Source organism: Novipirellula herctigrandis, from assembly GCA_007859835.1.
Lineage (GTDB): Bacteria > Planctomycetota > Planctomycetia > Pirellulales > Pirellulaceae > Novipirellula_A > Novipirellula_A herctigrandis.
The window spans coordinates 333169-390839 of record SJPJ01000001.1 but is presented as its reverse complement, the minus strand read 5'-3'; the positions used below and the strand labels follow the sequence as shown (position 1 = coordinate 390839).

Sequence of the window (57671 nt, the reverse complement as noted above, 5' to 3'; positions counted from 1 at the left end):
CTCGCTTGGTGTATTAGAAGGCGATCACAAGAGAAGACAAATCGCCGCAACTCACACTCATTATCATGTAATTAGGAATCGAAACCATGAAACGTTCATTCAAAAACATCGTCGTCGCTTTCGCTGCCGCAACATCCTTAGCTACCTCCGGTATTCCTTCGGCGCAAGCATGTGGCGGTGGCGGCGGTTTTCGCCGATCGGTCTCGCGTCCCTCCTATTCGCGGCCTTCCTACTCACAACCTGCTTACCATCAGCCAAGCTATTCGCAATCGGTATACTCACAACCTGCCTACCAGCAGCCGACTTACGCTCCCGCTACTTCACAAGTCAGTTACCAATCGCTTCCGATCCAAGCGGCCCCGATCCAAGCGGCCCCGATCCAAGCGGCCCCGGTACAAGCGGCCCCGGTACAATCTGCACCCACACAATCGGTCCCAAGACCCCGCGTTGTTTCGCAACCGACTCCAAAGACACAACGCAACTCTTCGCCGGGACGTTCGGTTGCCGCGGCACAGAAACCATCAGTAGTCGTTCAGCAAGCGACAACGTCAACGAACTCCGAATCGTCCGCGTTGCAGATGCTGGCGTCGTTGAACGCACCGGCAACGGAGAATGCAGCGACGACCGCGTCGCAAATTCCAGAGTTTACCGCTGCGGCTTCACCGACATCCACTTCACAGCCGGTCGCCAGCCATGTCGGCAGCTGGAAAGTTAGCTTGCCTGGAAACCAATCGGTAGATCTGAAATTGAACAACGATGGCAGCTTCGCTTGGACAGCGACAAAAGAGGGCAAGTCCAGCAGTTTCAGCGGCCAATTCCGACTCGAAAACGGTCAACTGACCTTGGTCCGGTCCAACGATTTGCAGCAAATGACGGGAACGTGGACAGGGAGCGAGAATAGCTTCACCTTCAAGCTCGATGGTGCAACCAACGGCGGCCTAAGCTTTTCCCGTAGCTGATTCGAGTAGCGGAGCCAAACATAACTCTCACAATGATCGAGATTGAATCAATGGCGAACGTTTCATTAAGAAACGCTCGCCATTTTTCGTTGCTCGGTCGTAGTTCCGCAGTGCCTTCAATCAAATCAAATTGATGGATCCATGGTTGCATGGCGGATCGCTTGGTTGGATACTATCAAGCTGCAATAAACAACGCACATGAGGCAACCATGCATCATACGAAGATTGGATTTCTTATCGTGACCTTGGTCGCCACTTCGGCCTTTGGTCAGCAGACACAAACAGAAACACCGCGACAACCGATAGCGGTACCACTGACTCAGCGACCTCGAATCACATTCGAAGAGATTCTGCGGCGTGAGGACGCAAACAAGGATGGCAAAGTGACCAAGGATGAATTCAAAGGCCCGCCCCGATTGTTTCAACGCTTTGATCTCGATCGCGACGATGTTCTCACCCAACTCGATTTTGCCGCATCGGTAAGACAATCACGGATGGGGCGGCAGCGAAATTTTGCCGCTGCCGGAGATGTTGCAATTGAACGAGATCTGGTTTTCGGCAAAGGGGGGCAACGCGATTTAACAATGCATCTCGTACTGCCTAAGAACCGCTCGGACGCGCCGGCACCGGTTTACGTATGGATTCATGGCGGGGGTTGGCAAGGCGGCACCAAAGACGGTGGCATTCGCCAAGTGACGCCACTAGTGAAAAACGGGTTTGTGGGGGCAACGATCGAATACCGATTGACCGGAGAGGCGTCATTCCCAGCGCAGATCCAAGACTGTAAATGCGCGATTCGTTTCCTTCGAGCGCACGCTTTGAAATACAACATTGACCCTGAGCGTATCGCCGTTGGTGGCAGTTCCGCGGGGGGACATCTTGCTGCGTTGGTAGGCACGTCTGGCGACGTCCCAGAGCTTGAGGGCAATGGCGGTTGGCCGGATCAATCGAGCCGCGTGCAAGCAGTCGTTGACCTTTATGGTCCCACCGATTTTAACAAATTCGTCGTTACAAACGGCTTCGAGAGTCATAACAAGGATGGTTCTCCGGAATCCAAACTTCTCGGCGGTGGGCGTGTGCTTGACAAGCCCGATGGAATCAAACGAGTCAACCCGATCACGTATGTTGACAAAGAGGATCCTCCGTTTCTGATCCTTCACGGGAAAAGCGATCGCACGGTGCCTCCGAATCAAAGTGAAGCGATGCACAAAGCTCTTCAGGCAGCGAACGTTCCAACCACGCTTCACATTATCGAAGGAGCGGGACACGGTGGCCCAGAATTTAGTAAACCCGACATTCGCAAGAAACAAACGAACTTCATTCTAAGTGTGCTCGGCGAAGAAGTCGCTGTTCCGAAATAGAGTCCAAGTGCTTTGCTAAGTTTTACATAGGCCGCGCTGAACCGTAGCGCCACGCTGTGCAGAAATCTAAACGGCGTACGGAGTGGCTCAATGAATTCTTGCGATGCACGAAACACAACTGCGATAAACGAGCTTCTGTTTTCAGCAACGTAATAGCAGTAGCTACCTTGATGGCCAATTCCAACCGTATTGGTCTAACGCGTTCGCATTCTGAATGATCGTTTCGCCCAACCGTTTCTCTAAACGAATGGGCACGCAAATTTCATCGGAGTGAAGTTCTTTTACAAGGGCGTTATTGTGGCTGACAACAATGATTTGGCTTTGCTCCGATGCCAATGTGATCAAACTCGCAAGTGATGGGATCAGATCCGGATGCAGGCTATTCTCGGGCTCGTTCAATACGAGTAGTTCAGGTGGCCGCGGCGTCAACAGTGCCGCGATGAGCAACAAATACCTCAATGTTCCATCGGACAATTCCGCTGCCGATAGCTCGCGTAACATACCTGGTTGCTGCAAACTCAACTGCATGCCAAATTCAGACGATCGAATGTGAATTTGCGACCCTGGGAACGCATCGTCAACCGCTCGGCATAAACTGCGTGCGTCTCCGATTTCGCGGATCGTCTGTAAAGCTGCCGCTAAATCACTGCCGTCACTCGACATAATCGGCGTGAATGTGCCAACCGATGCACGCCGTGCCGGTGCATCAGCGTCCGTACGAAACGTGTCATAGAACCGCCACGAGCGTAGGATCTCACGCATGACGATAAGCTCTGGCGCTGCGAACGGATCTGCATATTCCGACAACATGCTGTCATGCGTTCCAAGAGGCAATTCCACATCTCGCCATTTTCCTTTGGCAGAGCGGCACCGTAGGTTACCTTGCCGCCGGTCGGCACAGAGCGTCTTGGCTTCCATACTTATTCCACGCCACAGGCATTCTCGTTTTACCTCCGGATCACTATCGAACATCGACTGGGACGGTTGAGGCAACCCAAGTTCGAGACTGTAACTAAAGGGCTGTGATGTGAAGCCAAGTCGCAAGCTGACCGGCTTCTTACGAACGGTACCCTGGATCGGCACTTCGCCTCGAATCATCTCGTTTGTGATCAGTTCGGGACCAGCCCAGCGAACCGAGTCAAAACCACCCTCGCTCGCGAGTGAATGAACAAGTCTTCCATCCCCCGCGTCAGCCAGCAGACGCAATGCACGATACAAGTTCGATTTTCCCGAACCGTTCGCGCCCGTGACAACATTCAATGCGCCAAGACGCAAAATGATCGAGCGAAGAGATCGGTAGCCTGAAATCGAAATTCGATCAATCATGAGATGCTATCCGCGAGAAAGTTGCATATTATCGCCATCGAGGAACAACGCAGCGATAGACCAGCAACTTCCAAAATAGGGTTCATAGTTGGGATGTTCGACGCGCTAGAATTTGAACAACCGAACCGATCCCGGTATGGTACTTGCCTTCGACGACCTCGCGTTCCAACTCATAACCATGCAGAATGTCCAAACCATCAAGTTCCTGTTGCAGCATCGCTAACGACATCATCAAGTCCGGATTCGGCGGCCCGCCTGTTCCCCGTCCGCATTGCTCGGGCGTGTAAGCTTCCAAAGCAAACATCCCACCAGTGCGAAGTCCCGTCGCAACCTGTGAGTGCAACGAAACCCGCATTGAGGTTGGTAAGTGACAGAAAATCGAGTAGATCCCGGACCAGGAGTTCGGCTTGATCTCAAAATCACGAAGGTCAGCATGAATTGTTTTGATCGAAACATTCTGTTTGCGAGCTAACTCAACTGCCTTTGCCAAGCCGACTGCACTTTGATCTACCGCTGTCACATCGTATCCAAGTTTAGCAAGATAAACCGCGTTGCGTCCTTCGCCTTCGCCGAACGACAGAACCGGGCCACGCGGCATTTGATGGGCGACGGACACCAAAAATGAATTCGGCTCCAAGCCATATGCAAAACCGATTGCAGAATAGCGCTCGTTCCAAATGTGTTCCAATGGTCTGCTCTTTCCTCAGGACTGCAATGGTCATCGCTTGGCAAGATAAAAAACAACGATCATTTGACCACAGCTAGACTTGGATGTCAGTATGGATTGCCGAGTACGATGCCGGCCCAAGCGGAACGTCGTTTGCCCAAGCGGAAAGTATTGATGCCAGAACCGAGAAACCTACTCGCTAGGGATCATCCCGTAATGGCGACATCCTTCAACCACACCGCTCGTAGCAACGGCACTTGCAATATAGAGTCGATCTACCCACCCAGCCCGCTGATGAGCTTTGGATGCGTGCTCGATCACATGCTCACTCGCATTGCCAACCACAATCGATAGATAACCCGCGGTTAGTGCTGCCATGTCGTTCCCTGAGTCGCCCGCAAAAACCACTCGTGTTTCGTCATGCTGCTGAGATTGTGCCCACCATCTTAACGCAAACGCTTTCGAAGCATTCAGTGGTAGCAGATCAATCAGCCCGTCACCATTGAACGGATCGACACTGGAAACGATACTAAAAGGATGTTTGCCGACACAGGCCTTCACTCGGCTAGCCAAAACGTCGACATCGTGTCCTTCACAATAGAAGCTGAGTTTAAATTTTCCTTGTTTCTCAGCTTCCTGCAAACGAAGTTGGGGAATGGAAACTAGCTGAGCTCGAATTTCGTGGAACGAACTTGAACAGACGATCTTCGTCAAAACATCAGCATAGGCTTCAGAAGGCTCCCAACTGCCATCGGCCTTGGAACGACAAATTGTGGTACCGACATCGCAAATAATCCAATCGGGTCGCGGCAATTGGTGATCGCGTATGGCTTGATGAGCCGAATCAAAATGCCGGCCGGTGACGAACACAAGCGTGTCTTCACAGGATTGGAAATGCTCACTCAGCTGAACCAGATCGCGATGGTTTGATTGGTTGCCGCTAAGGGGAATCAGCGTTCCGTCGAGATCGGTTGCCAGGACACCAGGATTATTGTTCATGTCGTTTCGCGATCATGTTTTATGCTCGTTGCAGCCACATGATTTGATAAGGTTCAAGTTGTTTCGGTTCACTGGTCGCAACCGATTCGCCGGAAATTGCATCTTCAAAGAATCTTCCAAGTCCCGAAGTACGCAAAAGGTTGCCAGCGACTTTTTGCGGTGATTCGCTGAAATTGGCAAGCACAATCAAACGATGGGCCTCGTGCATGCGAACGAAGCATAGAACGTGCGGATTGCCAATGTCCACAATTTTCATTTGCTGACCCGATAGCGCGGGCAATGACTTTCGCAACGTAATCAGACTTTGGGAAGCGAGGAAGATCCGCGAACGAATCGAACCGGTTCCCGACGCGATGTGGTCGTCGAGTTCGGTCAAATACTGCCACTGCATTTTCGGTCGATGAATCCATCGCGTGTCACCGGCCTTGGCGGGATCTTTAACGAAATCGTAATCGTTCAGCATGCCCCATTCTTCACCAAGGTACAACAAAGGAATTCCACCGATGCTCATCGAGATGCCTTGCAACAAAAGAATTCGCCGAATCGCAAGCTCTTTTAGCTCTTCGGAGTCCTCCTCGACCGCTTGTTCAAGGCCTGCCAGTGAAGCCAGGGTCCCTGAAATTCGCATATCGCCGGTTTCGGCGTTTTCCTGGAAGGGAACGCCACGAGCAAAGGAATTTTCAAATTGTCCGGTGTAAAAACGATTCAAAAAATTTCGATGGTCATATCCATTAATTCCGACGGCTGCCGCATCCGCGTCATCAAACGTCCATCCGATGTCATCATGGCAGCGTAAATAATTGACCCACGCAGTATGGCCCGGCAATTTATGTCGGTGGCTTAACGAACGCGCTAGCAGTTTGACATTCCGTGTAGCCAATGATTCCCACAAGAGTGCCATCAACGTGGGGTTGTACGATAGTTGACATTCATGCTCGCCGATGTATTTCACAACATCGTCGGGGTGCACAATCGCCTCGGACTTAAACAATAACCCCGGAGTCGCGATCCGCGTCAAGCGATTAAATGCTTGGATCAGGGTGTGAGCTTCGGCAAGATTCTCACAACTGGTGCCCATCTCTTTCCAGATGAAGGCCACAGCGTCTAGCCGGAGCATATCGACACCGGTGTTTGCAATGAAAAACATCTCTTCGAGCATCGACCGAAAAACGGCGGGATTGCTGTAATTCAAATCCCATTGGAAACTGTTAAACGTTGTCCACACCCATTGCTGCATTCCATCGTGCCACGTGAAATTGCCCCGTCGCACCGTCGGAAATATCTCGCGCAACGTTCGCTCATATTGATCCGGCACATCACGATTCGGAAAAATGTAATAGAAGTCCTGATATTCCGGATCGCCTGCTTGTGCTTGTAACGCCCATTGATGATCCTCGGAAGTGTGATTGAAGACAAAATCGAGCACCAACACGATTCCAGCTTCGCGCATTTCATCGGCAAGGAGACGTAAATCATCGATCGTCCCCAAGCGAGGATCGATACTTCGGTAATTGCTGATCGCGTAACCGCCATCATTGTCCCCCGGTCGAACGGCGAATAACGGCATCAAGTGCAGATAGGTTAGCCCCAAGTCTTTGAAGTAACCAATGTACTCTCGCAACTTGCCTAGATTTTCGCTGAATAGATCCACATATAGTGCACCACCGACTACTTTCTGAGTCGCGAACCAATCGGGTTCGTTAATGCGATGATGATCCTGGGCTCGAAGTTCGGGTGATCGTGTCGCCCATGCTTCCGCCGTCGTGACCAGGATCCGTTCTAGATGATAAAAGAAGTCATAGCGCGTGCCGTACAACTCCATTAACAAGCCGAACAATGGATACCAGTGCTCGGCAAGGCGTCCCTCGAACTCTTGTGCGCGTTTCGAATCCAGGCCCAATTGTTGCCACGTGATATCCAAACGAGGGCGTAGACGCTTTAGCGAAAGATCAGCTTCGAATTGGTAGGGAACGTCGCCAGAACGGGATCCGCGCGATGGTGTTCCATTAGGATTCGATGCGATCATTCGGGATGACAATGTTATCCAGGAAGTTGTAGTATTGAATGCCTTCAAGTATTCCGCGGGCATGCGCAGCTTTTGCGAAATATATTCGAGGTCGGTTTCGCAAACGGTTCAATTCCGGCCCGTGATTGGCTACCACAACACCGAGCGTACGGCCCAATAACATTCCGGCATCGTTGCCCGAATCCCCTGCAACCAGCACATGTTCAGGAGAAAAACCCCATTTCCAAAGCAAATGTCGCATCGACAAGTCGCTGCCACCGCGTACTGGCAGAATGTCCAGATACATTTCCAAGGACAATATAACCTTAGCACGTAACCCCGCCGCGCGTAGAATTTTTTTTACGGCAGTCGGGGATGGCGATTTTTCGGGATCGATTTCGTAGCTGATCTTGTATTTTGATTGGTGATCATCCGGCTGGAGATAGAACCCAGGTAAGTTGTCCAAGACCTTGCGAATCTCCTCGGGCTGCCAAGCATCCGCAATCTGGTTTTGCCATGATCGGTCGGGGGTCAGTTTTTCGCCATAGTGCAACTGCGTTCCTGCGTCGGTATCGATTAAATCGGGGCGAGGCAACCCAAGGTCTTCAATCAAATTCATCGCTGAATCCAACGTTCGCCCGGTGGCAATACCGAACCCAATGTTCTCGTGTTCCCGAATCAATTCATTGAATTCACCGAGTGCCTCGTCATCTCCCGTGAGTGTGTTATCCAAATCGGTGATTATCAATCGATCAAATTCGGGTATCCGGCGAGCACGCGCACCATCTTGCAACACTGGCTTGGCCGAATGTTCCAAAATGTCATTCAAATCTCTCAAGTACCGACGCGCATGGTTATGCCAAGAGTAGTGCTTACGCGTTCCAACGATTCCTGCTTCGGACCATTCTTGCCACTGTTCCGGTTCCGTAAGGACTCGCAGCAGCGCCTTCTCGATTGCCTCGCCATCATGCGGGTCGATTAGCAAACCGTTGTTGCAATTCGCGACGATGTCTCGCGGGCCACCATCGTTGGTTGCGACGATCGGTAAGCCAGTCGCACCAGCTTCAAGCAATGTTAATCCAAAGGGCTCAGTCAACGCAGGATTAATAAAGACGCCTTTGCCAGCAGTTGCCAACCGGTAAAGCTCCGGAACATCAAACGTTGTATGGGATTTCGGATAAGCGACTTTGCCGTATAGATCGTAGTGATCAATCAGACGCATCACATTTTGAAGAACGGTGCGCTGTCCCTTGGGCAGGTCGGAGAGATCGTCGCGAGTTCCCATCAGCATCACCAAGTTGGCGACCTTTTGCAGTTCCTCGCTATTACCGTAAACTTCGACCAACTTTTCTAAGTTTTTACGTTCATCAGGGCGAGCCAAGGTTAAGATCATTGGCTTGTCGGGATGCTGCAAAAACCGAGCTAATTCATCGCCAATTTTCGGCGGCTCCCAGTCGTCGGTCGGCGGCGAAAACTGATCCAAGTCGACTCCCGGAGGAATCACTTCCATGCGGTCCGGTACATAGTGGTCGTACAACGAGTATTGTTGTTCGACTTCTTGGCTTGTGCTGGTAACGACCATCGCGGCCGTTTCGAGTGCGAACTCTTCCGCTTCGGTTCGCGGCCCAAATCGATAGCGACGTTCCAATAACTCACTACTTTTCTTTCCCGTCGAAAGTCGCTGGCGTTTGACGCGTCCAAGTGAATGGCCGGTAAATACATAGGGGATATGCAACAATCGAGCTAACTGAGCTCCGGCCATCCCGGCGTCGGCATAGTGCCCGTGAATGATGTCGGGTAATCCGTGCCGACGGAAATGGACGAGCGTTTGATCAACAAATAATTCGAGATGAGCCCACAAGGCTTCTTTCTTTAAGTATCGTTTGGGACCAAACGGAATTCGAATCAGCTTCGCATTCTCAGCAATCTGTTCTTCCAACTGCGCGTAACAAGGATCTACTTTGGAATCCAGTATCTGTCTTGTCAGCAACTCCACTTCGCGCACTTGCGGCTGAGCGGCTAGTTCCTTGGCAAGTTCTAAAACGTACTTGACTTGGCCTCCCGTATCAGCATCGCAACCCAATTCGGGATCATTCGCTCGAACCAGCCCATGCAGGCTGATAAGTGTAATTTTAAGATGATTCTCTTTGTCGAGAAGGCTCATGACGGGTTGTTGTCTCGTTGTGAGTAGATGTTCCCAGTCGGTTGCGTTTGTGGTCGACATAGGTCTCTCCCGCGATAATGAGGTCCGCTGCCAATCAATTCCAAGTTGGTTGCCCGGATGGGCATCTTCACCAACGATACCAGAATTCGACCGATACCAGAATTCGACCGATACCAGAATTCGACGCAAACTCAGTCCACAAGTGCGGCGATAATTGAACAGCAAACGAATAGATGTAGAACGAACGTCGCAACTGTCGGGAGTCTGTCGCAATCGGTATACATTGTACAGTAAATGGCTATCGGTTTCGAGGTGACTCGTTTGGTGTGTGGTTGAAACTCTGCGGTAGGCGTCGCAAAAGTTTCGCTAACGGTAAAAATTGAAAAAACTCGTTCCAACTGAATTCCTGCAGCAGACCGTTTTAGCCACCGCAACCCGCGGGCAAACGAAATCGCGTTGGCACGGCGTTTGGGGGCTAGGTTGCGCCTTGTAGGTCACCAAGGCAACTTTGGGCGAACATTGGGAATCAAGATTTCGGCCATTTGTGTTGACGTTCTTCACCTCGCTCGCTTGTTTAACGATGCCCGTGTTTATGATACGTCTCGGGGGTGTCCCCGCTGAGCGAACCAACCCAAGATCCATTTACCCGGCTTGATTCGTCAAAGTATCGCTGAAGCTCCCGATCGTCACACTTGATCGGCCAATGATTGGTATTCGTAGCAGTTAGCCAGGGTTTTCCATCGCATCTGCCATCGCAATTTGGTCTTTTTTTTGCTCAGTTGCGAACGGCTCGCCGTTTGCCTAAACTTGCCCGCATGCTGCCTACTGCGACACCACTGATACTCTTCACGGACCTAGATGGATGTCTGCTGAATAAGCACGATTACGACTGGACTCCGGCGTCGGAGACACTCGACGCGTTGCGACAATGCAAGATTCCTGTAGTGATGAATTCCAGCAAAACGGTGCTGGAAATGAAGCAGCTCGCCAATGAGCTAGGTCTCACAGGCAATCCGTTCATCTCCGAAAACGGGTCTGTCATTTACTGGGGCTCTGGCCTTCACTGTGGCAACGAAGAATCCAAACCCGCGAGCAAGAGCGAGGTAATCGGTGCATCACGTGACGTTATTCTTGATCTGCTCCATAGCCTGAAACCGCAGTTTCGGTTTCGTTCCTTTGCTGACCTGGGGCTGGCGGGCGTGATGAGCGAGACACAGTTATCGGAGGACAAAGCCCAGATGGCACTTGCGCGTCAGGGGACCGAACCTTTGTTGTGGGATGACAGCGAAGCGCATCGCTCTGAGTTTGAGCAAACCTTAAATAAACATCAACTGACATTAACCAAGGGCGGTCGCTTTTGGCATGTCGCGGGGCGAACTAGCAAGGGTAAAGCGATGCAGCAAGTCGCGAAACGTTTGTTGCACCCCGATGGAAATGCCGTGGTGGCGGCCATCGGTGATAGTCCGATTGACCAAAGCATGCTAGATCTAGCGGATGTGCCGATCGGTATCCCGACTCCTAACGGGCTTGGCGTTCGTGTAGATGCGGATCGCGGCATTGTTGCCACGGCACAAGGCGCAGCGGGATGGGCGGAGGCGGTTGCGAAATTGCTGTCCCAACTCAACGTGACTTCGTCCGAAAACTAATTACAACTCTTGTCTAGTCAAATGGATTCTTATGGCCGACTTTGCACAAAACGGTATTATTGGAACGCTGCATAATTTGCGGAATCGTTCGACAGAGGAACTCGAAGCGGAACTAGTACAGTTTTCGGATGAGACGCCCATGTCGTTGCTATTGCCGTGTCTGTATTCGGAACTGGAAGGCCCGGCAATGGGGCCGATTGTTGAAGAGCTTGCAAAGATCCCCTACTTGAGTGAAATCATCATCGGGTTGGATCGAGCCAATGAGCACCAATTCGAAGCTGCGAAAAAGTTCTTCGATAAACTTCCCCAGAACTACGTCGTGCTATGGAATGACGGGACTCGACTTCGGCATGTCGATGCAGCATTGCAAACCGAAGGGCTTGCTCCCACCCAACTAGGTAAAGGCCGCAACGTTTGGTATTGCCTGGGTTACTTCCTCGCATCGGGAAAATCTAAAGCCGTCGCACTGCACGATTGCGACATTCTGACGTACAACCGATCGATGCCCGCTCGACTCTTGTATCCGCTGGCTCACCCTTCGTTCCATTATCAGTTCTGTAAAGGCTATTACTATCGAGCTGCCAACGGAAAACTCAATGGCCGCGTCTTTCGGTTGCTTGTCATTCCGCTCATCCGAGCCCTGAAGACCATGCTAGGACGCGTCGAATATCTCGATTACATGGGCAGTTTTCGCTATGCGCTTTCTGGTGAATTTTCGATGAGATCCGAGGTCGTGACATCCCTCAGGTTTCCCAGTGATTGGGGTCTCGAGATTGGGACGCTATCGGAAATGTACCGCAACTGTAACCTGAATCGCATTTGCCAAGTAGACATTGCCGATGCCTACGATCACAAGCATCAGACGGTGTCCGAAGACGACTGTACTGGCGGATTGCATCGAATGGCCAACGACATCTGCAAGACGTTCATCCGCAAATTGGCTGTCGAAGGGATCGTGTTCACCAATAGCATGTTGCGAACCCTGAAAGCTTGCTACTACCGCACCGCATTAGACGTAGTGGATCATTACCACAACGACGCCGTGATGAGTGGTTTGAATCTGGACCGTCATCAGGAGGAAGCCACCGTTGAGCTGTTCAGTCGCATCATTCTGTCGGCAGGCGAGGAGTTTCTGCATCGTCGTGACGAAGCCCCGTTCATACACAATTGGTCCCGTGTGACCAGCGCTTTGCCTGACATTTATCAACAGATCCTGGGCGCGGTGGAGGCAGACAATGCCTGATGTCGATTCTGCTTCGGACAAGGATGACTTAGCCGTACGTTCTCAGTTGTGTCAGCACCTCGCTTTCTTGTATCCCGAAGCGAATGCGGAGTTACTTGCGGATGAAGTGATCTCGATCTTTGACGATCTAAAACAGCAACGTCCGCTTCCGCTGCATCAGCTGTGGTCCGAAAAGGATTGCATGCTGATCACTTATGGGGACTCGATCGTTGATGACAATTCCGTGCCGCTGGAAATACTTCAACAATTCCTGCATGGACATTTGAATGATTCCGTATCGGCCGTTCACGTGCTGCCGTTTTGTCCGTTCAGTTCGGACGATGGCTTTGCTGTGATCGACTACACCAAGGTCAACGCGAAGTTGGGTCAGTGGTCGCAGATATCCGAAATTTCGGACCAATACCGGTTAATGGCTGATATCGTCATTAACCATGTTTCTTCGAAGAGCCAGTGGTTTCGGAATTACTGTAAGGGAGTTGAACCTGGGGCGTCGTATTTCATCGAAGCCAAAGTCGGTGACGATCTATCGGCGGTCGTGCGTCCCCGAGCCACACCGCTACTGCGTCCTACTGAAACGGCAAACGGCATGAAACACGTTTGGTGCACGTTCAGCCACGACCAGATTGATCTGAATTTCCGCAATCCTAAGGTGTTGATGGAATTTCTGAGAATCATTCGAGTCTATTTGCAACGTGGCGTTAGCATTTTTCGACTCGACGCCGTCGGCTTTCTATGGAAGGAGCCCGGAACCAACTGCATGCACCTGCCTCAGACGCACGAAGTCGTAAAGCTGATCCGCACCGTTACGGATTCGTTTGCGCCAGGAACTTTGCTGATTACCGAAACCAACGTGCCGAACCACGAGAACTTGACCTATTTCGGCAACCGTAACGAAGCGCATGTGATCTATAATTTCAGCCTGGCGCCACTTTTGGTGCATGCGTTGCTAACTGGCAAAACGGAATATTTGAAACGTTGGATGATGAGCATGCCTCCCGCGCCGGTGGGTTGCACGTACTTGAACTTCACCGCCTCGCATGACGGAATTGGTATGCGGCCGGCCGAAGGGTTGTTGTCGGACGAAGAACAGTTCGAAATGGTCGAGACAGTGAGTCGTTTCGGCGGGAAAATTTCAACGCGTCGTACTGCGGATGGTGGCCAGCGTGTGTACGAATTGAATGTGGCTCTTTTTGACGCGCTTCGCGGCACCGTCGGCGGTGAAGACCAATGGCAAGTAGAGCGATTCCTGTGCTCTCAAACGGTCATGCTTGGACTCGAGGGGATACCCGCGTTTTACATTCACAGTCTTCTCGCCACCCCCAATGACCAGCAAGGTGTGGCAGCAACCGAGCACAACCGCAGCATCAATCGGCACAAGTGGAATTGGCCGGAACTGAAGGAGTTGCTCGGTGACGACCAATCGGTACATAGTCAGGTTTTCCACGAACTCACGCGGCGAATGCAACTACGACGCAGCCACGCACCTTTCCATCCCAATGCAACGCAGTTCACGCTGCAGCTTAGTGATGGCGTTTTCGCGTTTTGGCGTCAGAGCTCCGACCGCAGTCAAAGCATTTTTTGCGTTCACAACATGACCGACACCACACAGGAACTGCGGTTATCAGACCTAAACTTGATCGCTAACGATTCCTGGTACGATGCCATTTCGGAATGTCGCTTCGATGATCAGACGGCCGTCTTAGAAATGACCCCATATCAATCGTTGTGGATCACGAATCGTTGAGAATCGCATCCGGGCTTTCGCTAAGTCCGACGCGATCGGGCTTATGAAATGTTAGGCCCCTGTTCGTTGGGACTGGATACCATCAGAACGCAAATCGGACCCCCGTGTCACTGGGGGTGATGACAATCGCCGATTCTCCTCGCTTTTGCACAGATCCACAATCGCACTTCAAGCTGTAATCGAAACCGTTGTGTTGATACTTGATCGCCTGCGGCTCGACTTGCTTGACGGCCGTCTTTTGGCTTGAGGCCCAACTCAATTCAAGCGCCCAATCCTTCGGGGCACCAACCCCGGTAGCTTCGAAGGTCATCGAATTTGGCGTGCAGTCGATCGTCAATTCTCCACCGGCGGCAATTGGGACGTTGATCATCAGTGCGTCTTTCGCCGTTTCCTTCACCGTAGGCTCGCCCGTTGGAATGGTTTCAAAACCACCGTTCGGCTTCATGCGGACAAGTCGGATTCCTGCAAGTTCACCGTCACGCCCCGCTCCAATAGCCACCCCAAAGTGTGTAGCCATCGGTCCCGTTTTGGTCCTTGCAAATGCATGCAGCGGTGACGCCGTATTTGTCGGCGACATAGTTCAACGTTGGCGCATCGATAATCCAACAACCAACGGAAATCGGGCGCTTTTCGAACAAATGCTCGAATTTGCGCATGTATTCGTCCATAAGCAGCCGACGTTGCTGGGGTGTGTAGCCCACCGTAAAACCAACGTCCGTGTGCCAATCCCACGGGAACCGTCCATGCCATTGAAGGCCCGCTGCTTCTACCTGTGGCTGCACCACCTCAAGCCACGCACCAATTTCGTCATCGGGACCGAGTTCATTCTTTAACAGCGCTACAATCTCGGGAATGAGCATCGCGTCGTATTGCACAAGGAATGTGGACGGAAGCCCGCATTCCTTTCCCAGACGAATTTGTTCTCGCACCGATTCAACGAGGTCTCGCGGCTCACGCGGTTCGACACCACGAATGAAGTTGATGAGATTCACGATCCGCGGAGCGTGTGCCTGATTAGCAACCACCACCGTAGAGTGGAAGCAAAGTCCAACCCCAAAAACGATCAATGCAATGCGATTCATTTCGACGAAGTCCGTAATGTTTGTTCCATCATTGATGTGGCCATATTTGAATTTGCATCCAGAGAGATCTCTCCATGCCTAATTGGCCCAAAAGAGTATTTGGAAAATTCGAACGCGACGTGGCAGTCCATGACAGCGTGTGCCATGTTGGATGGCCGCAACATGGCCAACGCGACATGAATTGGTCGCGAACCAATGTTGCGGCAAGCGTACTGACCATACGCACAAATTCATTACTCTGTCATCGAAGACGCTCGCAGCAAAAGCCAATAACGAGTTCGACCGCGTATCTTGAACAGCTCGCATTTGGCGAACTGTAAAAGAAGCATCGGGCGACAATAGGCGACTGCGTTATTTCGCCTCTTCACCGAAAGGGCGGTCCGCAGGTGACGTGCCCCATGACTTGTTCGGCTGTTCGCTCATTTTGAACGATAGAGTGCTTCCGGCGGCAATTTCTTCGTGCTTGATCCACGAACGCGACAGCGATTGATCATCGATTCGCGCTTCTTCGATATGGATAGCTTTGTCCGAAACGCCTGACGCTTCGATAACAAAATCTCCACCACCTGGCAGATGAATCGTCGCCTTGGGAAACCGTGGGCTTCCAATCACGTAGCCCGCCTTACCAGGGCAAACCGGGTAAAATCCAAGCGTGCTGAAAAGGTACCACGCTGACATTTGACCGTTATCCTCGTCGCCGCAGTAGCCATCCGGCCCCGGTCCGTAAAGGGTGTCAACGACTTGCCGAACCGGCGCGGCCGTTTTCCATGGTTCACCCGCGAAGTTGTAAAGGTAAAGCACATGATGGACCGGTTGATTGCCATGAGCGTACTGACCCATCTTGCACGCGACCATCTCTGTCATTTCATGGATCACGCCGCCATAGTGACCGACGCCAAAAGTAGGTTCAGCCGCTAGCATGGCGTCCAGTTTGGCAACGAAAGCCTTGTCGCCGCCCATCAGTTCAATCAATCCTGGCATGTCATGCAAAACGCTCCAGCTATAGTGCCACGAGCAACCTTCGGTGAAGGGTCCACCCCACTCGTCGGCCTTGAAGTCGGGTCGCCACGAGCCGTCGGCTTGGCGACCACGCATCAGGCCGACCTTGGGATCAAATACGTTGCGGTAGTTCTGAGCACGCTCGAGCAATTGCGGGATCACATCGGTCCGCCCGGCATACTTGCATACCAAAGCGACGCACCAATCGTCATAAGCAAATTCCAACGTGCGTGCGGTCGCCTCGCCCGTTTCGTCACTCGCAACATAGCCACGCTCGAGATAACTCTTTAAACCCTTGCGACCATACGCGTTATTATCGCTCAACGCCGTGGCGTCCTTGATCGATGCCTCGGCAGCGGCTTCGAGGTCGAAGTCGTTGATCCCTTTACATAACGCGTCCGCAATGACACTTTCGACATGCGTACCGATCATACAGTCTCGATAGCCGGGGCTCGCCCATTTGGGAAACCAACCACCTTCTTTGTATGCGTTAATCCAACCGCGTACCATCGACGCATTGATTTCTGGATCGATGATGCTTAGCAACGGATAGACGGCCCGGAATGTGTCCCAAAATCCATTGTCGCCGTACATTTCGCCTGGCTCGACCTTGCCTGAATACGGGCTGTAGTGCACCAAGTCACCCGCCTCGTTTTCCTCATGCAGAATTCGCGGGAATAGCAACGCTCGGTAGAGATTGGAATAGAAGGTGATCCGTTGATCCTGGCTAGCTCCTTCGATGTCGATCACGTTCAAACGCTTGTTCCACACCGCCTTGCTAACGGCAACGACATCGTCAAATGATTTCTCACCAATTTCGCGGTTGAGGTTTACTGTTGCCTGTTCGTGGCTGATAAAGGACGTCCCAAACTTGACCTCCGCAGTGGAGGACGCAGGAAGTTCCAATTCAACCGCAACCCAATGTCCATCGGGCGAGCGGTAGATCGACCGAATCGGCACGCTGAAGTGAGCGACAAAACGACACCCGAAATCACCTTCAACGCCGCCTCGATTAAAGGGCCCCACGCCTTTGATAATCCCCGCTTCTTCGTCGGCTTCAAAACTTCCAGGCGCGTAGGTATCTAAGTGCACCCATGCTCGGGATTGATCGGGGTAGCGAAAACGCATTACCGAACATCGTGTCGTGGCCGTCATCTCAGCACGGATATCGCTGTCCTCAAGCGTGACACCATAGTAGTACGCCTTTGATTCCTCGGTATCATGCGAAAACGCCGATGAAGGCAGCTCCGGCGATGCGACGCCAGTGAATGGCATCACACCAAAATTGCCATAGTCGCCCATCCACGGGCTCGGTTGATGCGTTGCATGGAAACCGCGCATGCGGTCCGCCTTGTATTGATAGATCCAACCCGTCTCGTCGCCAGTCCGAGGCGTCCAGAACGTCATACCAAATGGCGTAGCCACAGCGGGATAGGTGTTGCCGTTCGAGAATGACACCTCCGAATCGGTCCCAATCAATGGTCGCACCAATTCAGCGTAATCGGTCTCCGCAGTCGCCGTTTCCGCTAAAAACAGGGGTAACAATAGAAGTGTCAAAACAAGCTTTTGTCGAATCATATATATCAACCTTGCAGCAGGGAGGAAGCGAATGGAAGGTGGACCATGCCAGGGAAGTCTGGCCACGAGCTGCAACGACAATCGTCGAAGCAAACCTTCGATTGGGTTGCACAGAATCCGGTTGCCGCACAGTCTATCTGGGCTCGTGATTGATGCTATGGGATGGCCCACAAATTACGGATGGTACATTAAACAGCGAACTCATCAGCTACCTATAAAACCAACGGCAAAGCATCTCAAAACTCGCAACACCGCACGCAGGCTGACTGTCCCCAAAGACCGGATCGCATTTGCTCGATGAGCGTAGTGATGGTACGTTAATTTTCTCCAGGGCAAGATCCGACACAGCACAAAGAACATCAATTGGCGTTTCGTTCGGTGCCCCCCGATAACAACCAATTGCTCCCCAACCCAGCCTCGATGGTACCTAGTGTCGCAGCGCCAACAGACGGACGTGACGGGCGGTTAACAATGATACATTTCGGCGATTCGCCGAAGGTTCGCAAAGAATGGTCTATCAAGAGCAAGAAAGAGGAGTCGGTGACGATGCATCAAATTCCCGTAACACGTGGTAGTTGTCTATTGTTTGCCGTGTTCGCTAGCGCGATTACATGGGATTGGAATACACCCGTTGACGGAGTCGGTTTGACCCAGCCGACTGCACAGTTGGTGCAACATCACGGAACCGCGCCGAGCCCGTTTGACTTAAGCCAGGCAAGCGTCCCCGAAAATGAAATTCGCTCTGGCGGGCCCGCGAAAGACGGAATCCCCGCATTATCAAATCCAAAATTTGTCGGCGCGACCGATGCCGACTTCATGGAAGACGACGATCGCGTGATCGGCTTGGTATCCAACAACGAAGCCCGTGCATACCCGTTGGCGATATTGAACTACCACGAAATCGTCAATGATCGAATCGGCGAGCTTCCCATCGCTGTAACGTACTGTCCATTGTGTGACTCGGCTGCCGTGTTTGATCGTCGCACACCGTTGGGCGAACGTGAATTTGGCGTTTCCGGTTTGCTCTACAACAGCAACGTGCTGATCTACGATCGTGAAGGCAAAACCCAAAGTCTATGGTCACAACTGAAAGCAGAAGGCATATCGGGACCAGCCGTCGGGCAAGCGTTGACCTCATTGCCGTTTGAATTAACGACATGGAAAAACTGGGTCACACGCTATCCAGATACGCAAGTTCTTGATGATGAAACAGGACATCCGCGAAATTATCGCCGAAATCCCTATAGCAACTATTTCAGTTCACCAAAATTAATGTTTCCGGTTGCGTTAAAAAGCGATGCAATGCCAATCAAGACGCCGGTTCTTGGCGTATGGACCGACCGCGCGGCGCGAGTCTACAAGACGGAGATGTTCAGCGCTGATCGACGCCGAATCAGTGACCAATTAGACGGCAAGAAGTTTACCATCGAGTACAACCCAAACAGCCGCAACTTGCGAGTCCTCGATCAGGACCCCGGTATTCGATGGATGTACTCGCTGTGGTTTGCCTGGTACGCCTTCCATCCCGATACCGAAGTATTTGGCGTGCCACAACCTTAGGACCATTGGGTGACTACCGGCGGTTGTCCTAACGTCTCCACGCTAGCCATTTGTTGAACGCTGTTTTCACCATCGGCGTTAATCGTGTGCGGCTGTATTGATCACCAAGTTTACGGATCGCTTCGGCTTGCGTGGGATAGGGATGAATCGTGTTGCCAATCTTTGACAAGCCAAGATGATGTGTCATTGCCAATGTGATTTCCGAAATCATGTCACCCGCATTCCGAGCAACAATGGTCGCTCCGACAATCTCGTCTGAGCCAATCTTGGTGTGCACTTTCACAAACCCGTCGTCGTCTCCCTCTAAGATCGCACGGTCCACGTCGCTGAAGTGCTGAATGTAGGTGTCAACTTCGACGCCCCTATCCTTCGCCTCATCTTCATACAATCCAACATGAGCGATTTCGGGCGATGTGTAAGTCGACCAAGGTATCGTCAGGACACTTAATTTCTTTCGGCCCATAAACAGCGAGTTTTGGATCACAATGCGAGCCATGAAGTCGGCTGCGTGAGTGAATTGATAACGTGAGCAAATATCACCGGCTGCGTAGATGCGAGAGTTAGTCGTTTGCATCTTGTCGTTAACTTTCACACCCTTGTTATCGTATTCGACATCAACCGCTTCAAGGTTCAAGCTTTCAACATTCGGTGCTCGCCCGACAGCAACAAGCAGTTGGTCGATCGGTTCGTCATAGTTCTTCCCGTGGGATTCCACGGTCAGTCGTATCCCCTGTTCGTTTTTGATTTTCAGCTTCTTTCCGCAACAACGCAAATGAACGCCATCATGCGAGATTGCCTTTTGAACGATTTCGGCAGCATCACGGTCTTCTCGCGGCAAAATGCCATGCTCGGATTCGACTAGCAGAACTTCACTTCCGAGTTGGGCGAACGATTGCGCCATTTCGCAACCAATCGGCCCCGCACCAATGATGCCCAAACGGCGCGGTAGCTCGGTCAATGAGAACACGGTCTCGTTGGTTAAGTAACCGACGCTATCCAAGCCAGGAATTCGCGGCGCAGCCGCACGAGCCCCCGTCGCAATAACGGCTCGTTTGAATTGAAGCTTGGTTCCCTCCACTTCGACCGACGTGGAGTCAACAAAACTCGCTTGGCCAAAGTAGACATCGATCCCAAGGTCACGAAACCGTTCGGCCGAGTCGTTGTAACTGATCTTCGCCCTCAGTTTTCGCATTCGTTCCATGACGGCTGCAAAATCGACATTCAAGCCCTCGTGGACGTCGATACCAAAATGTCGAGCGTGCTTGATGTTTGCCGCCACGCGAGCCGCACTGATAACCGCTTTGGATGGCACACAGCCAACATTCAGACAATCGCCGCCCATCAGATTGCGCTCGATCAAGGCAACCTTTGCACCAAGGCCGGCTGCGCCAGCCGCAGTTACCAAACCCGCAGTTCCCGCGCCGATCACAACCAGGTTGTAGCGTCCATCGGGTGTCGGGTTGATCCATTGACGCGGGTGAACGTTCGCTTCCAGCTTTTGGTTGTATTGGTCCTGCGGATACAGTTGGTTTGAGCGGGAAGTGGTCATCGACGTTTTGTCATTGGAGTCAAGGATGAAGCGGAAGCGATCAACGATTTGATTCATCGTTAACGGATACACTGGAAGTCGCCTTGGTCCGATGGATGAACTTCATCACGAACCGCACAATCAGTGGAAACAGACCTAGCAGTACAAAAGCAATGAGAATTTGACTTAGTTGATTCGGACTAAACACGGCGCCGATGCCCTTGTCCGCCAAAGTCTGCAAATCTGGGACACTTGACCCGGCATATACATAGACGGCGGTCCCCGCCAACATTCCTACTTGGCTGACCCACCAAAATGTAAAAGTCTTAATCGGGGTTAACCCCATGACTGCGTTAATGACAAAAAACGGTACTGCCGGAATGAGTCGCAAAGTGAACAGAAAGAACGGTCCTTCCCTTTCCAATGCCTCATTAAAGCTAACCAATCTTTCGCCGAATCGTTTCTGAATCGCTTCACGAAATAGAAATCGGCTCAGCAAGAATGCCATCGTCGCCCCGGCGGTCGATGCAAAACTGATGAGCGGAAAACCGCGTAGCATGCCAAAGTACCAACCGTAAACAAGCGTCAAGACGGCAGCACCGGGTAGCGATAGTCCGGTAACGACGACGTACACGGTAAACGCCGCTCCATAGACCAATACCGGATGGTTTGCTTGGAATGATCGCAGTTGTGACTCTTGTTTGGCAAGGCTCTCAAGGCTGAGCAAGTCACCGAATTGCGTATAGGCAATCAAGACAACCACCACGACAGTCAGAAACAGAGCGACTCTTTTGCCCTGTCCCGCCCATTTGGCATCCGATCGATGTTCGGGTTCGGTTGTCATGATCTCCATCCTACCGAATATGACCCATTGCGAGTTGGCTCCGCCACATAATGATGACTTCACCGCACGGTACCAAGGTCCAACCGTACCAAGACCACGTTGTCAAAGCGAACCTTTGACGAAAGACTGCCCGACAGCCGAGTTCCATGCGCGAAAGCATGTCTTCTCGCATCGCCATTTGTGGAATCAATCTTCACCGAAAACACGACCGGTTGAGTAACAATGGAAACCGCGAAAGCAACTCGGCATCGCCACCGAAGTTGCTAATTTCCATCGCCACCATTGCCTACTTTCTCAGCGAGACAATTTTCTCGATCACCTTGCGATTGGCGATAGGATCTTTTCCATTGCGGTTTCCTTCATAGACCAACCAATGATCGTACTTGGCCGCGTCAAGCGCCTCGGCAAGTTTCACAAGATCGATTTGACCTTCTCCGACCACGGAATGTCCGGACGCTTTGATGTGAATTTCGCAGAAGTGTTCTTTGCCGTACTTGCGAATCGTTTCGTATATGTCTTCCTTCTCGAAAAGATTCCCTACGTCATAATAGACCTTCATGTGCGTTGGAAACTCTAACAACTCCAACAATTCGAGCACGCGTACGGTTGTGACCGGCGCTTCAATACCGATGACAACATCTTTTGCTGTCGCATACGGCAGCAACTCTTTCATGAATTCCGCGACTCCGTTCAGTGCCTCATCGCTTTCTTGAAAATTGGAAGGTCCAAAGAAAGGGAAGAGCATCACCTTCACGTCTAGCGCGTGGCATGCATCAATGGTTTGTTTCGCGATCCGCATCGAGACTTCACGATCCCGGTCAAAGATCTGGCATCGGTTTAGACTTCCCGCACACAGCGATGTGATTTCGATACCGTGTTGCTCGGAAGCTTCCTTCCATGACTTTACGATCGAGGGATCTTCGCCAATCGGCAAGCCTGCTGCTGGGTCAATCGGCTTTTTCCTCATCGATTTTGGATTACCCGAGTGCATTTGGATCGCCGAATAGCCAGCGGTTTTTGCATCCAGAATACTGCTAACATCAGCACTCTTGCCGAGCGCCGTTTCCATAACGGCTATTCCCGAACGTGACTCCTTGCCTTCCGCGGTGCCGCTTGCCGTAAAGAAAACAGTGACAATAGCCCCTACGAAGATCATTAGTTTGTTCATATTTCCCGCCAGTAAACGAAATTCGGTTTGGTGATGCGATCATCATACCAGCAACCGAAACTGATCTGGTCAGCAGGAGAACCTCTAGCGGACAAATTGCTAAAACAAACAGTGCCTACGAGAATTACAAGAACCGAAACAAACCAATCTTGACCGGATTCTCAGAATTCAAATCGAGTCCCCTCGATTCCGCGAATCGGTAGCGGCACATAGAAACCGGACGGAGTAAACTGGTATACTCGTTAGTAGAGTAACCTCTACCTACCCCCCCCCCAGGCTTTCTGAATATCAAATTGCTTCGCAAATTGAGGAAGGTTCCCGCCATGATCCGTGCCCGAGTAAATAGCCGTCGAGTAAATAGCCGTCGAGAGTTTTTGGGAACCGCAGCAGCGTCGATCGCCACTGGATACGCAGCTACGCATTCCGCATATGCAAGCTCTAACGATACGATCAATATCGCCTTGATCGGCTGCGGGGCTCGAGGTGCAAATCAAGTGATGCCGAGTTTCCAGCGACTTCCGGGCGTACAAATCACCGCGGTTTGCGACGTGAACTCGGAGCATCTAAAGCGAGGACGTGAAAAGGCAGGTGGCAATAAGGTTAAAGCTTACAAAGACTTCCGCGAACTGCTTGAAGACAAGACCATTGATGCGGTGATTGTCGCGACGCAGGCGCATTGGCATGTGCCAATCGCCGTTGCCGCGTGCCAAGCCGGTAAGGACGTCTACGTTGAAAAACCGCTAGGAAACTCGATCGGCGAAGGACAATACCTGATCGAGGCGGCAAAGAAATACGGCCGAATCGTGCAGGTAGGTACACAGCAACACAGTATGGAGCACTACGGAAAAGCGGTCGACATCATTCAATCGGGACGTCTAGGCGAGATCAGTGAAGTAAAAGTATGGGATCACACTTATTGGGCCCCCGGACGTGGGACGCCTGCCGATTGCGACTCGCCACAGGAACTTGATTGGGATTTCTATGTCGGGCCAGCTCCCATGCAAAACTACAATCCCAATATTTATTACAACTACGGTTACGATTGGTTTCGACTCTCCGGCGGCGGGCATCAGGTTGCCTGGGGTGTACACCACTTTGACATCGTCAACTGGGCAATGGGAGTGAAGTATCCTAAGCAAGTCTCGGCCATGGGGGGGCACTTTGCTTACCAAGATAACTTTGAATATCCGAACACCTTCGATGCGATGATGGAATTTGGTCCTGGGCCGGTCGCCAAGAACGGATTCTTGCTTCAATACACCATGCGGATGGGGTCGCGACGTGTGCGACGCTCGCACGCAAAATGCTTTTACGGCACCGAGGCGACCATGGTACTTGATCGCAGTCGCATTTCGATTGCACCGGAGCCGAAGAAAAACATTTCGCAAAGTGACGCGAGTTATCTGCTCAGAAAAGAAGAGGAAATCGTGTCGTCAAAGGATGACTTCCATCACACCCAAATTTTTCTAGACAATCTCCGCAATCGCGCTCAGCCAAAAACCGATGCACAAACCGGCCATTACGCAACGAACCTCGGCCATCTGATGAATGTTTCCTGGGAAGTCGGCCGTAGTATCCAATGGGATGGTGAGAAAGAGGTGGTTATTGATGACGAGCAAGCGAATCGTTTCGTTAACAAGCCATATCGTGACCCATGGAAATTGACTGTTTAGTCCCTTCACAAGTTTGAGTGAATTCGATGATTCGATCTGTTGACAAGTTGCTGATGTATGTTCTGTCCATGGCTATTCTGGGGTCGCCCTGCGCAATCAGTTACGCCGCAGGAGAGTCAAAGCCGCCTCTAAATCGCTTTCCAACCGCGGAAGAGATTTCTCGTCAAATTTTGCCGCAACACCCTAAAGCGAGAGACGCCGCAGAGCAGAAAATCATTGACGTCATGGATGATATGGTGGCCAACCAAGCGCGTGGCATGGGAAATATCTCGCCCGAAGACGGCCGGATGATGCGGATGCTGACTGAATCCGTTAAGGCGAAGAAAGTCGTCGAACTTGGCACGTCCAATGGTTACTCGGCACTCTGGTTTTCCCTAGCGGTTAGGTCCACAGGCGGCAAAGTGATCACACACGAAATCGATCCCACTCGCATCAAAATGGCCAAAGCGAATTTTGAGCGAGCGAGAGTCAAGGAACTGATCACCCTGGTCGAAGGCGATGCCCATCAAACCATTCGGAATCTCGATGGACCAATCGATGTGCTGTTGCTTGATGCAGAGAAAGAGGGGTTTGTTGACTACTTGAATCAACTGTTGCCAAAAGTACGTGTCGGAGGACTGATCATCGCTCATGATTCATCGGGACAAGCGGATCAGTTGACGGACTATTTTCCGGCGATTATCAATAACGACGATTTGGAATCGGTGCTGATTGATGCTTCCAAATGGGGCATGTGTATCACCAGAAAGATGAGATGAATCTTGAGAAGTCCGCTCGAAGTGGCACAAACCAGGTGATGCGTCCACATTTCCGTTTTCACGATTCCGTAGCGGACGATGTAACGAATTCTTTCTTCACGCTGCACATTTTTCTGAACGCCCCCCCGTAACCAACTGCGACGGATCGCTATAGGGTTACAGTAGGAGTCGGAATGACGCACGGCCGTTGGTTTGGCCTGGCAAGCTTTCCCGTTTGGTTTTCCGGGCTCGGTTTCTTCCGATCGGCTTTACATGGCCGGTTGTGATTTTGAAATCGCTATTCGCTTGAAAAGAGAGGTCTGACAAATGAGAACCCCTGAGTTCATGCAATTGCTAACAAGTAACCAAAGTCGCTTGTATGCCTATATCCTGTCGCTTGTTTTTGATTCAGATCAAGCGGACGATGTCTTGCAAAAGACGAATATTGTGCTTTGGGAAAAGGAAGAACAGTTTGAGCTTGGCAGCAACTTCATTGCTTGGTCGTTCCGTATCGCCTACTTCCAAGTGCTTGCGCAAAGAAAACAAAAACAGCGAGAGCGGATGGTGTTTGACGACGATTTAATCGGTCAATTGGCTCAGGTTGCTAGTCAATGCGATGATACGTTCGAACATCGCCAAAAGCTGATGCGCAGGTGCCTCGAAAAGCTGAATGATCGACAACGCGAATACATTAATCGTCGCTACAGTTGCGGCGCCACGGTGGCAAAGATCGCCGATGAAATGGGCAACTCGGTTGGTGCTGTCAAGCAAATCCTGTTTCGCGCCCGTGTCTCTCTCATTCAATGCGTAAACGCCATCGAGGCAAGCCAATGAACGATAGGAAACAGCTGCAACTCAGTGAGGTTTTGAAAGCCCAAACCGAAGGGGGCGCTGACGAAGCTACGATGAGTCGATTGGCTGAACTGCTTCGTGACGATCCGGAGGCTCAAGCGTACTACGTCGAGTACTCCCAAATGCACGCGATGTTGGCCTGGGAACACGGCGTGCTTCCCGAAGTCACATTCGATGATAGCTCGCCCTCGCTTTTGCACTCCGAAAAAAATGCTTCTAGCGAAATCCGTTCCATGCGACGTTGGCGACAATTGGCGATCGCAGCAACCCTGTTGCTTGTCACCAGTGCAGGTTGGCACATTCGCAATCGTTCGCAAAGTCCGGCTATTGCGATAGCCAACGTAGACACGGTCGACGCTCCTTTAGCCGTACCGATAGAGGCATGGAACAGACGCGAGATACTCGCAGTCGTAACGAAACGATCGGGGGCTCAGTTAACGGCACCCGATGTTGCAATGGAACTCTCCGTCGGCGATCAGGTTCGAACCGGGAAATACGAGCTGACCGGTGGTTTTGTGGAGCTGACGTTTGACAACGGTGTCGAAGTGATTGTGGAGTCACCTGCAAGTTTCGAAATTGCATCGCAAATGTTCATGATTCTGCAAAGCGGCCGGCTTGCTGCCAAGGTCTCGCCGGAGGGTGATGGTTTTACCGTTGAAACGCCCACGGCGAACATCGTTGACTTTGGGACTGAATTTGCGGTTGAAGTCCTTGCAGACAAAAGCAGCGAGGTGCACGTTTTTGACGGTGAAGTCGATGTGTCCCCAAAGAAAGCGCTACCCAAAACGAGTGGCGTGCGTTTGCACACGGATCGCGCAACTCGAATCAATAAAACCGGAAACATGCCCGAGGGGATTGACATTGACCACGATCGTTTTCTTCGAGAATTGGTTCAGACAGACCCCCGCTCGGATCGCTATGGTCGGATTGTCGAGTCTTTGAATCCAGTCACGTTTTTGCGAATGGAACTGACGGACGATGGACGCACCCTGCTAGACCAAGGCGCGATCAATACTCCAGGCACCATCGTCGGCGGCCAGATGCTTTCGCCCCCCTTTGCGGCAGGACGGTTGGCAAATGCACTTCGACTCGGCGGACCTGAAACAAGGGCCTATGCGGTCGTTGCCGAATATGTCCCGGCTGCTAACAACCAAATTTCCGTTTTTGCTTGGGTTCGCGCCAAGAGTCGCGCTCGTTGGGGGGCGATCGCGAAAAATTGGGCCTTCGAATTGAACTATGACGTAAAGGATTACAACTTCAATCAGGCGGGCCAGTTTCACTTCGGGTTGTATCGGGACGAAGGCGATCTTGAAGTCCAGGTTCAAAACGCCGATGGAGAACTAATCAGCATTCGTGAGGGTGTGCCCATTCCACTTGATCAGTGGCAATTTGTTGGTTTCATTGTCGATGGCCAAGCCGTGCGGCTGTATCGTAACGGCAAGGAAGTGGCAAGCACGCCTTGCGTAGGACTCAACATCAGCTGTCCAAAACAACTTGGCATTGGCACGAAACTTTCTCCGGATGGAACACGACCAGACATTAGCAATCCAGGATTTTGGCACGGTTGTATTGATGAGCTGGCAATTTTTCACGATGCCTTACCAATCGAGAAAATCCGTGAACTCTACGAAGCGGCAAACCATCAAGGCACCGTGAGCAAAACACCCCCAGCCCCTGCAATACCATCCGCAAGTATTGCCCCAAATGACTAAGACACCACATGACGCATGCAATGTTAACAGCCGCTATTGCATCACCAAAATCGGTCGCAATCTCGTTAGCCGAAGTCGCGGGTATGGCGATCAATGATGCTGTGGCGGTGGGCCTTGGTTGATACGGGTAAAGCCAACAACATGCGATTGGGATCCCATATCATTTGCGAGTCAAAATCACTTGATGTGGTCCTTGCGTCTTTCCACCAAAGACCACCTCCACGAAGAGTTTTTGTTTACCAGCGGGCAAATGCAATGGCGTCATATGACCGCGCTGTTTGTGTGAGGGGATATTTAATTGCGTCAGCACATCGTTGGACGTGATCGTTGCGGTACCCTCAGGATGATCCTGCGCAAAGATTAATTCGATCTCATAGTCTCCTGCGTCAGCAGCCTCGATCAACCAAAAACCGTTCGAATCCGGTGCCCACGGCTTGCCCTGACAGTGTCGCCAATCCTGGCGCGTTAACACGCTGCTCATTTCATGTTCGGTCCCAACAAGGATCCGAGGTGGGGCATAGTTGTTCGGTCGCGTGGAACTGACATCTTGGAACCAAGCCTCATATCCTTTCTTCAAACGCTGGAAAACCTCAGGGAATTCGGCCGACACATCGCTTTCTTGGCGTGGGTCCTTGCTCAAATCGTAGAGCTGCAATTTTGGTTGCCCCGTAAACCCCTCTTTCCCAAAACCACTCGGATGCACGAGTTTCCAAGGATCTTCGTGGATGGCGAAGTGGTGAAATAATTGCGGTCTGTCACCTCGGTGCGATTGAAAGACAACTCGCCTTGAGGGCCAATTCAGATGGTCTCTGGTCAACAATCCTAGAAAACTTCGCCCATCGACTTTGTGCCCCTGCGGCAATTGGATATCGCAAGCATCCAAAATCGTTGGCATTAGATCGATGTGTGCGCACAAAGCATCCGAAGTCTTGCCAGCTTGTACCTTTGCGGGCCAGTGAAATAGAAGCGGCGATCGGATGCCGCCGTCATCCACTGCTGTCTTCATGCCTCGCATATTTCCGACGAAACGCCTTGTATTGGGGCCGTTATCATTCAGGTAGACAACAATCGTATTGTCGCCAATTCCAAGTTCATTGAGCTTATGGAATAGCCGCCCGACGTTTTGGTCAATGTTCGTAATCATTGCTGCGATTCGGGCTAGCTTGTCGCTTTCTTGCTCGAATTTCGTTGGTTTAAGTGTGTCGACCAGAATCGGTGTGAAATCAATGTTTCGATATTGGTCGTACAACTTGTGCGGCACATCATGAAAGGGACCGTGCGGCGCGTTGGTCGCAATGTACGTAAAAAACGGTTTACCCTTATCCGTACTTTCCTGGATGAAGTCCATCGCCGCATCGAAATAGAGGTCCGTACAGTAACCCGTCATCGGCACTTCCTTGCCGTTTTTGATGAGGGTGGGATCGGTATATTTGCCTTCTGCACCGATCGGGTCCGACGGTTGGCCGATGCCGCCCCCGCGATGCACCAAGCTGTCCTGAAAGCCCTGATCCATCGCACGCATCGGGTAGTTATCCCCCAGATGCCATTTGCCATAGATTCCAGTGCGATAGCCAGCATCGCGAAGGGCTTCCGCGAGTGTCACTTCATCGGGATCCATCATTGCTCGACCGATCCACGTGTCGATACACCGCGTTCGATAGTTGTATCGACCGGTCATCAAACTTGCTCGTGTCGGCGCGCAAACCGAGCTGACATAAAATTTGCTTAGATAGCCGCTCTTCGCATGCATCGCGTCAAGTTCTGGCGTCCGAATCACAGGATTGCCGGCAAAGCCGTAGTCGCCGACGCCTTGGTCGTCACTCATGATCACGATGACGTTGGGCCGCTCAGCAGACACGGTGATGACATGCGACCCCGCAATTAGGCATGCACATAAGACGGTGGTTTGGGAGGCGAAAAGAGATTCCCCAAATATTCTAGATTTAGCCATTTGTTCCTATTGAGGTGCGACGCCTTGAAGTGTTCTTCCGTCAGTTAGACTTTACCGCTTGCCGCTATCGGAGTCGCATTGTACACCAAAAACACGAACGTTTTCGTCTCCGTTCGACTTGCCAAACCTCTCCGCAATCCGTTTGCTTCGTATCGGTCCGCCTCAAGGGTGCGCGTCGATGGATCAAGCAAAAGAAAACACCTTCGCTTGGCCTTGTTGCCGAAGCTGAATTCAACATTAGTCTTGGGGGGCGTCGTCGGCAAAGCACAATAAGGCTGCTACGGCGCTTGTCGCTGATTGACTCTGAATATCATTCCCAGCCGAAACCGTCCAATCATCGCCCATGATGTCGTCAGCGAGTCGGCGATTTTTCCAAGCCGAATCCGCGTTCGCTTTCATCCAAGGCAAGAATTCCTTGCGACCGCATTGGTTAATCAAGAGCTTCATGTAACGCACAAAAATTCCTTTGAAGGCACCTCCGTCGCCAGTACCCTCGCTTCTCAAAATTTTCTGCGCCGTCACACACAGGTTATCCTTTGTCCATTGGGCCGTCATGATCGCATCGTCGAGATACGTTTTGTCATTGGTTTGCTGGTACAGCAGCACAGCAGCCCCGACGAAGGTTCCCTGGTTATATGTCAACGAAAAAGTGGCCACCCGATTTCGACGTCGTCGATTGCTGTATCCAATACTGTCAAAAACCTTGCCGTTTCCATCGGTAAGCGTCCGTTTCTGCCAATCGTAGAGACTTTTGCCCTTCGCTAGATATGCGTCATCTTTTAGTAACACAGATAGTCGAACAGCTGCAATCGCTGCAGGACTATTTATGCAACTGTTCTTGCTCGTTCGCTCATTGAGCCAATACAGTCCGCCCCCCATTTTGTCATCCAAGAAATTATCATAGACAAAATCAAAACTGACTTTTGCCTTTTCAAGGTAACGCGAGTCTTTCGTAATAATAAAGGCGCGGGTGCAAGCAATTGCCCACCACATGATATCGTCATTGTATTTGTTGGTGGTCCAATCGGGGTACTTACCGATAAAACCATCATAGACATCGTGAATCTGCTGCTTGACTTCCTCTCGACCGGTTCGGTCATACTGGTCCATCACCGTATCCCAGAGCTGAGCGGAAAACCAAAAATCGGCATTCTCTTTACCTTGCTCGTCCTTGTGGAAGAACTTCGATGATGAATCCCAATAGACTTGATTCAATGCACCGAACGCTGCATCGGCTTCCGCAGGAGTCACCGCCCTTGCGGGCGACGCAAACAGGAACGAGCTAACAACCATGGCCAGTAAAATCAAACCTGCATTACGAAAACTTGTTACGTGTTGAACCGATTCCATCGATTAATCTCCTGGATTAGGCACTCTGTTTTCCAAGTCACAACAGAGTGAATCATCCTTAGCATGTTCGTCAAATCAGAAAATGTGACGATCTTTTGGGTGGGGGTGATTGGTGGGGCAAGAAAACGCCCACGCGAAGGAACCGTCTGAATGGGGCCGTTACACCGTGAGTGTTTATCATGAACGCGGCAGTCTACACAATCAGGTGGCGACAATCAAAGGTCCACCGCGCCCGAATGATTTTCGCTTAAGGGACCGGCCTATTCTGATGCTGTTGGAACCAGAGCAGGGCAACATCACAACCGGTATGTAGGGTTTGCGTGTTCACGGTATCGGATAACGATCGGCATCCTTCGCAGGCATCGCCGTTGGGCGATAAACCGCTCCGCTCCCCCGGTCACCCTGTGGTCGATAGTGTTCACTTTCCTTGGTTGATTCAGCCAAATAGGTCGGTTTTCCACTTTGCTCGCGCCACCACTGGTCCCAGCATTCTGCGAGTTCCGTCGCAATCTTTGAATGCTTTCTTTTGACGTCATCGTTTTCGAAAGGGTCACTAGCGACGTGGAACAGACCCCAGCCTGTGCCGTCGACCTCCGCCAATGTCCACTCGGCAGTACGAATCGCTCGGTTATCCATGAATTGGAAAAACAGGGGCTCCTTCCGCTTCCATGCCTCGCCTTTAAACACGGGAAGAAAGCATTCACCGGCAACCGAATTTTGCACATCAACCCGCGAGGCTGCCAGAATCGTTGGCAAAACATCAGCCATGTGGACGTGGCTGGTTTCGATACGGCCGGGTTCACGGATTCCGGTTGGCCACCAAGCAATCGCGCCGGTCGTCACGCCACCGGCATGCTGACTGATTTTGTAGAGACGCCAAGGTGTCACACAGGCATAGGCCCATCCTGTCCCGGGTTGCCAATTCGACTTGCGGTCTCCCGGCAACTTGCCGCTTGCCAACATCGGTTTATCGACGACGGAGAAGGAATCCGTACCGTTATCGCTCATAAATAGCACCAACGTGCTTTCGGCTTGGCCCGATTCTTCAAGAGCTTCAAGCAGTCGGCCAATTCCTTGGTCCATACGCTCGACCATTGCCGCATAAACCGACATCCGTAGGTCCTCTAAATCTCGTTGTGCGGGACTCAGCGATTCCCAATCGGGAAGATTATCGGGGTACTTCGGCAACACAGAATCAGCTGGAACAATCCCCAATTTATGTTGGCGTCGAAACCGTGCTTCACGGATGGCCTGCCAACCTTGTAGATACTTTCCTCGATGCCTCCGTATGTCTGCTGTGGGTGCTTGCAACGGATTGTGAGGTGCCTGGTAGCTCAGATAGAGCATAAACGGACGTTCCGAATCGCTCTCTGGTGATGAACGGATGAACTTGATCGCGCGATCGGTGAAGTCGTCGCTACTGTAGTAGTCCTCACCAAAATCACGAAATGGCTCGCGGTCGAGACGGTAACTGGTGGAACCTTCGAAGTGATCGGTGAACCCATTAAGAAAACCAAAGAAATGGTCGAAGCCACGATCCATCGGATGCCCGGGGAGATGCCACTTTCCAATGATTGCCGTGCGGTAACCGGCTTGCTGCAAACGCTCCGAGAGCAGAGGCGTACGCGTGAACTCCGGCAATGCTTTTGGCCACCAGTGACCGGTCAACAATGAGGCGCGAGAAACGATACACATTCCTCCGTTGTAGCAATGAGTAAACCGAATTCCTTCGCTTGCGAGGCGATCCAGAGCCGGCGTGGCAAGTTCACCGCCAAAACACGCGGGGTCACTGTAGCCCATGTCGTCGGCAACAATCACGATCACGTTTGGCTGAACCGAACCGGCGTCGGTCATCCGCGGACCGCTGAGTGTGATCAATAGCATCGCGGCCAGAGTGATTGGCGATTTCATCTTCTTCCAAATAGGAATGTGTAACGGGACAGACAACAAAACGGTCAAGGTTAAAAATCCATTCGCACCCAATGCCCATATCCAGGGTGAGGGCTTGTGTTTCGTCAACCCATATTTTTAGGGTAGCGGAATTCGTCAAAAGTTTCAGCCGTTACTAGATAATGCCATACGCCTCGACGACGTTCGCTACTACTGCGAACGCGGAATCGAAGGCGAGTGAAAATCGCAAGACTTTGCCAACATCAAGACTTTGCCAACATCAAGACTTTGCCAATGAGTATCGATGCCACTTAGTATCGATGCCACTTAGTATCGATGCCACTGGTCGCAGGATCCCACACGACAGACGTATTCCAAAGTTTGAATCGAGATCAGGTGATTGGCAAAGTTGTGTTCTGACGTGCTGAATGCAAAACACGATCGAATGCAGAGTCTCACTTCGACCATCCCCGCTCGCCCGTGTCAAAATTGCCACCGCCAAATCTCGTTTTTCGCACACGATTCGCGTTGTGACTCATTGACTGACATCGGATGACCTTGCCACGACGAAGGCTTGCCTTTGAGACGTATGTGGCTTCTTCTCACTTTGGCATACGAGAGAAAAAGCATGTCTACCACCTTCCAAATTGTCAGAGTCGATCGCTATCACCGACGGGAACTTCCGCAGCGGTGTCGTGTTTTTGTCCGGAGGCTTTCCATCCCTGGGCGTTGGACGTGCCAATGGCACCAAATAGTCGGCGGCGGTAGTACGTTTCGGATTGGTACGCATGGCTTGCCACTGGATCGGACTGAAACACTTGGAAACTTAGAGATCTACCAAGGAGGACGCGTGCTGCGACTATGCGAAGTCGTCACGGGAACCTACCGGGGACGTTATGGCGATCGATACCCCGATGGCATGGAGAGGCCCGTTCTCTTGTTACCTGGATTTCCATTTGACTGGTTTCAGCGCCGCGAGATTTTGGTTGAAGATGGTGAGTTGAACCATGCGTGGGAATCTGGATTCCGCGGGCCCATTCGCTGAAATACAGTGGTCGGTCAGCCTGCGATTCCGACCGCATTAGTCGGTCGAAATCTGCTATCGACGCAGCCAAGCCAAAGTGTGCGATAGGGAGCGCATTGATGATTCAGTACAGTGCCATTAAGGCAACATTACATCCCGACCATTGCGGAGGCCTTGCCGACCGCTTGATAGCCATTTTGCTTCGACCGCGTTCCCGGTGCCGTTCCCGGTGCCGTTCCCGGTGCCGTTCCCGGTGCCGTTCCCGGTGCCGTTCCCGGTGCCGTTCCCGGTGCCATCCATAGAGAGGGAGATCGAGTCGACAGGTACTTTTCACGTGGCAACCAACATGAATGGCACTACCCACGTGGGGCTGTTTGGAAACCGCCCCGCCGGGTGTGGCAGGCCGTTGCGCTGCGTTACAGTTAGGTATTCCGCCGTTGATATCCGGATCTTTATCAGTCAAATTGAATGTACGCGATGTAATTGCAGGTAACTGTGTTTACGTTGTGTTAAGATCCGAATGTGTTTTTTGTAGGACCGAGTCGAAGTTTCAAGACTAATTGCCGTTCAGCAATTTGATTTTTTTGATTGGACTGTGTTGTCCAAATTTTTGTTGTTTGTTTCTCTTCTTACCGGAGGTAACCTCAAATGAGAAACGCTCGTAAACGCCTAGCCTTTACACTTGTCGAACTTTTAGTGGTCATTGCGATCATTGGTGTTCTCGTAGGTTTACTATTGCCTGCTGTTCAAGCGGCGCGTGAAGCGGCACGCCGGATGAGTTGCAGCAACAACTTCAAGCAAATGGGCTTGGGGATTCACAATTACCATTCAGCGTACAACCAAATGCCTCAACAAATGTCCGGACCTGCGCTTGGCGTGGATGCCGGTGTATGGGGTAACGCACAGGGAAACGCGACATGCATGATGGGGAATAGTTTCTTGGTTGGGCTGCTTCCCTTTATCGAACAGCAAGCGGTATGGGAAATAGTTTCAAACCCATACAACGATGGCAATGGCTTCGTTTGGCTACCCTTCGGCCCATCCCCTGATGCTGATCAAGGCGACAACTATGTTCCTTGGATCACGGAGATCGCTTCTTACCGATGTCCCAGCGACCCGGGTACGGGGCTTCCCGCTCGTGGGCGAACTAATTACGCAGCGTGCCATGGTGATGCGTGGTGGGCCGCGACCTACAACAATGACACGTCGTTCGATTATGGTCCTTGGGAGTGGAATTACGTCGGATACAAAGAGAGTTCGTGGCTTTCGACTCTCGCTCGAGAATCGAGTCGTGGCGTTTTCACCGTACGCCAAGTAAGTCGATTCCGTGACATCCTTGATGGGCTTTCTAACACAATCATGTGTGGTGAAATTGCAACGGACTTAGGCGACAACGATCGCCGAACGAATGCCCTCAATGCAATCGAGTGCAACACGATTCCGAACTATGCTGTTCAGAATTTTGGCGATCCGCTTCGTCCACAATTTTGGAACTTGAATCTCTCACCGGACTTGTCGATTGGCAATGCTGGTTGGACCGCTCGTTACGGTCGTGGTTTCCGTTGGCACAGCGGCTATCAATCCAACACGGGCTTCTTGACACTCTTGCCACCGAACAGTCCTAGTTGCGCATTCAATACCGGTGACTGGTTCCCAGATGTACATGGTGGCAACTACACCGCAAGCAGTCGCCACCAAGGTGGCTGTCACGTACTGATGAGCGACGGTGCGGTTAAGTTCATCACTGATTCGATCGAAGCTGGCAATCAAAATGCCGAACAAGTCTCCCGAAATGCGAGTGCTGTAACTTCCCGACCAGGGGCCAAGAGCCCGTTCGGTTTGTGGGGATCGCTAGGGACGAAAGCGTCCAAGGAGACGATTTCGGACGAATTCTAACGCCCACTCAAACCCTGTCTCGGGTTTGAGTTCTGTAAATGACATTCCCGCTTAGTGTCCCTGGAACTGAGTCCCTGGAACTGAGCGGGCCGTTGTAATCAAACGTCGCTCCTATAGAAAGTATCGAATCATGAAGAAAATTTTACTCGCTGTCGCCGTCTTGGCCATGACTTCGTTTGTGGGCTGTGAAGGGCCCGATTCAGAAATTGTGGTCGACAAGAATGAAGCCGCGAAATACCACATTCCGGCTGACGCGATGGAGCAAGGTATGAAAGATGCCGCCGAAAGCGCGGCCAAAAATGCCGGCAAACGCTAAGCTAAGGCTAAGCAAAGAAGGCCATGCTTTCTGTTAACTGAATAGCGGATTGCCACAACCAACTCGATGGAGCACCCACACCCACGTTAAATTACGCGTTGGTTTGGGTGCTTTTTTCATTCGATGCACTGCGGTGGGATCCTTCGTGGTGCAGATCCGCTTTCGCTGATCGGATTGGCTGAGAGCTGCCTTTGCGGACTCTGTATCACCACGTCAGACGCGATTTTCGCGTAAAAACCAAATCAAAACCGCCCCGCCGAACTCTCGAGACGCCCCAATAGACGAAACGTTGTAGGCTAACATCACAACAAAAAAAATCCGCCAACCCTGTTCTCTCTTCTTTTGACGGTCGCGATCATCGGTCCAAAACCTGTCGATTTGTCTCGCTTTCAGCCCTCGCGAACGCAGAGTACACTCACGTACGAACACGCGTTTATCGTCTTTAAGGCCAAATAAGGGACAGTGCTCTGTGTCGGATGTCAACGAAAGTACGAAGTGCGCTGATTTCACACCCGATGATCGTGAATCACGCAAAGCGCTTCCGCTTCCGAAAACGATCGGTCGTTATCGAGTTTTGGGAGCGATAGGAGAAGGCGGATTTGGGACGGTTTTCCGGGCCATAGACGACTCGCTCGCCCGTGAAGTTGCGATCAAAGTCCTTCACCGATTGCCGTCCGATCGTGCTGACCCTTCCAAGTGGAACGCGGAAGCTCGGGTGGTCGCGATGCTCGACCATCCGAATATCGTTCCCGTTTACGATGTCGGATCGACGGACCAATTTCCGTTTTACGTTGTGTCTAAGTTCATTGAAGGCAATGACCTAAGAGAACGACTACAGCGGAGCAACCCGTCTATCGAGCAGAGCGTTGCATGGATTCGCGACATGGCCGAAGCACTACAGCACGCACATGAAAAAGGAATCGTGCATCGCGACGTCAAGCCAAGTAACATCTTGATCGAAAAAAATAATCGATCTTGGCTGGCCGATTTTGGACTCGCAATTCGAGATGACGATGTCATCCGCCAATCCGAACGCAAAATGCTAGTCGGAACCTATTCGTACATGAGTCCTGAGCAAGCTCGTGGCGAAGGTCATTTGGTGGACGGGCGTGCCGACATCTTCGCATTGGGCATCGTTCTATACGAATTGCTATTGGGTAAACGTCCTTTCACGGGCAGTTCGAGTCAACAATTGCTTCAGAACATCGTTCGTGCCGAACCGCGACCGCTGCGCCAACTCGATCCCAACATCGACGTTGAATTGGAACGCATCTGCATGAAGGCACTCGCGCAGCGACTATCCGATCGTTACTTTCTCGGCAGCGACATGGCGAATGATCTTCGCCGATTCGCGGAACGCAAAGGGGTAGCTGACGAAAGTATGGATTTCTCAGTTTCGGGGGCTTCGGGGCTGGAGAAGCATCCCACACGTAACCGATTGTTGAACGACGCGCCGGTGATCCCCAAAGGGTTGCGTGCCTTTGATGAACACGATCAGAATTTCTTTTTGAAGTTGGTTCCGGGGACTCGAGACGCACACGGGATTCCTGAGATTATCCGCCGCCTGAAGATTCGGATCGAGTCTCGCAAGCTCGACGAGTCGTTTCGTGTTGGTCTGCTGTATGGATCATCAGGTTCCGGAAAATCCTCTTTGATCCGTGCAGGATTGGTGCCCTTATTGGATGATTCGGTTCATGTGATCTACGTGGAATCGGATGCCAAAAATACGGAGTCACGCATGTTGAACTTGCTGACACCACTGCTGGAAAACCAAGAACAGCCGAAATCGCTTACCGAGGTCATGGCTGCGATTCGCAAAGGCGGAGTGCTGGGAGGCAAGAAAGTCGTCGTCATCTTGGATCAATTCGAACAATGGCTTCATTCCCACTCCATCATCGATGACACCGAACTGCTCAACGCAATCCGCCAATGCGATGGCATCCATTTGCAATCCATTGTGTTGATCCGCGACGACTTCTGGATGCCTGCAACGCGTTTTTTTCACGAACTTGATATTCGGTTGGTTCAAGACATCAACAGCACAGCGGTGGATCGATTTGAACTTCGCCACGCCCGTTACGTGTTGACTGAATTTGGCCGCGCGTACGGTTGTTTGCCGGACGACCCGAGTGAGATGACCAATGAGCAAAGTGAGTTTGTGCGGGGTTTAGTCGACTCGGTGCAAGAGGATGGCAAAGTGATTTCCATTCACTTGGTCGTCCTTGCACAAATGCTAAAAGGACGTGAATGGAACCTCAAAACGCTTTCCGAATTCAGTGGATCGGAGGGCGTCGACATCAACTTTCTCGACGCAACGTTCAATGATTCGGTCGCCTCGCCCCATCATCGTTCGATGCAAGTGCCAGCTCGGGCCGTTTTGGGAGAACTTCTGCCGGAAGTCGGCACCAATATCAAAGGCCAGATGAAAGATGTTTCCCGGCTGCGGGAAGTATCGAAATTGAATCAGCGCGAATTTGATGAATTGGTTGATGCTCTTGATAAAGAATTGCGGATGATCACGCCTACCGTTGCCATCGACGGTAACGACGGTAACGACGGTAACGAAGGTAACGGCGGGAATTCATCACGGTCTTACCAATTGACGCACGATTTCTTGGTTCCGCCGTTGCGTGAGTGGTTGACCCGTAGTGATCGACAAACGCGGCGAGGACGTGCGAAGCTGCGGCTTCAGGAGTTGACACAATATTGGCGGCGCAAGCGGGAAAGTCGTTTCCTGCCGAGTGGTTTAGAGCACTTGAGATTCTTGGCACTAACGAGCGCGTCGGGCCGCACTGCGGACGAACAAGAGCTAGTAAAGGCGGCGACACGTTATCATGGTACGCGGTGGGCGTTCATGGCAGTGATAGCGATGTTGATCGGTTGGGCCGTGTTTTGGTCCAACCAACAAATACGCCAGCACCTAGCTAAGCAAGAAATACAAATGAGCGTGCAACGGCTGTTGGCAGCCGATACGGATCACGTGCTTGAGTCGATCGAGATTTTGCGACCCATGGCACAGCAGGCGGCACCCGAAATACGATCCGTCATCGGCGACCCGAATCGGTCCACGGACGAGATTCTTGCCGCTCGCTTGGCGTTAGTCGACAGTGATCCCGATCAAACTCAGCCACTCGTTGATTCGTTGGTTCATGCAGATATAGATCAAATCCTGTTGATTTGCGAGCGACTGCGGTTGCGACTTGATGAGTCGACAATGCGGCTTTGGGACATTGTGCAGTCCGAAGAGGTCCACGAGGCTCATTGGTTGAAGGCTGCGTTCGCTTTGGCTCAACTCGATCCCGGGAACCCGCATTGGCTTGAACAGGTCGAACGACTCTCACACACGATCGTAAACCAACGCACCACTTTAGTCGTCGAATTAGCACCTGGAATCGCGAACATTGCAGGTTACTTATCCAAGCCCGTCCAGGGCTACTTCGGTGAACCCGAACGAGATGACGTTAGACTAAACGCCGCGATTATTCTGTCAAAATGCCTTAAACCTACCGATCCCGAGTTGAAAGATTTGCTGAGCACTGCGGTACCGGCTCAATTCGAATTGTTGCTGCCGGTGGCCGAGTCGGATCCTAAGTCGATGATTAGCAGGCTCGAAGAAGAATTGACAATGGTAGCGTCATCGAAGTGGCCCGAGCTTGCCATTGCGGATCAACAGACTGCGATGGAAATCGACGCGGCCACACGCTCAGACATTGAGAGCTTTGAAGGAATTGCAACTGCCAGCTTTGTTTTCTGCCAACGATTGCCGCTCGATCAGTTTCAAGAAGTCGCCCAACAGCTGGAACCGTTTGGCTACCGCCCCGGCTGTGTCCGTGCGTACCAGTTCGCTGATAAAAGCTACGTTGCAGCGATATGGATGCGAGACAAATTGGATTGGGAATTCACGCGTCACCGCGATCGTGAGGAAGTTACCGACACCCAAGATCGGATGAAAGAGCGAGGTCTCTATCCGATGGATTTTACTGTCTTTCCGCAGCCTGACATTAACGGTGATGAAATTGAATACGGTGTTCTATGGACCGAGGCCCTCGAATCGATGATTGACTCGCGAATCTACGTTGGTTTGACCGAAGAGGAACATCAAGAAGAAGGATGGGGACCGCTTGTCGACGGTGGCTATGTGCCTAAATCAAACATGAAGTTGCGTCATTCGGACGGAGTCGACCGTTACAGTTCGGTTCGATGGCGAACCGTAGCACACCCGCGATGCGACGACGCTTGGAACCACTCGCAGTTTGGCTATGAATCGCGAGTGCTGGACGGGTGGCATCAAACGGATGTGCGTATGAATGCCGCCGGTGAATTCGATGAGCAGGATATCAGCTATGCCGCTGTTTGGTGGAACGGTGGCAAGATGGAGTCAAAATCGCTGACCCGGGTTGATCCCCAACAGCACCTTGGAAAATGCCAGGATTTCATTGATCAAGACTTTCGCCCCGTAAGCATCTCCGTCGTGCTCGATGAGCACGCAGACCATCTAGTCGTTTCATCCGTTTGGCACCGACCAATCGTCTCGGATGATGCTAAAGATGAAGTTGCGAGTCGGCAAGCCAATGCGCTGATCGCGATGTTACGACTAGGTTCTTCGGAGAATCTTTGGCCGTTTTTAGGTAGTCAGCCTGATTGTCGATTGCGGTCTTTCTTGATTGACCGTTTGGCGCCGCTTGGCGCCGATCCAAATCGGCTCTTTGATCGAATGATGATTGATCCAAGTGAATCGCGACGGTTTGCAATCATCGCTGCCCTTTCCCGATATCGGCCGGAACAACTATCGCCCGAAGCGTTGCTCCGAATGCGTGAGAAAATCCGAGTTTGGGGTATCAGCGACCCGTCGGCTGCGATCCATTCGATTTGCGGTTACCTGTGCCGACAATGGAATTGGCCCGCAATCCATGCCGAAATCGAAAACGCCCCATCGCCGGTCGTCCCTTCGCCGGTGTCCCCTTCGCATTCCAAAGTTTCCACGACAAGTAATCCCACATGGTTTCGCAATGGCCAGGGACAAACGATGGTCGCCATCGATGGACCGGTTGAATTCCGAATGGGCTCGCCTGGACACGAAGCGTTTCGAGATCACGACAAGGAAGTTTCTGTGAATTTACGCATCCCTCGAAGCTTCGCGATCGGTTCAACCGAAATCACCGTTGAACAGTTTCAAAGATTCAATCCGGCAGCGTTGTATGCGACGGAATATACGCCAAGCAAGGACTGCCCGGTAACCGCAGTAAACTGGTACGACGCCATGAACTATTGTCGTTGGTTGAGTGAACAAGAAGGGATTCCCGAGGACCAAATGTGTTACCCACCGATTGATCAGATGCGTGCGGAACTTGATGCCTCGGATACTTTTACACTTCCGGACAATTTTTTAGAGCGAACCGGATATCGACTCCCTACCGAAGCGGAATGGGAGTACTGTTGCCGCGCGTTGACCACCACGCCACGGCCTTTCGGAAACGCATCCGAATTGCTGCCCAAGTATGCGTGGACGACCGAAAGTTCCACCATCAATTCACAAGTGAGTTTCCATCCGACCGGGCAACTATTGCCCAATGGGTTCGGACTGTTCGATGCACTTGGAAACGTGATGGAATGGTGTGAAGTGTCTCCTCCGAGGAACTTTTCCCAACCGGTTGTGTTGGACGACCGTATCGGTTCAAGCCGTTCGCGGTCGGATGTCAACATCCTACGAGGTAGCGCGGTCTTTTACGTCCCAACCACGTTACGCAGCGCGAAACGCGAAGAATCGCGGACCGTCGCACATCACCTGTACATGGGGCTTCGAGTGGCCCGTACAATGCCCGCCGCCCGCATAACGCCCGCCGCCCGCATAACGCCGCTGGACTCTGAACCGCGGGAACCATAACACACAAATTGGGTTTCGCCCGAAGTCCCTTTCAGTGTGACAATTGCTGGGACTTTCGCGAGAAATAAACGTCATGTCGCGTTCCCGCAGGACTACGGCGCTAGTGACCAATCGCTATCCCGATCATGTACGAAAACCGATCCATCCGACGTCGTGACGCGAATTTTCCCGTTCACTAGCCGCAAATCAACCGGTGAGCGTTCGGTTTCCGATATTTGCACCGGCTCCCAATTGCCACTACGCGCGACGTAATGGAACAATTCATTGCTACCGGTGAGGGCCAATAGATCCGTTGTCCGATCACCTGCCAACATGGTTACTTTTTTGTTCGCCATCTTCCCATGATTGAGGTGAGTCCAACTTCGTCCACTGAGGTCCTCATTCATACGAAAGACCGTTTGGTACCGACCGAGTGCAAACAGTGAATCTTTGTTGCACGCGATATCATCGAACACCCAGTCATTGGGAGAGATCGCTTTTCCGCCTTCGTAGACCCGACGATCAGCAGCGAGTTGAAACAGTCGTCTTTGAAATCGACTGGAGCGCCGATTGAAATTTCGCGTTCGCCCACTGCTCTGCATGGATACATTGATGGGCGCGAAAGTTTTGACGCCGACCACATGCGCTTCGGCGCACCAACTCTGGCCACCGATCGGATCAAAGTTGTCATACGACACCCAACAAAACCCATCGTCTTTCCATTGTGTTCCCCAAGAATTCATCACCAAGACGGCTTGTTTGCTGTCGTCGTATCCGACTGCTGTTATTGCATGGTAGCCATCCCTTCGGTCGCTTTCCTGCCGCCAATCATAAGGGGAATCGTTCGACGTGTCGGACCGGAAATCACCTCCCATTCGAACGATCAAGATGACCGGATAGCCTTCGTGAATGTACGTCTCAATCTCATGAAGCGTGTTCGCTTTTTCATTTCTTTGCATCCGAAACGTCTTTCCTTCCACGAGTGCACGTGCGTTGGGTGTTGTGTCTTCAGAACTCATGGTGGCTTTGGTCGCACAACCGTTTTGCTTGACGAAATCAATGGCTTGGGTCGCGTAAAGCGGATTACCATTGACGCTGAGCTGGTTGAAAATGAACGCAGGGCTAAATAGGTCACTGGGGTCGCTCGGCTTCTTGCGACGTTCTTGTCCGATCTGGCACGAATACGCGGAATAGGCAATCGCCCATGCGACACAATCGTTGCGTCCCTGTTTGCCCGGTGTCGGCAAGTAAGCTGTCAAGTCAAACTTGCTCGGCAAGTCGATGTCGGATGCTAACCCGAATCGTTGATCGATCCCGGGTGCCATGCTTCTTGCAATGCCACTTGAAAGCTCTGGCCAATCCGCCTGTTCTTGGTCCTCGACGTCCGTTTGTGGTGTGACAGTTGCCTGCTCGGAAGCCGATGGATTTTCAAACCCCGCATTATCGGTTTCTAAATCGTCAATGCGATCAAATCGCGTAGGAATCGCCTGATAAATCTCGGGCGGACTGAGCCGAGCACCTTGTCCGAATGAACTACCCGCGGAAAAGAAAAAGACGATCGTAACCGCAGTAAAAGCAAGTTTGTAAGATTGCATTCGATTCGTTTCCGTTGAGTTAATTGAGTGTTTGCGAGTCAACGTTTCAATAATTTCCACTCCCCAATTTGTCGTCCGCGCCCTTCAATCTTCTTCTAAAAGACCATTGTTGATCCGAAAAGCTTGCACTTCATCCAGCGGGGGGTTAACGTATTCTATACATAGGGGTTTCGATTTGCATCCGACCATATAGGACGACAACGTGACTAAGAATGATCAACAATTACGAGCAATGTACTTGTCAGGGACTGTATCAATCCCACCGCGATTTCCCGATGTAGCGGAGGTCTCTTTCAGTCGCCCCGAGAAACTCCATGGACAAATTTTCATTACTGTCTCTCAGCGACTTTCACCAAAGCTGGTGATTAAGCGAACGTTTTTTGCCGAAGATGTGACGTCGCTTTTCATCCCATGCAATCCCAAACATGTCGATCTTGAAGATGGGGCTTGGTTTGCGGGCGAGGCCCTTGCCAACAAGGTCTACGACTTGCTGGGCAAAAGCATCTGCAGCGGAATCATCTACGTTCGAGAGCACGCGCAATCGATTCTTGAACTCGAGGCCGGTTTGACAGCCGCCGAGAGTGCCCAATACTATCCGCCACTACCGGATGACCGCAGCGTCGACCACTACAACATGAATCCATCCGGCCGAGTGGCAGGTTGTCATTAAGGTTTCTTTCCAAGGGAACGATGCCGTGAGATTCGATGTCCCCATCATCGATGTCGTTATCCTGACACGTGACGACAACGACTTACCTGCGCCCGTACTCGACGCGCTTCGTCAGCAACGAGGTGTGCGTATCCAACTGCATCGCGTCGTCGGCACTCCATCGGCGGACGATCCGCATCGGATCGCGACCATCACGCGTGCACGGAACGAGGCGATTGGATTGGGGACAAGCCCTTGGTTGATGTTTGTTGATGATGATGTCGCACTAGGCCCTGATTGCATCGCGCGGCTTCACCATGCCCTCGCTTCGCGTCCTGAATTTTCTGCCTTCGGGGCCGACTATTTAGGGGAGGCCGCTCGACACGGGACTTCTCCCCACGTTTCGATGGGGGCTACACTTTTTCGCCGATCGGTGCTCCAACGTATCGCCTTTCGGTGGGAAACGAGCAAATGCGAGTGTCTTTGCTGCTGCGAAGATATTCGACGAACTGGATCGCGAATCGAATATTTGGCGGGCGCAACGGCATCACACTTAGCAGCCCACCGCGATGAAGACCATTGCGAAATCGCGTCATCCGAATCCAATTCGCCCGAATCTAATTCGGTGAGTTGTCCTTCGCTTAGTAGCGACGCAAAGGTGCTGGTCGCTTTCAATCGACGCGATGTCAATCGCTTTCGGGATGTCTTTCTTCGCATGATGCGAGCGTCCGGTAACGAACAAGAGGTCATTGCAGTTGGCTATGGCCTGTATCCGAGCGAAAGTCGATTGGTGGCCTCGTGTCGTGGCGTTCGTTTCATTCATAAGGTGGCGAACGGTCAGATGCCACCGGTGCGTCGGTTGACCGATTTTGCTGAAATCACCGAAACACTTGATCCACAACTGCCGGTCGCCTATTGGGATGCCAGCGATGTGATCATTCAAGCGAGCCTCGATCCGCTCTGGAAAATGACCCAGGATCATCCAGACAAAATTTTCGGCGTTCGCGAACCACTCGGTTATCCTCACAATATGGCGGTCGTCGGTTGGACCCGCACCATTCAGAATCCTGCCATGCGTCAACGTGCATTTGAATTATTTTCGACGCGGCCGTTTCTTAACAGCGGCTTCAGTGCCGGCACTGCCGGAGCAATGCACCGCTATTTTAAGGAAGCCGACCGTCTTCGCAATTCAGCCGAACTCCGTGGCACCACCGATTGGGGTGATCAATCTGCATTCAATCTTTATTGCCATAGCGATCCAAAACGTTGGAAAGAGATACCCGAAAGTTGGAACTATTGCGTCCACGATCGCCCTGTTGGCGAAGTTAGCGTGATGCCCAATGGACGAGTCACTTGCCGTAGCGGGATGCCGATCCATATCGCCCATGGCAACGCGCGGTCATTAGCACAATTGGCCATCGTGCGTTAGTTCATCGATATGGACATCGTTATCGACCTGCCTATCCGCATCGGTCACTTCCATAGGAATCGAAAGTCGATCTTTGAAGAACATCAACGAAGAAACCCGAACGGTCGTGATCAGCACCCTCGATGATCGGGCTCGCGAGCGGATGCGACGAATCGAAAAGCATCTTGAACTGGCTGGCTTTCGAAATGTCGAAATTTTCCAAGCTCGAACTCCGCAGGGCGAAGATTTTCAGGGCCGTGGGCTGCCGCCGGTACTCAAAGGAAGATGGAAATCCGACCTGCAACACATGTGGGGAACCGCCGCTTGCGCTCTCTCTCATCTCGATCTGATGAAGTTGGATCCGTCTGAATTGCCGATCATTGTTTTTGAAGACGACGCGATCATCTCACCCCATTTCTTTTCATATCTGGCAGACATTGATTTCCCCGACGAGGTGGAATGGGACATTTGCCACCTTTCGTACTTCAACGAAAACCTTGGCAGCGCAAAGTATCCCGAGGGAGTCGTCAACAAAAATTTGTTGCGTTGTGCTCCGAACGAAATCACATGCATGCATAGTTACATACTCAATCAACCGGTATTTGATCGCGTAACGCCGCTCCATGAAGAGATTGATTGTCAATTGGCACACCAAACGGATCTGATTCGCAGTTTCGTCATCGAGCATGGACCGCCACTGACGTCACCCGATTTTGAATTGCAGAGCGTACGAATGGAATTGGACGAGATCTATTGGGCCAAGAACAACCCAAATCACAATTGATACCTTGTTCCCGATACAATCACGTCGATCCGACGCAAGTTCGCCATTCTAGTTTGTCGACTTGCGTTTTCGCCGGACGCCAACAACGATTCCGGTAAGTAGAAACAACACCGAGCTTGATGGCTCAGGAACGGCAACCACTGAGAAAGACGCGTTGTCGATATAGACAGCGCCGCCGGCGTTGCCTTGTTGCGTGAACACGATCGCTAGCCGCGCTTCGACGGCGTTAGCTGGCGCGAACGAACTGAGTTGTCTATTGAGCCAACTGTCATTGAGTGAACCTCCATCGGCCAACACAATCGAGTCGGTGCTGATGTAGTCGCTCGAACCAAATTGGCCATAGAGTTCACTGTAGTAGTCAATCTTCAATTCAACCTGATTGCCCGATCCTGTAATCGAATCAATCGAGGCGATGAAGGCGTCCGCCGAAGCCAGTAACTCATCGCCAGCTTTGACCGAGATACCTTGCTCGATGCCTGAGTAGTTTGTCTCGCCGTTGAACTGACCGAATAGCTTTAGCGCCTCGTCGCCCAACTCAATTCGCTCGTTTCCTGAGCTCACATTGTTGATCGCATCGCCAAACTTGGACCACTGAGCTAACGAACCACCCTGCTCTTCAAAACCTCCGTTTTCGAAACTCAGAATTGGTCCCGTCGAAGATTTTGTGTAGGCATGCACATAATCCACTTCCAATTTCTGTGACCACACCGTCGACGCATCGGGGTTGTCCAAGAAATCGCCACCTACCGCCGTGTTGATAATCAGACGCATATCGCCAACGTCGTTGGTCAGAAAGCCGCCGACATCGCTATCCCTAAGCGACCAATGGTGAACATCGTCAACATAAAATCGAATTTGGTTTGGATCCCACTCGACGGAGTATGTATGGAAGCTGTCGTGATAGTCAGCATCCGCTCCGTCGTGGACGGCAGTCTGCTCAGCGTACCGGAAATTGTGTTCGAACGGCGGATTGGTTCCATAGTGGAATGCGCTGCTGGTTAGATTCGGCTGGTCGCCGCGATTCTCCATGATGTCGATTTCGCCTTGGCTTGGCCACGGCGCATCGGCTAGCAACCAGATCGCCGGCCACATGCCCTTGGAAGTCGGAAGTTTCGCCCGAACATCCCAACGACCATGCTTTTGTAACGCGGTACTGGTGACTAGTCCACTTTTGTGCGGCAGACCACGGGAGGCAACATTCTCCGACGTGATCGTCAGGTTTCCGCCCGTGACACTCACCTGTTCCGGCAAGTAGTCCTGCAATGAGTTGTTCGTGGTGACGTTTGTGTTGGCTGCTGTCCACAGCGAAGTATTGAGCGAACTCGAATCGAACTCGTCGAACCATGAAACGTCATAGCCTGAACGCGTCGGAGGTTGTGCAGAAGCTAACGGTGTGACCACAAACAGCGAACACGCCAGCAACATGAAACACAAAGGAAGCTTGGTCATAGGGTTCAACTCCGACTGATGACTAAGTACTTGAAAGATGGTGCGATACCACGTCACCGATCCAAAAACGGCAAAAGGCAGCCAATTCTATGGCTGCCTTTTGTATTTTGCAGACGTTCTGCGGATTCGAATGACAATCGCAGTCGTTCTAACTACGGCGACGCCGCGTTACCAGGCCAACTGCTGCCAAGGCAAGAAAACCTAAGCTACCTGGTTCAGGAACGGCACTCGGGACCGAGATAGTCGCGCTGCCAAACGGCGCCGTATCCGTCACCCAAACGTTCTCGCCAACAACATTGAATCCGTACTGAACGTGACGTCCGACACCTGGATCCGCTGCCAAATCGATGCTGAACGCACCTAGTGTCAAAGGAATTGTCGTATCCGTGAACGAGGAGAAATCAGGAGCGAAGTCGCGAATGAAGATACTTGCTTGATGAGCCGTCGTAAACGTGTTTGCTTCAACCACACCTTCAAATGTAACGGTCTCGCCAGCGAACGTATCGTCTACTTGAACAAACAAATTAGCATCCATGATCTTGTTACCAGGATTCCCTGGTGCACCGCCACCAATGTACCAAAACGGATCGGGGTCGCCAATCGTGTTTGGGGACAGCACTAATGTGTCGACGTTAAAAGTGGCATTGAGATCCGGTACTCCCCAGCCTGAACTGAACACAGGTGTGTTATCCAGTTCAGACACATTCATAAACCCTTGCCAAGCGGCACCAGGGTCGACCGTCACCGTCACCGCGGCTTTCGCCGTGGTGAAACTGAGTAAAGAAACCATGATCGCGCACGCGGCGATCGAAACTCTTCGCGTCCTCATAGAAGTATTCCTAAATAGTGCGAGTGAATGCAGTCTGCCCTTTCGTCAGATGGTATTACCGACAATGACGTCAATTAGGCAACCGCAACTTGAAACCGGTTGCACACCATTTTAATGGGCGCTTTTGCCTCGTCAACCCACTTTTACGGTATTCCTGGAAACAATGGTAAATTCGGCAATTTCGGAATTGTCGATCAACTCGCTTAACGGAAAATGGCGGAAGTCTATGGATGCTGGATCAATAACCCACCCGATTTAACATGCCAGCCCTTAACTAACTGCGGCAAAGACATGGCGTCGGTGATGAAAAAATGGGCGCGGGCGATGATAAATGGGTTAAAAACCCTGCAAATTGTGGAGCGCGATGCGGCTAGCAGCAAATCATGGCCCCAAAATGCCTCTGGTCCCTACGATGCGTTCGACGTTGGGATTTCAGCAAACATTTCAAGCTTGAACACCGGGCTCTCACTAATCGCTCGGAGCTACGATAGGAATCGAAGGATTGTGATGAGAACCAAACTGCAACCGGTTGCATAGCCGGTTAACGGCTGACCGGTGCACAAATGGCAACTTGCATATCAACACGGTTTGGATGCTCATGGAGCCCCTTTAAAGACGCAGAACCAACGTGTGCCGGGAAAGTAGAGGCAACGAAAGATCAGCCTTATCGCAGATGCTGGCAATCGGCTTATGCGTCTGACCCGTCTTCCCCGGCGACGACTTTCCCATCGTGAAGCATGATTTCGACGACACAAGTTGCCCGAGCGTCGACCTGACACATAATTGAGTGATTGACCAATCGAAGGTCGCTTCCTTTAGGGCTGGAATACAGTGGTAGCCGGGTGACATTATGGCAACCGTTCATGACGACCCGACGAACCCTGTAATCTTTCCCTCTAGAAAATGAGACACCATTACTGGCGTTTTGCGTAGTCATGGTCGGTGCGGATCCAGGACAAACAGACGCGATGAAACAACTTCCTCGGCCAACGGGCTCTCCAGCAACCTAACCGTGATTACTGCTCGACCCAACCTTAAGAGTGAGTTCTTCCCAGCAGCGTTTTATTTGTAGTCCAAAAGCACAAGCGAAACTCCTTGTCTCGGCAATTCAAACGACAAGGCCGTGTCGCCGTCCTTGACTGCGATCGATACAGGATTGCCAATCGTCGCCAAATTGGAAGCGGATTCCAGTTCTGCGTACTGCTTTCGCCCTGGTGCGACGGGCGATCCCATCCGTCGCCATGCGTCATAGGAATTACTGTGGAATTCGTCGACACGATAATGCGTCACCTCGGCCAACTTCACGATGTTTGGAATGCCCTTGACGCTTAAGTGGATGATCGCATTGGGGCCACGTAGGTCATCATCGTGATAGTGCCAAATCATGATTGCTGTTTGCTTGTCCGTTCGACTTGAAAATGCAGCGACGTCGGCCGATTCACGCACTCCCTTCTTTAAAATCTCATCGAGTGGGATCGCATGTGAACTTGTTGCTGTGATGCGCTGACCCTTCATTTTGCTCATCATGCGAAAAACATTTAGAACGGGCATCGCCAGTCCATTGCTGGCCAATTGACGAAAACCAGCAAAGTAAGGTTGGTCCTCGAACGTGAAAGCCCACGTGAGTGCCCCTTCCAGATTCACGCCATGTTTCTTTGCAAGGTCATGTTTGCGGGCAAAGCTAGCCGCCGTGTAACTCGAATACATGGTACCGTTCCGATAGGAAAACTGGTCGCCTTGGCAAGCAGCACATCCCTCTGGGTCGGATTCTCCGATCACGATCGGCGTGTTCCTCAGCTGAGGAAATTCAGCGACAATCCCAAAACCAGCATCAATCGTTCTTAACTGATTCGAAATACCCATGCGAATATGGTCACCTACCCACCTTGGTGAACCCTTGGCGTGAAAGGATACAAAATCGAGTCGTGTCCCTTTTTCGCCGGTTGCATAGTTCGTGCCGTCTAGACAATGCCGAAAAAAGCTTCGTGTGAAGTCGCCCCCATGACCGGCCGTGTCAGGTCCTCCGATTCGTGCGGTTGGTAACGCACGCAGTACGCCCGCCATTGCGAAGTCATGAAGCTTGTGAAGTTCCTCATCGGTGCCGCGCCAGTACCCGATGTTGGATTCGTTCCAAGTTTGCCACCACCACCTCTCCACTTCTTCGCGACCATACCGCTCAACACAATGTTTCGTCCATTGATAGACAAGCTCACCCCACTTTTCAAAATCCTTTGGCGGATAAGCCCAGCCTGTGAAGACCTCGTCGTACGGCATACCCGGTCGCCACTGGTGCTTGTACGGATCTGGTGTGGTGGACATTGCTTGCGGCATGAATCCCAATTGGACATAGGGCCGCACGCCGTTTTCGATATAGGTATCAAAAATCAGATCCACGATTCGATAGTCATATACCGGACTACCGTTGACATCTTCACTGTAAAGACCCGTACTTCCCCATTTGAGCGCTGGCGCCCCGGGCCCGGTGTTCATCAAGTTATGCGTCCGAAAAAAGACTTCACCGGGTGCAAGTTCACCCAGTTGCCCAAGGAGTTTACGGCCATCTTTCATGTACGCATAATTCGGTTCGTCGGCGCCAAAATATCTCCAAATCCGATGCAATTCGCCTTCGTCAGACGCAGCATCCACTTCAATCGATACTGTTGGGCTCCGATCCACCGCACGGACCGCCTCCGGCAATAGGAATAAAACGAGTAAGGGGGCAGCAACGATTAGTGACAAAGGAAAGTGCTTCATAGTACTATCAAATATTCCATAAGATAAAAACAATAGTCACATCTGAATGGCACGAACTTAGTGAACCGCCGGCGCTAGCTGGGGGTTCCGATTGTCGCTATTCCCTTGCGCTACCCGCAGCTAGCGTCGTCGGCTCACATTGAAAATCGCTTAAGTGCGTGGCACTCGTGTGTGGCCCGCTTTTCTGCTGCAAATAGAGACTCCGAACTTCGTTACCGGGATCTTGACTGTCAATCGAGCGTTAATCAGAAAGGCGTAACTGTGCACAACTCCATTTGGTGCATTTTTGAAAATCGGCGTTCGATCTACGATGTATCCTTCCATCGATGGTTCGGAATACACGATTAAGAGAAAGCAACAGCCAGACACTAACGCCGTCACCGCAGTTCCCACTGTCAGACGCCGACGAACGCCGCGTTTCAAATTTTGCGAACCAGATTCATCCCCTCTCGACCTCGGTAGGTTAACAACAGCGAACCATCGGCCGCACCGTTTTTAAAAAACGCCTCAAAAAAACTGTGCTGATTCGGCCAAGGAAACGCAAAGAACAAATCAAACTTTTGCATGGACAAACCCATCTCTTCGTATACATCACATCCATGCCTATCAATGGGTTTGAACTTAGGCGCCAAGTCCAACGCCCCAACCGCATCACGTGGAACAAAGCTGCCACAGTAAAACTTAGCGGCCAATCCCATGTCGTCTGCTAAACGTTGGGCTTGTTCCACCAACGCCGATTCAATTTCAATGCCCACCGACTCGATTCCTCGAATCGTCGCCAACAATCCTGCGACGCCAAACCCGCTACCCAGCTCGCAAAATCGCCCACCTTTCGGCAAATGATGCTCCTGGATCCATCCCAGTGACTGATCTAACAAGTCAAAATCACAAGTCACAAAGTCCTCTATCACCGACTGATCCGCTAACATAAATGCTTCGATTCGTTCGTTCGCCTCATCAATCAATTTGTTGGCACGATCGGAAATCGGTATCCTGGTTATTGAATCGGGAATTTCAATTCGTTGTAAAGTCACGGGTGGCCTTGTTGGCTAGTAACGACAATAAAAATGGCGAGAGCATGCTGATGCGAACCGCACTTCGTTTCGATCACGGAGGTTTGTCCACGCTGCGATAAGTCTAGCATCGCAACAAAAAAAAGTCGTCAACCGCGTCATCCGAGATGCTCCACTCGTACAAAGTCACTGGCGTTTGACGATCACGTTGTGCTTTCCTGGCGGCAGGATGAGAAAACCGTTTTTAATTTGATCATGCGATGCCGGTCTTGTATTCAATGAAATGCGATTGTGAGGGGGCCGTTCGAGACTCGCCAGATCCACTCGGGCCGTCGTCCCCGCAGGCACACCCAATGTCAAGCGAAACTCTGCTGAACTCGTATCCCAATTCACTTCAAGAAGTCCCGAGGGTGTCGGAATCACGCCATGGCGGTGAAGCAGGCGACTCGACGCATGGTAGCGCAACACCACGTCTCGCAACCCGGGCTGCATTGGCTCGATACCGAGTATGTACCGCGCGAAAAGTGCGGGGAAAAACGCACTCTCGGTCTGTGCGTCACTGCGTCCGTAATTGATCTTGCGGAAACGCCCCGTCCGACCTGTACCGTCTAACCACCACTCTTCCCAAAGCGTTCCGTTTGCCACGGGCGTTAGCATGTGAGCAAATCGGCTCCAAGCCAGCTCCATTGATTGATCTAGAAAGCCGGCTTCACAGAGACCGGCGTGCAGGAAGTAGGACATCGCCGGGGTGACCATCACGATGCCCGATTCACGGTGTATAAAATCGTGGTCCTCGTCCTTGCTCAATTGCGAGGCGATCGCCTCGATTTGTTTCGGAGTTCCAATTCTCAGAGCCATCGCCATTGCATTGGCATGCTCACTGAACTGATCCGACCGTTCGCCATCAACAATCGCATCAGCGAAGAGTTGCTTTTCAGGGTCCCAAGCCTGTTCACGCAGCGCAACACGCATCCGTTTTGCCTGTTCTTCGTAGCTCTCAGCATTTGGGCTCTCGGCATTTGGGCTCTCGGCATTTGGTATATCCAGCCATCGCAACACTTGGGCGAAATCCTCGAGCGCAGCCAAATAGTGCCCGTTCAAACAGAAATTCGCACCTCGCCGATCGTTCATTGCATGGTCCAACCAATAGGCGTAAGCCGGACTATCGATCAGTCCATCCGCGTTAGCAAAGCTTTGCAGATGAGAAAGCAGTTTGCGTGCTGCGGGCAACAATCCCTGTACGGTCGCTTCGTCACCCGTGTAAAGCAAGTATTGATGAAGACCTCGGAGCCAAAAACAATTCGAATCGAGAATCACCATGAAGTCCTCACCATGGCGCGGTGCGTAGGCCGGCATCATTCCATTGGGCAATTGTTCGTCTGCAATTTGCTTCAAATAGCGACGTTGCAATGCACTGTCGGCGAAAACCGGGTAGTTCCCCAAGCATGCGTAGTAGCTGGTCTGAGCGTATTGCCGTCGCTCACGATAGTTATCAGTATAAGCATCAGTCGTGCAAACCCGAATCGTCTTTGCCGAAGCGTTCCAAAGCTCCTCCAATTGTGGAAATTCCGGTGTTCGGAAAGCCCCCTTCTGGTCAAAAGGATACTCACTAACCCTCGCATTCACGCCAAACAGTTTCGCCTCACCATCGAGGTGACGAAAAATGACCGTCATCCAACGTACCGGCTTCCCATAAAACGACTCCCACTGTTCGCGTTTTCCCGATAGCACGACACGATCCACATAGCGGGACGCAACCACCGGATCAGGAAACACATCGTTAAACAGATAAGGGCTTGACACGATGTCGACCACGGTTCCGGCGGGGGCCATAATATCCAAAACGGGGCGGCCATTATGGACTTCGCCAAAGTCGTAAATAAGCGTACGGCTTCCCCCCGAAGCATTTGCTGGAATCGTCAGCGTGCTACTCATTGCACCAGCTAATGGCGATTCTAAAACGCCACTCGGCGTCCCGTTCTTCTCTGGCGGACGTACCGTGAAACGACCAATCGATGGGGCGTCGTCCCACGTGTCACTACCAAAATGTTTCGGCGACGGAACATCCGGCACACTGATGATTGGCAGCATCCGCTGTGGCTCAGCCACGGTTTCCCTCAAGTAGGGAATGTCCCTTGCCGTGAGTGATGTCCATGGCGGAATCAAGTGCGTTGGGCGATCATTTGGCTGAGGCGATGGCCATCCCGACTCTCGCTTAAGGACTCTCGCTTTCGACCAAAGCGTGTCATCGAAACCCACTTCATTCCATCCATCGAGTCTGCGGCGCAGATCGACGCGGTCACAAGCTTCGAGATGAAACCTCGCCATTGGCGGTGACGAGTTCAGCCAACTCTTATCCGCAGTGACTCGCCAACTGGCATCGGTTTGCATAGCGACATTTAACTTTTCCTCTGATATATCGAGTTGCACGAGCAACCCCGCGCGTGAAGGCTCGTAGTAAGAGACTGCGCCGCGTTGGTGATGCACGCGAACTGCGATAACATTTCGTCCTTTCCGTAAACGCGTGGCCACATCCAAAACATCAAACGATTGATGATGGGGAGCACAGCGAGCGGGGCCGTTACAAAAATAGCTGCCATTAATGAATAACTGGAATCGCGAACTCGCCGTAATCGAGAGCATTGCTTGTTCGGGCTGGTCCGCCAACATGAAGTCCTTGCGTGCCAACAACATGTCCGCCTCGTCGCCGTTGGGCATCCAGATCCACGACGCCCGCCATTGAGGCTTTGGCAACTCGGCTCGCAACACCCCATCGGGGCTAATCGATTCAGTAGGTTGCCCTTCGAGTGAGCTTTGCAGCAACAACCCAACCACCGCCGCCATCACAAAATGCTTCAACGTAGAAATTGTTGCCATACGGTTAGCCTTGAATCGAACCATTAACGATTTTTATGATGCCAATTAGAACGTCAGAAAGCTAATGATAGATGCAACCGCCATCTCGTTCTACTTCCCGTCCCTGGGGCGAATCGCTGGAAGACGCTTTTCCTAGAAACCTTTGGCCAAGTCGTAGCCGAGTTCCGAGAACAGGGCGATGGCCGGTTGTTCGACGAGCGTGTCTTTGAAGTCGTCGGTAATCATGGCGTCACCTCGCGCGATGCCTCGGTGGTTACCCAGCCGGCAAGACGCCAGACGCTTCAAGAAAATCGCCCCAGGCCGGTTCACCAACACCTATTCACCAACACCTATTCACCCGCGCAGATTATCCAACGCAGATTATCCAGTGCGGCGTAATCACCCTCGCTCGCCCCAACGCTGGCACATCATTAAATAACACCTGTGAGTTTCTCGGGGCCGCGGTGTATAACAAGCATTGCGAGAACTACCTGACTAGACTGATAGCTTTCTACCGAGCAAGTCATTCGCGGGCGGAGGCTCCGCCGAGTGAGCGTGTGTCAGCGGCGGCCGGTATCCGTGAAGACTTTGAAAATGAAAAGAAATGGACACCAAATGAAGAACAATCGTTTCAGAATGGCAATGTTCCGGGGATGGTTATTGGCAGTGGTTCTATGGCCTGCGTTGGCGTTGGCCGATTTGACTGTGGCGTCGCCGTTTACGGACAACGCGGTGTTGCAACGGGATATGCGGGTGCCGGTTTGGGGTACTGCCAATGCCGGAACAACCGTCACGGTGGAGTTTGCCGGCCAGAAGAAGTCGTCTGTCGCCAATACCAGTGGACAATGGAAAGTTCAGCTGGATTCCATGGTCGCGAATGCGGAACCGCAGGTGCTTCGCGTTTCAGGTTCCAAGTCTCAGGTTTCCTTCCAAAACGTTCTCATCGGAGAAGTGTGGATCTGTTCGGGCCAATCCAATATGCAGTTTTCGGTGGATGCGGTACCGAACATCAAAGCCTTGATCCCTGGTGCAAAGAACATCCGTTGTTTCGAGGTAAACAGGACGGTGGCTATGACGGCACAGGATAGTCTTGAGGGACAATGGGTTGAGAAACATCCTAATAGCGCAGTGGCTTTTTCATTCGCCTATTTTTTGGAACAGGCGGGCGATGTGCCGGTGGGCATTATCCTGGCTTGTTGGGGTAGCTCATCGATCGAGGCGTGGATGCCCCGTGACATGACGCAGACGGTACCGCATTTCAAAACGATGATGGATGAATTTGATGCCGATACCGCCACGCGTGACCGGATCGTTTCGATCGTGGAGGGGCCGAAACCGTGGAGTAGAACCGATGATATCTTCCTGCGCCGTCAATCGAATATTCTCTATAACGCGATGATTCACCCGCTGGTGCCGTATGCCTGTCGTGGGCTGGTCTGGTATCAAGGCGAGCGGAATACGCAGTCAATGTTCGGGATGTTAAAGGAGCCCTGGTTTTCACGTAACTCTGGCATGCTGAAGTATGGGGATACGCTCAAGGCATGGATCGCGCGTTACCGGAAAGGGTGGGGCAACGAAGAGATGCATTTTTTGGTTGTGATGCTGCCTGGTTATTTCAAGCCGTTGAGCACGGGGCCGCAGATGGGAGCCGAACATCCGACCACGCACTCCTGGGCATGGATGCGTGAATCACAACTCAAAGCGTTGGAGTTGCAGCATACCTCCGTGGTCAACACCATCGACTTGGGTGACGTGAAAAACATTCACCCCAAGGACAAATTGCCCGTCGGTCAGAGGCTGGCGCTGCTGGCCGTCCGCGAAGCGATGGGTCAGAAAATCGAAGCTCAGGGGCCAATGATGGAACGTGTCAAGGTTCAGGACGCGCAACTTGTGGTGCACTTCGCTCATGCCGAAGGACTCAAGACGCTTGACGGGAATGCGCCGAAGGCATTCTGGCTGGCGGATGACTCCGCTCAATGGACGAAAGCCGAAACCGAGCTGAAAGGTGAGACGGTCGTGCTGAGTTCTCCCAAACTGAAGAAGCCACTCTACGTCCGCTACGGCTTTGCGGGTAAGCCGAACGTCAATTTGGTGAATGCAGCCGAGTTACCCGCTTACCCGTTCCGCACGGATACGTTCAATCCGTGAGTGGCTCCTAGACAACGCAGCAGCCGGCCACAGGGCAGTGGCATAAAAG

General features: G+C 51.9%; 39 protein-coding genes. 18 read left to right on the top strand and 21 right to left on the bottom strand.

Annotation, left to right across the window (positions count from 1 at the left end; translation table 11 throughout):
• Window positions 1–86 precede the first annotated feature (86 nt).
• A complete protein-coding gene (locus CA13_RS01365; RefSeq protein WP_146394097.1) occupies window positions 87–959 on the top strand; it encodes a hypothetical protein in 873 nt (290 codons plus the stop codon).
• A 209-nt stretch (window positions 960–1168) separates the two neighbouring features.
• On the top strand, window positions 1169–2320 hold the full coding sequence (locus CA13_RS01360) for an alpha/beta hydrolase fold domain-containing protein (RefSeq protein ID WP_146394094.1): 1152 nt from the start codon (window positions 1169–1171) through the stop codon (window positions 2318–2320).
• A 162-nt stretch (window positions 2321–2482) separates the two neighbouring features.
• Here CA13_RS01360 and CA13_RS01355 read toward each other — a convergent pair whose 3' ends face one another.
• The 5 genes from CA13_RS01355 to CA13_RS01335 form a co-directional block, all read right to left on the bottom strand.
• Entirely contained in the window at window positions 2483–3646 is a 1164-nt protein-coding gene (locus CA13_RS01355) for an AAA family ATPase (protein WP_146394092.1), read from the bottom strand.
• An 82-nt stretch (window positions 3647–3728) separates the two neighbouring features.
• Window positions 3729–4334 (bottom strand): class I SAM-dependent methyltransferase, encoded by a 606-nt coding sequence (locus CA13_RS01350; RefSeq protein WP_473087433.1) that lies wholly within the window; start codon window positions 4332–4334, stop codon window positions 3729–3731.
• 171 nt (window positions 4335–4505) lie between these two features.
• The gene (locus CA13_RS01345; protein WP_146394090.1) at window positions 4506–5312 is read right to left on the bottom strand and encodes an HAD-IIB family hydrolase; all 807 of its coding nucleotides are present in this window, start codon (window positions 5310–5312) and stop codon (window positions 4506–4508) included.
• A 19-nt stretch (window positions 5313–5331) separates the two neighbouring features.
• Window positions 5332–7338 carry an amylosucrase gene (locus CA13_RS01340; protein ID WP_146394088.1) on the bottom strand — a complete coding sequence of 669 codons (2007 nt, stop codon included), beginning with the start codon at window positions 7336–7338 and terminating at the stop codon, window positions 5332–5334.
• Window positions 7319–9541: an HAD-IIB family hydrolase gene (locus CA13_RS01335; RefSeq protein ID WP_473087432.1), complete on the bottom strand. Its 2223-nt coding sequence runs from the start codon at window positions 9539–9541 to the stop codon at window positions 7319–7321. The genes CA13_RS01340 and CA13_RS01335 overlap by 20 nt, the downstream gene beginning before the upstream one ends.
• Window positions 9542–10296: 755 nt before the next feature.
• Between CA13_RS01335 and CA13_RS01330 the strand changes: the two genes are divergently transcribed.
• From CA13_RS01330 to CA13_RS01320, 3 genes are read left to right on the top strand one after another with little or no spacing between them, the layout of a single operon-like run.
• Complete coding sequence (locus CA13_RS01330; RefSeq protein WP_146394086.1) at window positions 10297–11127, top strand: HAD-IIB family hydrolase; 831 nt, start codon at window positions 10297–10299, stop codon at window positions 11125–11127.
• A gap of 31 nt (window positions 11128–11158) precedes the next feature.
• The gene (locus CA13_RS01325) at window positions 11159–12370 is read left to right on the top strand and encodes a glycosyltransferase family protein (RefSeq protein ID WP_146394084.1); all 1212 of its coding nucleotides are present in this window, start codon (window positions 11159–11161) and stop codon (window positions 12368–12370) included.
• Complete coding sequence (locus CA13_RS01320) at window positions 12363–14114, top strand: sugar phosphorylase (protein ID WP_146394082.1); 1752 nt, start codon at window positions 12363–12365, stop codon at window positions 14112–14114. The genes CA13_RS01325 and CA13_RS01320 overlap by 8 nt, the downstream gene beginning before the upstream one ends.
• An 82-nt stretch (window positions 14115–14196) precedes the next feature.
• On the opposite strand, the gene CA13_RS01315 is transcribed toward CA13_RS01320, so the two are convergent.
• The 3 genes from CA13_RS01315 to CA13_RS01305 form a co-directional block, all read right to left on the bottom strand.
• Window positions 14197–14631: a hypothetical protein gene (locus CA13_RS01315; RefSeq protein ID WP_146394080.1), complete on the bottom strand. Its 435-nt coding sequence runs from the start codon at window positions 14629–14631 to the stop codon at window positions 14197–14199.
• A complete protein-coding gene (locus CA13_RS01310) occupies window positions 14591–15196 on the bottom strand; it encodes a hypothetical protein (RefSeq protein WP_146394078.1) in 606 nt (201 codons plus the stop codon). The genes CA13_RS01315 and CA13_RS01310 overlap by 41 nt, the downstream gene beginning before the upstream one ends.
• 351 nt (window positions 15197–15547) lie before the next feature.
• Complete coding sequence (locus CA13_RS01305; protein WP_146394076.1) at window positions 15548–17773, bottom strand: GH92 family glycosyl hydrolase; 2226 nt, start codon at window positions 17771–17773, stop codon at window positions 15548–15550.
• Window positions 17774–18244: 471 nt separating this feature from the next.
• Between CA13_RS01305 and CA13_RS01300 the strand changes: the two genes are divergently transcribed.
• Window positions 18245–19333 (top strand): DUF3179 domain-containing protein, encoded by a 1089-nt coding sequence (locus tag CA13_RS01300; protein WP_419193808.1) that lies wholly within the window; start codon window positions 18245–18247, stop codon window positions 19331–19333.
• A 28-nt stretch (window positions 19334–19361) separates the two neighbouring features.
• Here the strand turns inward: CA13_RS01300 and CA13_RS01295 are convergent, their stop codons facing one another.
• The 3 genes from CA13_RS01295 to CA13_RS01285 form a co-directional block, all read right to left on the bottom strand.
• On the bottom strand, window positions 19362–20882 hold the full coding sequence (locus CA13_RS01295; RefSeq protein ID WP_146403288.1) for a mercuric reductase: 1521 nt from the start codon (window positions 20880–20882) through the stop codon (window positions 19362–19364).
• 40 nt (window positions 20883–20922) lie between these two features.
• Window positions 20923–21705: a TVP38/TMEM64 family protein gene (locus CA13_RS01290; RefSeq protein ID WP_146394072.1), complete on the bottom strand. Its 783-nt coding sequence runs from the start codon at window positions 21703–21705 to the stop codon at window positions 20923–20925.
• A 286-nt stretch (window positions 21706–21991) separates the two neighbouring features.
• The gene (locus CA13_RS01285) at window positions 21992–22861 is read right to left on the bottom strand and encodes a sugar phosphate isomerase/epimerase family protein (protein WP_419193807.1); all 870 of its coding nucleotides are present in this window, start codon (window positions 22859–22861) and stop codon (window positions 21992–21994) included.
• Window positions 22862–23196: 335 nt separating this feature from the next.
• Between CA13_RS01285 and CA13_RS01280 the strand changes: the two genes are divergently transcribed.
• The 4 genes from CA13_RS01280 (at window position 23197) to CA13_RS01265 (ending at window position 27847) form a co-directional block, all read left to right on the top strand.
• The gene (locus tag CA13_RS01280; RefSeq protein WP_146394068.1) at window positions 23197–24546 is read left to right on the top strand and encodes a Gfo/Idh/MocA family protein; all 1350 of its coding nucleotides are present in this window, start codon (window positions 23197–23199) and stop codon (window positions 24544–24546) included.
• Window positions 24547–24572: 26 nt separating this feature from the next.
• Window positions 24573–25304, top strand: coding sequence for an O-methyltransferase (locus CA13_RS01275; protein ID WP_146394066.1), 732 nt, complete (start codon window positions 24573–24575; stop codon window positions 25302–25304).
• Between the two features lie 306 nt (window positions 25305–25610).
• A complete protein-coding gene (locus CA13_RS01270) occupies window positions 25611–26117 on the top strand; it encodes a sigma-70 family RNA polymerase sigma factor (RefSeq protein ID WP_146394064.1) in 507 nt (168 codons plus the stop codon).
• The gene (locus tag CA13_RS01265) at window positions 26114–27847 is read left to right on the top strand and encodes a LamG-like jellyroll fold domain-containing protein (protein WP_419193806.1); all 1734 of its coding nucleotides are present in this window, start codon (window positions 26114–26116) and stop codon (window positions 27845–27847) included. Before CA13_RS01270 ends, CA13_RS01265 begins: the two co-directional genes overlap by 4 nt.
• Window positions 27848–28007: 160 nt before the next feature.
• Here CA13_RS01265 and CA13_RS01260 read toward each other — a convergent pair whose 3' ends face one another.
• The 3 genes from CA13_RS01260 to CA13_RS01250 all read right to left on the bottom strand — a co-directional run bounded on the left by CA13_RS01260 (window position 28008) and on the right by CA13_RS01250 (window position 33059).
• Entirely contained in the window at window positions 28008–29798 is a 1791-nt protein-coding gene (locus tag CA13_RS01260) for an arylsulfatase (protein WP_146394060.1), read from the bottom strand.
• 237 nt (window positions 29799–30035) lie between these two features.
• Window positions 30036–31148 (bottom strand): glycoside hydrolase family 76 protein, encoded by a 1113-nt coding sequence (locus CA13_RS01255; protein ID WP_146394058.1) that lies wholly within the window; start codon window positions 31146–31148, stop codon window positions 30036–30038.
• 324 nt (window positions 31149–31472) lie between these two features.
• Complete coding sequence (locus CA13_RS01250; protein ID WP_146394056.1) at window positions 31473–33059, bottom strand: arylsulfatase; 1587 nt, start codon at window positions 33057–33059, stop codon at window positions 31473–31475.
• Window positions 33060–33666: 607 nt separating this feature from the next.
• Here CA13_RS01250 and CA13_RS01245 point away from each other — a divergent pair.
• Complete coding sequence (locus CA13_RS01245; protein ID WP_146394055.1) at window positions 33667–34083, top strand: hypothetical protein; 417 nt, start codon at window positions 33667–33669, stop codon at window positions 34081–34083.
• 128 nt (window positions 34084–34211) lie between these two features.
• Here CA13_RS01245 and CA13_RS34495 read toward each other — a convergent pair whose 3' ends face one another.
• A complete protein-coding gene (locus CA13_RS34495) occupies window positions 34212–34403 on the bottom strand; it encodes a hypothetical protein (RefSeq protein WP_419193805.1) in 192 nt (63 codons plus the stop codon).
• A gap of 307 nt (window positions 34404–34710) precedes the next feature.
• Between CA13_RS34495 and CA13_RS01240 the strand changes: the two genes are divergently transcribed.
• The 3 genes from CA13_RS01240 (at window position 34711) to CA13_RS01230 (ending at window position 42158) form a co-directional block, all read left to right on the top strand.
• A complete protein-coding gene (locus CA13_RS01240; protein ID WP_146394053.1) occupies window positions 34711–35958 on the top strand; it encodes a DUF1559 domain-containing protein in 1248 nt (415 codons plus the stop codon).
• A 130-nt stretch (window positions 35959–36088) separates the two neighbouring features.
• Window positions 36089–36274, top strand: a complete 186-nt coding sequence (locus CA13_RS01235) for a hypothetical protein (protein ID WP_146394050.1) — start codon at window positions 36089–36091, stop codon at window positions 36272–36274.
• Between the two features lie 469 nt (window positions 36275–36743).
• A complete protein-coding gene (locus tag CA13_RS01230; RefSeq protein ID WP_419193804.1) occupies window positions 36744–42158 on the top strand; it encodes a bifunctional serine/threonine-protein kinase/formylglycine-generating enzyme family protein in 5415 nt (1804 codons plus the stop codon).
• 92 nt (window positions 42159–42250) lie between these two features.
• Here CA13_RS01230 and CA13_RS01225 read toward each other — a convergent pair whose 3' ends face one another.
• Window positions 42251–43732 (bottom strand): C1 family peptidase, encoded by a 1482-nt coding sequence (locus tag CA13_RS01225; RefSeq protein ID WP_146394048.1) that lies wholly within the window; start codon window positions 43730–43732, stop codon window positions 42251–42253.
• A gap of 202 nt (window positions 43733–43934) precedes the next feature.
• Between CA13_RS01225 and CA13_RS01220 the strand changes: the two genes are divergently transcribed.
• From CA13_RS01220 to CA13_RS01210, 3 genes are all read left to right on the top strand, one after another.
• Window positions 43935–44402, top strand: coding sequence for a hypothetical protein (locus CA13_RS01220; protein ID WP_146394047.1), 468 nt, complete (start codon window positions 43935–43937; stop codon window positions 44400–44402).
• Window positions 44403–44427: 25 nt separating this feature from the next.
• Window positions 44428–45810 carry a glycosyltransferase family 2 protein gene (locus CA13_RS01215; RefSeq protein ID WP_146394045.1) on the top strand — a complete coding sequence of 461 codons (1383 nt, stop codon included), beginning with the start codon at window positions 44428–44430 and terminating at the stop codon, window positions 45808–45810.
• A 73-nt stretch (window positions 45811–45883) separates the two neighbouring features.
• The gene (locus CA13_RS01210) at window positions 45884–46573 is read left to right on the top strand and encodes a glycosyltransferase family 25 protein (RefSeq protein WP_146394043.1); all 690 of its coding nucleotides are present in this window, start codon (window positions 45884–45886) and stop codon (window positions 46571–46573) included.
• A 48-nt stretch (window positions 46574–46621) separates the two neighbouring features.
• On the opposite strand, the gene CA13_RS01205 is transcribed toward CA13_RS01210, so the two are convergent.
• From CA13_RS01205 to CA13_RS01185, 5 genes are all read right to left on the bottom strand, one after another.
• A complete protein-coding gene (locus CA13_RS01205) occupies window positions 46622–48022 on the bottom strand; it encodes a family 16 glycosylhydrolase (RefSeq protein ID WP_146394041.1) in 1401 nt (466 codons plus the stop codon).
• Between the two features lie 148 nt (window positions 48023–48170).
• Window positions 48171–48851 carry a PEP-CTERM sorting domain-containing protein gene (locus CA13_RS01200; protein WP_146394039.1) on the bottom strand — a complete coding sequence of 227 codons (681 nt, stop codon included), beginning with the start codon at window positions 48849–48851 and terminating at the stop codon, window positions 48171–48173.
• Between the two features lie 1062 nt (window positions 48852–49913).
• Window positions 49914–51605 (bottom strand): GH39 family glycosyl hydrolase, encoded by a 1692-nt coding sequence (locus CA13_RS01195; RefSeq protein WP_146394037.1) that lies wholly within the window; start codon window positions 51603–51605, stop codon window positions 49914–49916.
• Window positions 51606–52024: 419 nt separating this feature from the next.
• On the bottom strand, window positions 52025–52639 hold the full coding sequence (locus CA13_RS01190; RefSeq protein ID WP_146394035.1) for a class I SAM-dependent methyltransferase: 615 nt from the start codon (window positions 52637–52639) through the stop codon (window positions 52025–52027).
• Window positions 52640–52804: 165 nt separating this feature from the next.
• Complete coding sequence (locus CA13_RS01185; RefSeq protein WP_419193803.1) at window positions 52805–55495, bottom strand: alpha-L-rhamnosidase-related protein; 2691 nt, start codon at window positions 55493–55495, stop codon at window positions 52805–52807.
• Window positions 55496–56164: 669 nt separating this feature from the next.
• Here CA13_RS01185 and CA13_RS01180 point away from each other — a divergent pair.
• The gene (locus CA13_RS01180; protein ID WP_419193802.1) at window positions 56165–57622 is read left to right on the top strand and encodes a sialate O-acetylesterase; all 1458 of its coding nucleotides are present in this window, start codon (window positions 56165–56167) and stop codon (window positions 57620–57622) included.
• Window positions 57623–57671 lie beyond the last annotated feature (49 nt).

What these genes read in the sequence shown, in the direction of transcription:
- CA13_RS01365 (WP_146394097.1), top strand. Translation starts at nt 87, where the DNA reads ATGAAACGTTCATTCAAAAACATCGTCGTCGCTTTCGCTGCCGCAACA.
- CA13_RS01360 (WP_146394094.1), top strand. Translation starts at nt 1,169, where the DNA reads ATGCATCATACGAAGATTGGATTTCTTATCGTGACCTTGGTCGCCACT.
- CA13_RS01355 (WP_146394092.1), bottom strand. Translation starts at nt 3,646, where the DNA reads ATGATTGATCGAATTTCGATTTCAGGCTACCGATCTCTTCGCTCGATC.
- CA13_RS01345 (WP_146394090.1), bottom strand. Translation starts at nt 5,312, where the DNA reads ATGAACAATAATCCTGGTGTCCTGGCAACCGATCTCGACGGAACGCTG.
- CA13_RS01340 (WP_146394088.1), bottom strand. Translation starts at nt 7,338, where the DNA reads ATGATCGCATCGAATCCTAATGGAACACCATCGCGCGGATCCCGTTCT.
- CA13_RS01335 (WP_473087432.1), bottom strand. Translation starts at nt 9,541, where the DNA reads ATGTCGACCACAAACGCAACCGACTGGGAACATCTACTCACAACGAGA.
- CA13_RS01330 (WP_146394086.1), top strand. Translation starts at nt 10,297, where the DNA reads ATGCTGCCTACTGCGACACCACTGATACTCTTCACGGACCTAGATGGA.
- CA13_RS01325 (WP_146394084.1), top strand. Translation starts at nt 11,159, where the DNA reads ATGGCCGACTTTGCACAAAACGGTATTATTGGAACGCTGCATAATTTG.
- CA13_RS01320 (WP_146394082.1), top strand. Translation starts at nt 12,363, where the DNA reads ATGCCTGATGTCGATTCTGCTTCGGACAAGGATGACTTAGCCGTACGT.
- CA13_RS01315 (WP_146394080.1), bottom strand. Translation starts at nt 14,631, where the DNA reads ATGGCTACACACTTTGGGGTGGCTATTGGAGCGGGGCGTGACGGTGAA.
- CA13_RS01310 (WP_146394078.1), bottom strand. Translation starts at nt 15,196, where the DNA reads ATGAATCGCATTGCATTGATCGTTTTTGGGGTTGGACTTTGCTTCCAC.
- CA13_RS01305 (WP_146394076.1), bottom strand. Translation starts at nt 17,773, where the DNA reads ATGATTCGACAAAAGCTTGTTTTGACACTTCTATTGTTACCCCTGTTT.
- CA13_RS01300 (WP_419193808.1), top strand. Translation starts at nt 18,245, where the DNA reads ATGATACATTTCGGCGATTCGCCGAAGGTTCGCAAAGAATGGTCTATC.
- CA13_RS01295 (WP_146403288.1), bottom strand. Translation starts at nt 20,882, where the DNA reads ATGACCACTTCCCGCTCAAACCAACTGTATCCGCAGGACCAATACAAC.
- CA13_RS01290 (WP_146394072.1), bottom strand. Translation starts at nt 21,705, where the DNA reads ATGACAACCGAACCCGAACATCGATCGGATGCCAAATGGGCGGGACAG.
- CA13_RS01285 (WP_419193807.1), bottom strand. Translation starts at nt 22,861, where the DNA reads ATGATCTTCGTAGGGGCTATTGTCACTGTTTTCTTTACGGCAAGCGGC.
- CA13_RS01280 (WP_146394068.1), top strand. Translation starts at nt 23,197, where the DNA reads ATGATCCGTGCCCGAGTAAATAGCCGTCGAGTAAATAGCCGTCGAGAG.
- CA13_RS01275 (WP_146394066.1), top strand. Translation starts at nt 24,573, where the DNA reads ATGATTCGATCTGTTGACAAGTTGCTGATGTATGTTCTGTCCATGGCT.
- CA13_RS01270 (WP_146394064.1), top strand. Translation starts at nt 25,611, where the DNA reads ATGAGAACCCCTGAGTTCATGCAATTGCTAACAAGTAACCAAAGTCGC.
- CA13_RS01265 (WP_419193806.1), top strand. Translation starts at nt 26,114, where the DNA reads ATGAACGATAGGAAACAGCTGCAACTCAGTGAGGTTTTGAAAGCCCAA.
- CA13_RS01260 (WP_146394060.1), bottom strand. Translation starts at nt 29,798, where the DNA reads ATGGCTAAATCTAGAATATTTGGGGAATCTCTTTTCGCCTCCCAAACC.
- CA13_RS01255 (WP_146394058.1), bottom strand. Translation starts at nt 31,148, where the DNA reads ATGGAATCGGTTCAACACGTAACAAGTTTTCGTAATGCAGGTTTGATT.
- CA13_RS01250 (WP_146394056.1), bottom strand. Translation starts at nt 33,059, where the DNA reads ATGAAATCGCCAATCACTCTGGCCGCGATGCTATTGATCACACTCAGC.
- CA13_RS01245 (WP_146394055.1), top strand. Translation starts at nt 33,667, where the DNA reads ATGTCTACCACCTTCCAAATTGTCAGAGTCGATCGCTATCACCGACGG.
- CA13_RS01240 (WP_146394053.1), top strand. Translation starts at nt 34,711, where the DNA reads ATGAGAAACGCTCGTAAACGCCTAGCCTTTACACTTGTCGAACTTTTA.
- CA13_RS01235 (WP_146394050.1), top strand. Translation starts at nt 36,089, where the DNA reads ATGAAGAAAATTTTACTCGCTGTCGCCGTCTTGGCCATGACTTCGTTT.
- CA13_RS01225 (WP_146394048.1), bottom strand. Translation starts at nt 43,732, where the DNA reads ATGCAATCTTACAAACTTGCTTTTACTGCGGTTACGATCGTCTTTTTC.
- CA13_RS01205 (WP_146394041.1), bottom strand. Translation starts at nt 48,022, where the DNA reads ATGACCAAGCTTCCTTTGTGTTTCATGTTGCTGGCGTGTTCGCTGTTT.
- CA13_RS01200 (WP_146394039.1), bottom strand. Translation starts at nt 48,851, where the DNA reads ATGAGGACGCGAAGAGTTTCGATCGCCGCGTGCGCGATCATGGTTTCT.
- CA13_RS01195 (WP_146394037.1), bottom strand. Translation starts at nt 51,605, where the DNA reads ATGAAGCACTTTCCTTTGTCACTAATCGTTGCTGCCCCCTTACTCGTT.
- CA13_RS01185 (WP_419193803.1), bottom strand. Translation starts at nt 55,495, where the DNA reads ATGGCAACAATTTCTACGTTGAAGCATTTTGTGATGGCGGCGGTGGTT.